Source organism: Algoriphagus aquimarinus (assembly GCF_900112005.1).
Taxonomy (GTDB): domain Bacteria; phylum Bacteroidota; class Bacteroidia; order Cytophagales; family Cyclobacteriaceae; genus Algoriphagus; species Algoriphagus aquimarinus.
Genome location: NZ_FOKK01000001.1, coordinates 57,672 through 115,342 on the forward strand (window position 1 = coordinate 57,672; position 57,671 = coordinate 115,342).

Sequence of the window (57,671 nt, forward strand, 5' to 3'; positions counted from 1 at the left end):
GAGACCAAATCGCAGTTCAAATTTGGCCCGAATAATCAAATCCTTCTAGTAGTATCTCGATTAATTATTTAAAAGGTTTAGTAAGGTGGTCAATCGGCCTTTCAATTGACGACGATCTACAATGAAATCCAAGAATCCATGTTCAAGTACAAACTCAGAACTTTGGAAGCCTTTAGGCAAATCCTTACCGATAGTCTCACGAATTACTCTAGGGCCTGCGAAACCAATCAAAGCTTCAGGCTCTGCTATATTGAAATCACCTAGCATTGCGTAAGAAGCCGTTACTCCACCAGTAGTTGGGTCTGTAAGCATAGAAATGTAAGGAACTCCTGCTTGATCTAACAACGCAAGCTTGGCAGATGTTTTAGCCATTTGCATCAAAGAAAATCCAGCTTCCATCATTCGGGCACCACCGGACTTTGAAATCATCAAGAATGGAATTTTATTTTTCAGAGAATGGTCTATAGCTCTGGCGATTTTTTCACCCACTACAGATCCCATAGATCCGCCGATAAAATTAAAGTCCATACAGGAAACTACAATGTCCAACCCATTCATTTTCCCCACAGCAGATCGTACAGCGTCTTTCAACTCTGTTTTCTTGATCGTAGCTTCAATGCGGGAAACGTAAGGTTTGGTATCCGTAAATTTCAAAGGATCTCCCGAGGTCATATTGGCATCAAGTTCCTTGAATTTGTTGTTGTCAAAAAGAATTTCGAAATATTCCTTCGAACCAATTTTCACATGAAAATCATCATCAGGACATACATAAGCGTTATTCTTGAGCTCTCTAGTATGGATGATATTTCCATTTGGGGTCTTAAACCAAAGGCCATCAGGTGCATCTTTCTTTTCAGCGGTAGACGTTTTGATGCCTTTGTCAGTTCTTTTAAACCAAGCCATATTGAGTTTTTAGGTTGTTTTTGACGAGTCAAAGGTTACAAATTTAGTCGTAAAATCCGTTAAATAAAACCTCCTCGGAAATAGGTAGGGAATTCTATTTCATAAAGGAAAACGATACAATATGGAAAATCGCTTTCTCGGTGATTAATATTTACCTTATTTTGAGATTGTACACTAAAGAGTAGGTTTTTCATTGACAAATCTTCTCATACCCAAATAACTACGCATGAACCTAGCAGTTCTACTTCTCTTTTCAGCCATTATTTTATTTTTAGCCTATAAGATTTACGGCAAATATGTATACAAGAAATTTGGCCTAAACGATAAAAATCCGGCGCCATCACATACCCACAGAGATGGTGTGGACTATGAACCAAGTAAGCCTATTGTAGTCTTGGGGCATCATTTTGCTTCAATTGCAGGTGCAGGCCCAATAGTTGGACCTATCATAGCAGTGACTTTTGGATGGATCCCAGCAGTCATTTGGATCTTGGTAGGAGGAATATTCTTTGGAGCTGTACATGACCTCGGAAGTATGGCTACTTCGCTCAAGACTGATGGAAAATCTATAGGCGTAATCATTCGAAATCAAATTGGAATGAAAGGAAAACAACTATTCATTATCTTCAGTTTCTCCACATTAATTCTTGTCATTGGTGTTTTTGCTGATATTATTGCCAAAACTTTCGTCACTAATCCTGGAGTAGCCTCAGCCTCCATTCTTTTTATTTTGCTAGCTGTAGTTTTCGGTATAGTGAATAAAATGGTTGGAGATAAGAAAACATCATTTGTCATCATCACTATAGTAGGTGTCCTTTTGATGTACTTCTTTGTGTATCTGGGTATGAAAATACCTTTTGTATTGGATTACAAAGTTTGGGTTTTGGCACTACTAGCCTATGCATTTATAGCATCTGTTACTCCGGTGGGGATGTTGCTTCAGCCGCGAGATTACCTCAATAGTTTTTTGCTTTACGGATTGATCATAGCTGCCGTTTTAGGTGTATTCATTGCCAACCCGGAAATTCAGATGAGTAATGAAATTCACGTCTCGGATGAAAATCTCGGATACATTTTCCCAGTTCTATTTGTAACTATTGCCTGTGGAGCCATTAGCGGATTTCACTCCCTAGTTGCTTCAGGGACTACTTCTAAGCAATTAGATAAGGAATCTGACGCCAAATTAGTTGGATTTGGAGGGATGCTAATTGAGTCATTTTTAGCTATCATCTCTGTGGGAGCAGTGGTTATTTTATCCCGATCAGAATACATTGATCGACTGTCTGGAGAAGGTCCAGTTGCACTTTTCTCCACTGGCTTAGGGGGCATGATTGCTACTCTGGGCATTTCTGAAGAGTTTGCTGTAGGTTTTGTCGCACTGACAGTTTCAGCATTTGCACTCACCACTTTAGATACTTGCACCCGTTTAGCTCGATTTACTTTACAGGAATATTTCGAAGATGTGCCACAAGCTGCAGGTCAATACCTGGCAAAAAACAGATACGTTTCTACTGGGATTGTTGTGGTATTCTCTATTCTATTATTGCTTTCGGGAGAGTTTACAACGCTCTGGCCAATTTTTGGCTCTGCAAATCAACTGCTAGCTGCACTTGCTCTTTTAACTATCGCTGTCTGGCTGATTAAGAAAAACATTAATGCGCTCTTCGTGACCATACCTATGTTTTTTATGTTCACCGTCACATTGGCATCGTTGGGGCTATTTGCCTGGAAAAACTTCCAAAACGAAGTTTATGTCCTCTCCATTATCGCAGCATTACTTTTTGTTTTAGCTATTTCCTTAATGGTTTTGGCTACAAAAAGTTTGAAAAAAGAAGTCAAAGAACCTGCTAAGGCTCTTTGACTTTCTGATGATTATAAAGAATTAAATACTTCTTTTTCCTTCTTGGGAATTCTTAATGCTACGGTGAAATTGATGAGGTAGTCGGCAAATGCTGCATCACCATGAACCACATTGTCTGGCGTGGAATTTTCAATATCTGTTACACTTTGAGTTCTATTTCTGAACAATGCCACAGGCACATTTAGCGTTCCTGTTATATTTCCCAGCATGTAGCTGACTCCAGGTTCCACAGAAATAACGTAACCTGGTCTCCTAAATCCTTCGCTTCCGCCAATTACATCGTGAACTGGTATACCTTCAATTCTTCCACCAAGAGAAGCACCCAAACCGTGTATTTTTTCAAATGATTTGAACACGCCTGTTCTCAAAGCGAACTGATCTGGCACGCTCATAATTGCTTCATTCGGCCGGCTTCTGTTGGTTGGCGTTCCATTAGTTTCTTTAGGATTGAACATATAAAACCCATCGTAATACCAAAAGAGCGTACTGCTCATATTCCAAAGTCCTTGAAAATCTACGATCAAACCTGTTCCTCCATCGCCTAACTGAATGGATTGATCTACCGTTTTTTCTAATTCCAGTCCTTCAGCTCCTTGATTGTAAAAAGTACTTGTAGCAGCATAATCACCAGTTGGGAATTTGATCCCAAGACCTATAGCAGTATTACCTCTTTTGGCTTTTTCTCCAGAGAGCAACCAGTAACCTGCTCCGATTCTCATGTCCCCCAATCCTTTAGAGTAAGAAGTGTGCCTCTCCGTGCGGCCGTGTTCATAGAGAGAGCTTCTTTCATTGTATTGTAAAGGCATGGAAACAATACCATACATGCGCTCAGAAAAAGCATAGCTAAGGTTGATATCTAAGCCATGCTGCTTATTGATCACTTCCGTATGATCCGTTAATCGATTGTGTTCTTCTTCTGTGCCTCTAAAATGTCTGAATGACTTAAAATAGCGGTAGCTGCCACTGATGTTCAATTCGCCCTTATTCAGCATATTTCCTTGGCCAACAGCATTTCCAAGACCAGAGAATTGTCTGATAGCCACACAACCTTGAGAAAAGGATTGACAAGGAACTAGATAAAATGCAGAAAGTATAAATAGGAGTTTTGTGATTTTTTTCATGATAGATTAGATAATTTCTTAACAAGTTTATGTTTGTTGAATTGCCTTATTCTAGCCAAAAGCATTTCGTTTAGAAATATGCAGATAGCATCACACGACATCGGAGATCTCCGAGAAGGTCATAAAGCAGAATTAAATAAGAAATTATCCAGCCTGCGGAGGCGGGTTATCGAGTTGAAAAAATGGATCTATATATGGAAAGAAAAGAAATTCAGGTGAATTAGGTTGATTTTGGCTCTCAGTAAAGTCTACGTCATATTTAAGTGGCTGAATGTAGTCTTTGGCGATAAGTCTAATGGTGACCTTACCAGATGGATCCTGGGATGTTTCATCATCTGTCAAGAAGGAAATCCATTTTTTTACCGTATTGTCTAATGCTTCTCTACTGGTATCTGGCACCACCACGATCTGTAATGTATCGTTTTGGTAGCGCTGCCTGATTGCACGGAAATATTGACCATCCTTTTCGAATGAGGTATTGGTAGACTGAAATTGCTCCTGATTGGCCATGTAAGGTGCCGAAAGCGGGATTTCAAGAACCATCTCATGACCTTCAACTGAATTTTCTCCATAAATAATATCTTCCCACTTACTCTCAAGGTGCTGATTATAGGAAAAATAGAATGCATAGTAGCCAAAATGATAAATGGCAAAACAAACAAAAAGGAATATGGAAAGGGCTTTCTTCAATTCTGGATTTATTACAATTCGAAAAGTATTAAAATTCAATTTGTAAAACCAGTGCTCAATTAAATAATATTTTACCAGATCACACTACGACCAAATAATCATTCAATAGATCGGCTTATTTAAAATAATATTCAAATATTTTCAAAAAAACCAGAATAATGAGGGAAGTTACCCCGTAGATTTTTAAGACTTTAATGCGGTTCATCCTGTCCATAAACCACAGCACCACTACTGGACTTATTAACCCTACAACCAGGCTGACAAGGCAGAAATAGAACAGAATCCAAAGCAGTATTAAAATAGCGGGCATCATAGGGTAAAACTAAAAAAGGAACAGCAATGCTGTTCCTTTTCATTAATATATCTAAGCGAGAATTACTTCTTACGCTTGATCTCTTTCATCTCGTAACCTTCAATCGTATCCTCAATTTCAATGTTATTGAAATTCTTGATTGAGATACCACACTCATATCCAGCTTTCACTTCAGCTACATCGTCTTTGAATCTCTTCAATTGATCGATTTCGCCTTCATGAATTACGATACCGTCTCTGATCACACGGATCTTGTTCTTTCTGGTAATGAAACCATCTGTAACATACGAACCTGCGACAGTTCCGATCTTCGTGATTTTGAAGACTTCTCTTACTTGGATATTACCAGTAATGATTTCTTCAAATGTAGGCTCCAACATACCCTCAATAGCATCTTTGATCTGGTTGATCGCATCATAGATGATAGAGTAATGTCTGATTTCAATTTCTTCTTGCTCTGCCAATTTCTTAGCGTTAGAAGATGGTCTAACCTGGAATCCAAGGATAATCGCATCAGAAGCAGAAGCTAGCAAGACATCAGATTCAGAGATCTGACCCACACCTTTGTGGATAATGCTCACTTTCACTTCGTCCTTAGAAAGCTTCAATAGTGAATCAGAAAGTGCTTCAACTGATCCATCCACATCACCTTTGATGATTATATTCAATTCCTTAAATGAACCGATTGCTAAACGACGACCGATCTCATCCAATGTAATATGTTTCTTAGTTCTTAAGCTTTGCTCTCTCTGTATTTGCTCTCTAGAGTTAGCAATGTCTCTTGCTTCACGCTCAGTACCATAAACTTTTATGATATCACCCGCTTGTGGAGCTCCACCAAGACCTAACACCTGTACAGGTGTAGATGGTCCAGCTTCTTTTAGCTTTTTACCTTTATGATCAAACATCGCTTTCACACGACCGTGATGCTGACCTGCAAGAATGATATCTCCTACTCTCAACGTACCAGCCTGAACCATTATAGTAGAGACATATCCACGTCCTTTATCCAAGGAAGCTTCTATAACTGTACCAGCAGCATTTTTATCTGGATTAGCAGTAAGCTCTAATACTTCAGCTTCAAGGAGTACTTTTTCTAGAAGGTCATCGATACCCTCACCTGTTTTTGCAGAGATATCTTGAGATTGATATTTTCCACCCCACTCTTCAATCAAGAGATTCATATTAGCCAGCTCTTCTTTGATCTTGGCAGGGTTGGCGTTTGGTCTGTCTATTTTGTTGATCGCAAAGATCATAGGGACACCTGCCACTTGTGCGTGGTTGATGGCTTCCTTAGTCTGAGGCATGATGTTATCATCAGCTGCAATCACAATAATTGCGATATCCGTGATTTTTGCACCACGTGCACGCATCGCTGTAAACGCTTCGTGACCTGGAGTATCTAGGAATGCAATCTTGTTACCAGTCTTAGTCATTACATCGTAAGCACCGATGTGCTGGGTGATTCCTCCTGCCTCATCTGCAGTCACTTTAGACATACGGATGTAATCAAGCAAGGAAGTTTTACCGTGATCGACGTGACCCATGATGGTAACGATAGGAGCTCTTTCTAGAAGTTCCTCTGGAGAATCTGGCTCCTCAACCTCAATTTCATCTTCGATTGATTTGGTGAATTCTACTTCATATCCAAATTCGTCAGCGATGATAGTAATCGCTTCAGCATCCAATCTCTGGTTGATGGAAACAAACATACCTAGTGACATACAAGCGGAGATAACCTGATTGACAGACAAATCCATCAATGCAGCTAAATCATTTGCAGAAATAAATTCAGTAACCTTTAAGATTTTAACCTCGTCCGTTTCAAAATCTACATCTCTAACTCTTTCAGCTTTCTTATCTCTTCGGCTCTTGCCTTTTCCTCCTCCAGCGCTCTTACCCTGAAGACGGGCTAGAGTTTGCTTGATTTGATCTTGAATCTCTTTCTGAGTAGGCTCAGCTTTCTGAACTCTAACTGGAGGTCCACTTCTTTGATTTCCACCTGGACGATTACCTGCAGGATGAGGACGATTACCAGGTCCACCGCCTGGACGGTTTCCTTGACCAGGTCCTCCTGGCTTGTCAATACGCTTGCGTGGTCGTTTTTTATCTCTTCCTCTTTCATCAGAAGAAGCAACTGGACCTCCCTTTTTCTTAGGGCGATCTGCTGGAAGTTCTATTTTACCTAAAACCGTAAGTCCTTTAAGTGAATCTGCCTTTGCAGCGATTACTTGATCCTTAGGTGCAGGTGGAACTGGAGTACTTGGCTGTACAGGAGAACTCGGCTGTTGTGGCGCAGGCTTCGGCTGTTCTTTTTTCACCTGAGGTGCAGGCTGAACATTAGGCTTTCTATCTTCCTGAGCCGGTCTTGGCTGAGGTTTAGATTGCTGGCCAGACTGAGGCTTCTTCGAATCCCCATGCTTTTGACCATACTTATTTTGACCATGCTGCTGCTTATGCTTAGGGCCAGAAGCAACATTTTTGCTCAAGTCAATTTTACCCAATACTTTAATACCCTCTAATTTAGGAGGTTCAGTAGAAATTTTCTCTGGCTCGGCAGGCGGAGAAGGTGTAGAAGACGGCGCTGGCTTTGGCTCTTCGGCTGCTTTTGGAGCAGGCGCGGGAGTCGGAGGAGTAGCAGCTGCTGGCTTTGGCTCTTCCACTGCTTTTGGAGCAGGAGTAGGAGCTGGCGCTGGCGCTGGTGGTGCTACTGGCTTTGGCTCCTCTTTTGGAGTTTCTGGCTCCATAGAAATAGGCTCATGGCGCTTCCCTATGGAGAGGTGCGATGCCTCCTCTTTATCTAGGGCAGAAGATTTGAATTCCTTATTCAGCATCTCAACTTGATTCATGTTGATTTTTGAATTAGGATTATTCTCCACCTCATAGCCCTTTTTAGCCAATGACTCAACTATGGTTGCCGTACCCACGTTGAGTTTTCTGGCTATTTGGCCTAAACGCATCATTTTTTCTTCTGACATAAGCAAAAATTTCTTTCGAAATCTTAAATAATTAGGGTATTAAACGGGGATTATTTCCCGATTTATTGATCAAATTCTTGTCCGAGTATCCTGAATATCTCATCAACAGTTTCTTCTTCAAGCTCTGTTCTTCGAGTCAGGTCCTCTTTAGTCAAGCTCAATACGCTTTTAGCCGTATCTAAACCTGTCTTCTTTAATTCGTCGATGATCCAGCTGTCGATTTCATCAACAAACTCCATCAAGTCGACATCTTCTTCTTCGCTTTCGTTCAACTCACGGAAAACGTCAATTTCATAACCTACCAATCTACTGGCAAGTTTGATGTTGTATCCACCTTTACCGATAGCCAGAGATACCTGGTCTGGCTTAAGGAATACGGATAATCTTTTTGTTTCCTCATTCGCAGTGATAGAAGAAACCTTGGCTGGACTCAATGCGCGAGTGACATACAAATCCAAATTTTCTGTGAAGTTGATTACATCAATATTTTCATTCTGCAATTCTCTTACCACAGCATGAATTCTTGATCCTTTCATTCCCACACAAGCTCCTACTGGATCAATACGATCATCGTAAGATTCCACAGCAACTTTTGCTCTTTCGCCTGGCTCTCTCACAATCTTAATAATTGTAATCAATCCATCGTATACTTCAGGAACTTCGTTTTCGAACAAACGTTCCAAGAAAACTGGAGAAGTTCTAGAAAGAATAATCTTTGGGTTGCCATTAGACATATCCACTCGGTGAACAATAGCCTTCACGGTATCACCTTTTCTGAAGCGATCTTTAGAGATCTGTTCTGCTTTCGGTAAAATTAGCTCGTTGCCATCACCATCCATAAGAAGTATCTCTCTTCCTAGAATCTGGTAAACCTCTGCACTTACAATTTCACCTACTAACTCTTCATACTTAGTATATAGAATATCTTTCTCAAGATCCTTGATTCTCTGGATCAATGTCTGACGAGCCATTTGTACAGCACGTCTTCCAAAAGCTTCCAGTTCAATTTTCTCGTAAACTTCTTCTCCTATTTCAAAATCTGGTTCGATTTTGCGGGCTTCCGCAAAGCTGATTTTGTCTAAATCCCAAATATCCTCAGAGTTGTCGTCGACAATCTCGCGGATACGGAATATCTCAAGGTCACCTTGATCAGCGTTAATAGTCACATCGAAGTTCTCATCAGTTTCAAACTTCTTACGAATCATCGCTCTGAACACATCTTCCAAGATACGGATCATCGTAGGTCGATCCACATTTTTAGATCTCGCAAATTCAGCGAAGGATTCTATTAAGACTTTGGCATCCATTTGATTTATTTAAAAGATACTTGTACAATTGATTTCTTCATCTCTTCGAAAGGAAGAGAAATTTCCTCCTCTGTGGCTTTTTTGCCTTTTTCCTTTTTCTTTTTCACCAGTAGTTTCACACCGGTTTCTGATACTTCCAGTAGTTTACCTTCAATCTCCTCTCCCGAGGTCAAAGAAATCTTTAGCTCCCTGTTGATATTTTTCTGAAATTGTCTTCTACTGCTCAAAGGAAAATCCAATCCTGGGGAAGAAACCTCAAGAATATAAGCTTCAGGCATCATTTCTTTTGCCTCAAGTTCTTCAGAAACTGCCCTGCTTAACTTTGCGCAAGCTCGGATAGTCACACCTTCATCAGCGTCCAGAAGGATGTTAAGAAGCTTTTTGCCTGATTTCTCAGACATCTTCACTTCTACAATGAAATGATTTTCATCCGGAAGATGCTTCTCTACAATCTCTTCGATAGCTTGTTTCAATTCAGTCATAGTATGCATAATGAAAGAGGGGACCATATGGTGTCCCCTCCAGAAACTTTCGAATACGACGCAAAGGTAAATATTTTTGTAGTAAAAACAATGAGCCCCCTAAATCAAGAAATAGAGTTGATTAGGTTTTTTTTCTTCGAAAAAACTTCAACAAACTAAAGCCACCTGAGAATCATTTAATTTTGTTATTAAAAAATATCCCGTTTCTATCAAATTTGTCCCATTAAGATAATAATTTTGCCCACCTCCGTTTAATATGAGTGCGCAGCATAGTATATTAAACTCCTAACTCCAGTAAATTACAATCAATACCTAAAAATGGGATTATTTGACTTTTTCTCAAGTGATATTGCAATCGACCTCGGTACCGCAAATACCCTGATCATTCATAAAGATAAAATTGTAGTAGACGAACCTTCTATCATCGCAATCGACAAGACCACCAATCGTGTATTGGCAGTCGGACGTGAAGCAATGAACATGCATGAGAAAACGCATGAGAATATAAAAACTATCCGTCCTTTGAAAGATGGAGTAATCGCAGATTTCTACGCCGCGGAGCAAATGATCAGAGGTTTGATCAAAATGATCCCAGGTCAGAAAAAAGGTTTATTCCCGCAGTCTCACCGCATGGTGATCTGTATTCCTTCTGGAATCACCGAGGTAGAAAAAAGAGCGGTGCGTGACTCTGCAGAGCATGCTGGCGCCAAAGAAGTATATATGATTTTCGAACCGATCGCTGCGGCCATCGGTATCGGGATCGACATCGAAAAACCAATGGGATCCATGATCGTGGATATCGGAGGTGGTACAACTGAAATCGCACTTATCGCGCTTTCAGGTATCGTTGCTGATCAATCTATCCGTGTGGCTGGTGATACGTTTACCAAAGACATTTTGGATTACATGCGTCGCCAGCACAACTTGCTGATCGGTGAGAGATCTGCCGAGAAAGTCAAAATTGCTATTGGTTCCGCCTTGACAGAGCTCGATGATCCCCCTGAAGATTACGAAATCAGAGGACGTGATTTGATGACTGGTATTCCTAAAGTGATCAAAGTATCTTACTCTGAGATTGCATTCTCTTTAGATAAATCCGTTTCGAAAATCGAAGAAGCCGTGCTAAAAGCATTGGAAATATCTCCACCGGAACTATCTGCTGATATCTACGACAATGGTATTCACCTTACAGGTGGTGGCGCTTTGCTGAAAGGTCTTGACAAAAGACTTCATCAGAAGACAAAACTTCCGATTCACATTGCTGAAGATCCGCTACGTGCTGTAGTAAGAGGAACAGGTACAGCCTTGAAAAACGTACAAAATTTCCGAACAGTATTGATGACATAAACTCCGAATGCTACGCATCCTTCAATTCCTTTATAGCCTAAGGTCTTTTCTATTATTTGTTTTGCTTGAAGTATTGGCGATAGGATTAATTGTCTCCAATAATTCACCTCAGGGTGCAGCTTTCTTCAATAGTTCCAATGCAGTAACCGGATCCGTTCTTAAGACCCGCTCAGACGTCGTCGATTTCTTTTCACTCGCGGAAGCTAATGAAGCGCTCCTTGTGGAAAATGCCGCACTGTTGGAGCATCTTAAAACTTTGAATTCTATACCTGATAGTATTTCTATCCAGTTGGATTCCGCATTGGAAGCTCAGTTTACTTTCAAAGGCGCTCGAATTATTAGCAATTCCTTACGTTTTTCTCAAAATCATATAACCCTTAACAAAGGGTCTAAAGATGGAGTCAAACCTGGAATGGGAGTATTTAACGAAGAAGGAGTCATTGGAAGAATAAAGTCAGTATCTGAAAATTACTCAGTGGCTTTTTCTTTACTAAACACGGAGCTTAAACTTTCCTCTAAAATCAAGACCAATAATTCATTTGGAACGACGAAATGGGACGGTAAGGACTCCGAAAAATCGAAGCTTCTGTATGTTCCCCGTCACGTAACAGCTAATCCTGGTGACACCATCGTCACAACTGGATTTAGTGCAGTTTTCCCAGAGGGAATTATAATCGGAATTATAGAAAGTGTGAATCAAGGAGAAGACCCTAACTTTCTGGACATTGTAATAAAACTAAGCACAGATTTCAGCAAGGCGCATTATGTCTATTTAGTAGAAAATGCTCGATTAGATGAAATTGATTCTCTACATATGAATTCAGATATAGAAAATGAATTTTAAGAGTCTGATTACTTACGTATTCTTGGTGATTTGCTTGTGCCTGGTGCAGATTTTACTGCTGAAAAACCTCGCGCTTTTTGGTGTGGCTTTCTGCTTCATATACCTACTGGCTATATTGAGTTTCCCTATCACCATGCGTGGCTTTCCCTTGATCTTAATCAGTTTTGGCATTGGACTACTGATAGATGTATTTTACGACACACTTGGTCTTCATGCTTCGGCGGTTACACTTTTGGCTTTCTTACGCCCTTTTTGGCTCAAAGCCATCAGTCCAAATGGTGGTTATGACGATGCTAATATCCCCACCCTTCCTGAAATGGGAATTGGATGGTACATCAGCTATACTTTACCTTTAGTTTTTGTCTTCTCACTCATGTTTTTCATTGCCGATCAATGGGGAACAGGGGGATTATTTGGCGTATTAAACAAAAGCTTTTTCTCCTCGATATTTACAGTCTTTATGGCTATAATTGTACAACTACTGTTCTTCAAACGCAGGAGAGGAATCTAATGAACGACCAAAGGCCCGTAGTAATAATCATCTTTGTTTTCGTGATTGGTTTGGTGCTTTTAACCAAGCTTTTTATGATCCAAGTGATGGACGACAGCTTTATCCGAAAAGCTGAGCGGAATGCCATTCAACGAGTGGTAGATCACCCCTATCGAGGATTAGTCTACGACCGCAATGGTAAATTGCTCGTTTATAACAATCCAATTTTTGATTTGATGATAGTCCCAAAGGAATTTGAAGTAGGGGATACTACTCGTTTCTTAAATCTTTTTGGGATTACAAAAGAGCACTTGATCGAATCATATCAGGCAGCAAGAAAATATTCTTATGTAAAGCCTTCTACTTTTATCAAGCAGATATCTACCAATGATTTTGCTAAAATTCAAGACTTTCTAATCGATTACCCAGGCTTGTTTATTATGACTCGCTCAGTGCGCTCTTATCCAGAGCCAGTGGCTTCCCATGCCTTGGGGTATATTGGTGAGATCAGCGGGAGACAACTTGAACGTGACAGCTCAGGCTATTATGTACAGGGGGACTATGTAGGACTGAGTGGAATGGAACGCTTCTATGAAGATCAGATGAGGGGAACCAAAGGCGTGAAATACAAAATGGTCAATGTAAGGGGAATAGACAAAGGTCCCTTCAAAGACGGTGAATATGATACCGCTTCGGTAGCAGGTAGCAATATTACTTCTTCAATTGACATGGAGTTACAGAAATATGGCGAATTGCTAATGCAAGGAAAAACAGGTTCTGTAGTAGCTATTGAGCCAAAGACTGGGGAAATCCTAAGTATGATTTCTGCGCCATTCTATGATCCTAATTCCTTGACAGGCGCAGAATTCAGTAAAAGCTACAGAGCTTTGAATTCCTTAGAGACTAAGCCTTTGTTTAATCGTCCAATCATGGCGACTTATCCTCCAGGATCAATTTTTAAAATAGTGCAAAGTCTCATCGGTCTGCAAGAAGGTATTTTGACTCCTGAAACCACTTTTGCTTGTAATAAGTCTTTGGTGGCTTGTCACAATCACCCTTCTCCAGTCAATCTTTTTGGAGCAATCCGTAATTCCTGTAACCCATATTATCACCAAGCTTTCAGACAAATCATCAATCAGGAAGTATCAAGTAATACCTATAAGGATACCGAGATAGGATTAAATGCATGGCGGGAACATGTATTGAAATTCGGATTAGGCGGTACTTTGGGTGTAGATATGCCCAATGAAAAGAAAGGGCTAGTGCCTAATAGCGGATACTATGATCACTATTATGGTAACGGTCGTTGGAAATATTCCACCATCTATTCTCTTTCTATTGGCCAAGGAGAACTGCTTGTGACACCACTTCAAATGGCTAATCTAGCAGCCATTTTTGCAAATAAAGGATACTATTACACGCCTCATTTAGTAAAAGCTATTGACGGGGACAAAAGTCAGATTCCGCAGGAATATCTTACCAAACATGAAGTAGGTGTAGATGCACACCACTTTGATATGGTACAGGATGCGATGGTTCAGGCTCTATACGGGACTGCTCAGCGAGCTATCATGAAGGATATTCAGATCGCTGGAAAAACTGGAACTGCCCAAAATCCTCACGGAGAAGATCACTCTGTGTTCATTGCTTTTGCACCAAAGGACAATCCTCAAATAGCCATTGTGGTGTACGTGGAAAATGCAGGTTGGGGTGGAAGAGCTGCGGCGAGTACAGCATCTCTTATGATTGAAAAATACCTTAAAGACAGTATCTCAAGACCTGATCTTGAGAAATATGTCATAACAGGAAACTTCATTTATTAATGCGTGAGAAGGATATTAACATAAGTCGGGTGGATTGGATCACCGTTATGATCTATTTCGTATTAGTAATGATAGGCTGGTTCAATATCTACGCCGCAGTCTACGATGGGCAAGTGGACAAAAGTATTTTCGATACTTCAATCAATTCCGGTATTCAACTAGTCTGGATAGGGACCGCGATAGCGATCATTATCGTAATCATGGCGGCAGATTACCGTCTATTCGAAAATTTAGCAATTCCTATATATCTGGTAATGCTGGTATTACTACTACTGACTCCTTTTATAGGAAAAGAAGTAAATGGACAGATACTTACCATTGGATTCGGTTCTTTCCGTATACAACCCGGAGAGTTTGCCAAATTTGCGACAGCCCTAGCGCTAGCCAAGTTTATGGAAAGACCCACCTTTGATCTCTCCAAAACCAAATATCAATTACAGGCATTTGGAGTGCTCTTACTACCGATAGTACTGATCATTCTTCAGCCAGATACTGGTACTGCCATGGTATATTTTGCCATGCTGATCATGTTCTATCGTGAAGGGCTTCCACAAAAGTTCTATGTGCTTGGCATCGGTATAATTGCAATAGCTTTATTGGCACTAGGTATAGAAAACAATCTCTATTTAGCGGGTGCTATTGTGGTGATTGTTGCCATCCTGATTATGATGGGAAAAAAGACACCTCAGCAAATAATTGCTTTCAGTGTAATAGGAATCGCATTAATAGCATTTACCTATAGCCTTGACTTTGTAGTCTCTAAACTTCCTGAGCACCAGCAAAATAGAATCATGGTGCTTTTCAATCCAGACCTAGACCCGCTTGGTGTTGGATGGAATGTTACACAATCCAAAATTGCTATCGGCTCAGGTGGACTTGCAGGAAAAGGCTATTTACAAGGCACGCAGACGAAGTTTGACTTTGTTCCTGAGCAACACACAGATTTTATATTTTGTACGCTAGGAGAAGAGTTTGGCTGGCTAGGCAGCTTTGTTGTCATTTCATTGTTTGTAGCCATGATTACCCGATTGGTGCTCATGGCGGAGCGTCAAAAAAACAGGTTTAATAGAATATATGGCTATTGTGTGATTTCGATTCTGATGTTTCACTTCATGATCAATATCGCCATGACCATTGGATTATTTCCTGTGGTAGGAATTCCTTTGCCTTTCTTTAGCTATGGAGGATCCTCTCTATGGTCGTTTACAATTCTGCTCTTCGTCTTCATCAAAATGGATAGTGCCAGAGCATTGCAACTTGGAAGAATGGGCTAAGAAGCTAGTAGCTTTTTTAGCCAGATTTGCTTCTGTGGCTCTCTATTCTTTATGGCAAAAGGCGTATGGTATTGATGCGCTTTCAAAAAATTAATCTGCAGATCCTTCCACTGCTGAGGGGTTGAGATCACATTCATGTTCTTCAGTTCCTCAAATAATTTCTCACTTATTTCAGGATAATCCTGTCTACCTAAGTAATCCAAATCTGCATCGCAAATAATGCGTTGCAGATGATTTTTAGGGCTTTGAGGGATTTTAGTAGCCATTACCAAACCTTTCACTTGCTCAATGGCTTTTGGTTTTACACCCAAATCCTTCATAATAATTTCAGCCATACCAGCACCTACTTCTTCATGATTTGAAGATCCTTTTAGAAAACCCATATCGTGTACTATCGCACCCATTCTTAGTAGATATCGATCTTCTTCAGAAAGCTTTTCCCGCCTTATATATTGATTACACACATTCAACACGTCCAGCGTGTGATCTAGAGCATGATAAGTCAGAGACTTGGGCAAATTAGCCTCAAGATTAGATAAAACTCGTTTTCGAAGAGTACGATATCCTTGCATGGGATGAAACAGGGCTGTTGGCTAAAAGGCCGTTTTTATTGCGTAGTACAAAATAAAAACAAACACTAAGCCAATGTTAAATGATAAGTATCGAACGGATAGGTTGACATTCTTGAATTTCTCAGCAGTGATCTTTGCATTAATGAATACCTGCTCTCCCAACTGATCAAAGAGTGGGCGTCTATTGGTACTCACTTTTTCCAATTCTTTTACATAGTCTTTAATCGGGCCATAAGACGAAATAATATTCCCAAAAAAGAATACGCTCTTGTCAAAATTGGTCTCAATCTGAGGCATAAAACATCTGAAACTATAATAAATAGAGATGACGCTGAATACAAACCATAACCCCATAAAGCCATAAGTCAGTAAATCAGAGGCTGCCAGTTCTATCAAATGCTCATAAAATTGGAAAAACACATTCATCAATAAGCCATAGAAGGACAACACTAAGCCAGCTTTGATCTCAGAAGCTTTAATTAAATCACGTAGGTACATGATTAGATACCAATAGTTATCCACGGCATCAATGCCGGGTTCTAAGGGTGGGAGGTCTTTTAGGTCTTGAAGTTTCTTACGCATTGATTAAAAAAGTTGACTCAAAAATATCAACATGTAAAAACAAGATAATCTGTGAATTAAGCAATTCCTATGAATTAAGGAGATTTCATTTTACAAAAAGAAAAAAGAGCTAGAAACCAGCTCTTTGATTCTTCAAAATATCCGAAGTCTATACCTCAAACTTCCTATAAACTAGCAACAGGAACTCTTGCACAGGCTCGGATTCTGACTTCCATCCTAGCTCACCTGCAAAACGAGTGTTTACCAATCCAATCGCTTCATCAAATGAGTCACATTTATCGATGGATTTTAGTGCATGCTTGAGTAGATCTGCATTTCCGTCAAAAAGCTCTTTGGTAAACATAAAGCGCTGATTGATAGCAAGACTTTCGGCAAGTTCTCCCATTACTCCTTTCATGCCTTTATAAGAGAGCGTTTCAAATCTCGCCTTCAAACTACTTGAATTAAAAGCATGCTCTGCTCCATTTGTATAACTAGGTTGTACTGCTTTCACCGGCTCATGCTCAACTGTTCTCACTGGCTCAGGAGCCGAATTTCTACTAGTTGATTCTTCCATTTCTACCTGATCAAAGAATGAGCTTTTAGATTCCTGCTCCCTACTTGATTCCGGTATTGAAGTTGGTACAGGCTCTGGAGTATCCTGAACTATATAAGCGTCTAAATCAAATGGTTTTATATCTCCGAGTGTAGCCAAAAGCAAATTCACCGATTCTAAGGATTCATTTATCGCCTGATAATTAGCTGCGATTGCCCGTAGATAAGCACTTTCATCATGTCCAAAACCTGCCTTGTCTACTAAAAACGTGATCGCTTGGTCATGCCATTTGTAGTATTTCTTATTTTCCTTCAGGAATTCATTAATCTGACCTGATGGGGCTTTGGTTATCTCATTTTGGTAAAATGTAACCGGATCCGTGGCAAGTTGGATTGCTTGCTCCACCGCAGTCCTTAACAAAGGCTGTAGCTGCTCTCTTTCTATCTTGATTCTCTTAGAAAGCACATTCATGAACTCCGTGAGAGCTTCGTGCACAGAAATATCCCGATAATCAAAATAAGGATTGCTCTTTAGCTTTGCGAGCTCTTGCTGCCACAATTCGAAAAGCCTTTTGATAATGAAGAAATTCACCTGAGTGCTATTGGTAAGCTGAACAATGTCCTGCCCCGTCATGTATTGTTTGGAGGAGAAAAACTGCCCACAAACAATCGCGGAATAGTCTTCGGCGTATTTTTCTAAATAATTGCTGTTAATTTGAGTTGTCATTGAAGAGTGGTGTTTACAAAAGTCAACGAACAAATGCCTCAAATCGTCATAGAAAATCTATTTAATCTGAGGATTAATTCTATTAGCATTCATCGTAAAGTTATCGAAATTATTCATGAAAATGGTATCGATTGGATGCATGCTTGTGGGAAAAAAGGTAGGTGTACTACCTGTAAAATCATCCTGAAATCCGGTGAAGACAATCTTTCACCTCCTACTAAGTCCGAACTTGATTTTCTAGAACAAGGCCGATTAAAAGCGGGAGAAAGATTGGCTTGTCAGGCGGAACTTCCAGCAGGAGAGATTGTTGTCCGAGTGGGCAAATTCAATAAGTTCCCACATATAGAATATAGCGAATAGCATCAAGCATGTTTATAGAACCTTCAATTGGTAGACAAAAGTCCTCAGGAAACAGAGGTCAGATCGAAGTGATTTGTGGCTCAATGTTTTCCGGAAAAACAGAAGAATTGATTCGTAGACTTAATCGCGCCAAAATTGCCAAGCAAAAAGTGGAAATTTTCAAGCCGTCGATAGATAAGCGATATGACGAAAATGCTGTTGTTTCTCACAATGATAACTCGATCCGATCAACACCGGTAAATTTTGCAAATGACATCTTATTATTAAGTGGGGATTGCGACGTAGTGGGGATTGATGAGGTTCAATTTTTCGATGAGCAAATCGTTCCAGTAGCTCAAAAGCTAGCCAATCAAGGAAAACGCGTGATTTTGGCAGGTTTAGACATGGATTTCGAAGGAAATCCATTCGATCCTATGCCAAAGCTCATGGCAATTGCTGAGTATGTCACTAAAGTAAATGCTATATGCATGAAATGTGGAGACTTGGCGGCATTCTCATTTAGATTGTCTGATGCAAAAGAAAAAGTGGTTTTGGGTGAAAAAGAAAGTTATGAGGCTCGGTGCAGAAAGTGTTTCAATGAGGATAAGAAATAGAAAGATGTGGGATGTTAGGTGACCGATGTTTTGGGAGACAAAGAGCAAAGACTACCATTAAATAAGGAAGGCCGAATGATGAAGTCAACTCCACTAGCACTTAATTCCTAACTGAAACACCGAAGCCAGACAACTACATCAAAAATATGCTTAAAAAGACCCAAGGGATAGTTCTAGGTGCCATTCGATACAAGGAAACGAGTATAATCGTGAAGATCTTTACTAGGGAACTTGGCCTTAAATCCTATTTGGTAAACGGAGTACGTACTCAGGGAAATAAATCCAAAATTGCTTTATATCAACCATTAACATTGCTGGAACTGGTTGTTTACGATAAGGATACAGCTGGCTTGCAGCGTATCTCCGAAGCACAATTACACAGAGCTCACCAGCTTATTCCTTTTGATTTTACTAGAACAGGGATTGCACTTTTTATCACAGAAGTAATCAGTAAGTCTATCTATGAAAATTACCAGAACGAATCCCTATTTGATTTTCTCAAAGAATGTATCATTCATCTAGATAGCAAAGAGGTACACCTCGGCCAATTCCCATTAGTATTCTTAATCGAAAAAGCCAGCTATTTAGGCTTTGCTCCTCAGGAAGCCCTTGGTTTTTTGTCAGAAAGCCGTTCACAACCCTTTTCTGTTTTGGAACTCACTCAAGCCGAAAATTACCTGGCAGCCCTCATGAGTTCCTCTTTTTCCAATGAAGCCAAAATAGGAAAAATATTGCGCCAAAAGCTTTTGGATCACCTGCTTGACTTTTATAGTCAGCACCTGGACAATCCTGGAAACTGGAAATCTTTGGTGATTCTTAGGCAATTAAATGGTTAAAGCCAGCTAATTGATTGAAATTACCTTCTATCCAGAATAAATATTTGGTTAATACAAACACATGGGTTAATATTGTGACATCACCGTGAATGAGCAAGTCAGCCCACTTTGACTTGAGTATTTCCTGCAGATCTTTTTTGCTCAGAAAATCATCCACGATCTCAAATACCGCATTTACTACATTTTATTTATTTCATACCCTCTTTATGTACAACATAGAAGAACTCAGAGTCAGGTTATTGTCTGAACTGAAGGAAATCGCTGAGGAGCTAGGTGTTAAAAGCCATAAATCTCTAAAGAAAGACGAACTCGTCTATGCAATCCTTGACCAGCAAGCTATCACCCCAGAGCAAGCCTTGCCAAAAAAGAAGCCTTCAGCAGCCACAGAGCCAGCTAAAGCACCGGAAAATTCAGCAGAAGCACCAAAGCCTGCTCCAGTAAAAGCTCCTGAAGAGCCAGAATACAAGCCAAAATTCAAGAGACAAAACGTAACAGCGGTACCGGAAGCAACCGAAGCACCTGCTACTACTCCTGCTCCAGAATCAAAAAATACTGCAGAGGCTCCTAAGCCAAAAGAGAATAAACCGGACTGGAAAGCTAAAAAAGAAGCCCAACCAGAGAAAGTAGAAAGAAAGCCTTTACCAAAGTCTGAGCCTGTAGGCGAAGAGCCAAAGACCTTCAGACCAAGACGTAAAGTCTTTGAAGAAGCAGAAACTACTACAGAAGCTAAAAAGGAAGAAAAGCCAGCAAGTGCACCTGCGCAGACTCAAGCTAAACCTGAGCAAGAAGCAGAACTTCCAAGAAGAAGAAACTTCAAGTCACCCGATGAGGTGATGGCTCCAGCAGCTGAGACAGTTCCTCATTCCAATCGAAGACGACCAGGCGTAAATCCTCGTGAATTCGATGGAGTTATCGACAATGAAGGGGTTTTGGAAATGATGCAAGAAGGCTACGGCTTCCTTCGTTCATTGGACTACAATTACCTTGCTTCTCCAGATGATATCTATGTATCACCAAGTCAAGTAAAACTTTTCGGACTAAAAACCGGCGATCATATCAAAGGATCTATTCGTCCTCCTAAAGAAGGTGAAAAGTATTTTGCACTTTTGAAAATTGCTACCGTCAACGGTAAAACTACAGATGAAATCAGGGACCGTGTTCCTTTCGAATATCTAACTCCTCTTTTCCCAGAAGAAAGATTAAATCTATCTACCACAGGAGATAAATTCTCCACACGAGTAGTAGATCTATTTGCTCCTATAGGTAAAGGCCAAAGAGGCATGATCGTAGCTCAGCCAAAAACTGGTAAGACAGTATTGCTACAGCAGATCGCGAATGCGATTACAAAAAATCACCCTGAAGTTCACTTGATGATCTTACTGATCGATGAGCGACCTGAGGAAGTGACGGATATGGCTCGCTCGGTAAATGCAGAAGTGATTTCTTCTACATTCGATGAGACTGCCGACAGACACGTGAAAGTTTCTAATATCGTTTTGGAAAAAGCAAAGCGCATGGTGGAAGTTGGTCATGATGTGGTAATCCTATTGGACTCTATCACTAGACTTGCCAGAGCACACAATACAGTGGTACCAAGCTCAGGAAAGATCCTTTCTGGTGGTGTGGATGCTAATGCACTTCATAAGCCAAAGCGTTTCTTCGGTGCGGCTCGTAATGTAGAGAATGGTGGTTCATTGACTATCATCGCTACAGCCTTAGTAGAAACTGGTTCTAAAATGGATGAAGTGATCTTTGAAGAATTCAAAGGAACTGGTAACATGGAACTTGCGCTAGATCGTAAACTTGCCAACAGAAGAATCTATCCTTCTATCGATGTGCTTAACTCAGGTACTCGTCGTGAAGACCTATTGATGGATAAGGAAGAAATGCAACGTGTGTGGATCCTTCGTAAGCTTATGAGTGACATGAACTCTCAGGAGTCTATGGAATTCTTGCTACAGCGTATGAAAGGAACTCGCGACAATGCTGAGTTCTTGATCAGCATGAATAGTTAAAAAATAAAGTGTCTTTTCCTTAAGTGAAAACTATAGGAAAAGACACTTCAGTAAAACAACAAAGCCTTCTGAAGTTCAGAAGGCTTTGTTGTTTTTATAGATCAAATGCTTTTTTGATTCTATCTACGTAGTCTAGTTTTTCCCAGGTGAATAACTCTACCTCAAGTTTAATTTCGTCTCGGTATGGAGAATAGAAAGTCTTAGTGACCACTTCATTTGTTCTCCCCATGTGGCCGTAAGCAGCAGTTTCCTCATAGATAGGATTGCGAAGCTTCAAACGCTGCTCGATAGCATAAGGACGCATATCGAATAGCTCTTCAATTTTCTTCGCTATGTCACCGTCGTGCATATCCACTTTAGCCGTGCCATATGTATTGATATAAATCCCCATTGGCTTAGCAACTCCAATTGCATAAGAAACCTGCACCAAAACCTCATCAGCAAGACCAGCAGCAACCATGTTTTTTGCAATGTGTCGCGTAGCATAAGCTGCAGAACGGTCAACCTTGGAAGGATCTTTTCCTGAGAAAGCTCCTCCACCGTGGGCACCTTTTCCACCGTAAGTATCTACGATTATTTTTCTTCCTGTCAAACCAGTGTCACCATGTGGTCCACCGATCACAAACTTGCCCGTTGGATTGATATGATATTTGATTTCAGAAGTGAAAAGCTTCTGTATTTCTGGCTTCAACTTCGCAACTACTCTTGGGATCAAGATCGAAATGATATCCGACTTGATTTTTGCAAGCATTTTACCTTCCTCGTCAAAATCATCGTGCTGCGTAGAAACTACAATTGCTTCAATACGCTGAGGCACATTATCGTCACTGTACTCGATAGTGACTTGAGCCTTAGAATCAGGACGGATATACGTAATGTCTTTATTTTCTCTTCTCAAAGCCGCCAATTCACGAAGGATCATATGAGAAAGATCCAAAGCCAAAGGCATGAAATTTTCAGTTTCGTTGGTTGCATAACCAAACATCATCCCCTGATCACCTGCGCCTTGCTCCTCTGGATTTTGACGAACTACGCCTTGATTAATTTCAGAAGACTGCTCATGGATAGCAGAAAGTACTCCGCAAGAATTACCCTCAAACATATACTCACTCTTAGTATAACCGATTCGATTGATCACATCACGGGCAATTTTCTGCACATCAAGGTAGATGTCAGAATTCACCTCTCCCGCCAAAAACACCTGCCCAGTAGTCACAAGAGTCTCACAGGCTACTTTGGAATTTGGATCAAACGCTAAAAAATTATCAATTAACGCGTCAGAAATTTGGTCTGCGATTTTATCTGGATGCCCCTCAGAAACGGATTCTGAGGTAAATAGATATGCCATAAATATAAGTTGGTAATGAGTATTTTAAAGGAAGTCCAAAAATACGGGAACTAGGTGAAATAAAAAACTGAAGTGTTATGATAAGCTTTTGTTAGATTGAGTATCGGCGAGTAAAATCAGTTTTAAACCAAAATAACCTGTAAAATGGCGTAATTTGAATTTTCCACCTAAAAATTAAACCCTAATCAGATGACTTCAAAAATTAAGCTCTTCGAGTATGAATCCAGCAGTATCATAATTATGCTATCTATTTTTTTCAACGAAGAGAACCACTTGATATTTGAAGGAACTGAATTTGGCAAAAAAAAGGGTGGCACTGACCATGTATATTCTTACATAATTAACCCTATTCAAATAAGCTTACTAGCAAAGGTTCTAAAAGTGAAAGAACCTCAATCAGAAAAGCTGCTCGTATCTATCAGAGATCGATTTGAGGGAAAGGACGCGTATCGTCAGTTTGCTGCATTCATGGATGAAAATAAGATTGAATTCACCAAACTTTCTTGAGGATAAGAGCTTCAGGATGTCATCACATACTGAGAACCTGAATCGTACAATTTTTTACATAATCTGAACTTAACGCGTCTTCGCAAAAAAAAATTAAGATTTGTTATATGCTAAATTTTTGATCTCTCCCTTCTTCACTAATCCTTCTGTGATCTCATTCATAGCCTTCACTTTATATTCAAAGTCCCCTTTCAGCGTATCTCTGTAGGCATTGAGATTGTCTAACAAATCATCAATTTCTTCGGGAAGAACTTCTTCCAAAAGCTGACGAAGACGCTTTGCTGCCGTTGGCGATTTGCCATTGGTACTGATTGCGATCTTCAAGTTTCCTTTCGTCACAATCCCTCCAAGGTAGAAATCACAGAGATCTGGCGTATCAGCTACGTTTACTAAGAGGAACCGCTCTTTTGCTTCATCACGAACCTGCCGATTGACTAGTTTGTCATCCGTCGCAGCGATTACAATATGCTTTCCTCCAAGGTATTTTTCATGATACACATCCTCAATCACAGTCACAGTATCTGTCGTGGAAGCTAGATCCAAAAAGTCTTGAGAGAATTCCCTCGAAACTGCAGTCACCTGCGCATTTGGACTTGACTTCAACAAAAACTGAAGCTTCTCCGTACCTACATTTCCTCCACCGATCAGGAGTACGTTGAGTTCGTGAACTTTGAGAAATATAGGGTATAAGTGGTTCATTTTTTTAGAATCAAGATGTTAGAATCAAGACAATAGACTCGGGGAATTCTGTACTTCGATATTCCGAATTCATCATTCGGTCTTGGATATTACGTTGGAAAGTAACCAAAGCTTTTCTGTCGTGGAGCATTTCAAAGTCTTAAAACTGAAAAAATTCTTGTGCTTTTTTTCTTCGGTCTTCCGTCTATCGTCTTCCAGCTACTGTAACCACTTCTCGATATACCTCTGCCAACTTCATGCTTTCTCGCACTACCTCACCAATGATGATGATTGCAGGAGCTTCCACTTTTGCTTCGGTAGCTTTTTGCTCTATATCTGAAATATAACCTGCTACGATCTTTTCTTCGCGCGTGGTACCACTTTGAATAATCGCTATTGGTAAATCAGCTTTTCCAAACTTACTATAAACCCTCGAAATCTCTGCTAATTTCCTAGTACCCATAAGCACAACGACAGTCGCCGTGGACTGTGCTGCCAAAGCTAGATCTCTGGAAAGTTCTCCAGCAGAAGTAGTACCTGTCACTACCCAAAAACTTTCAGAAATCCCTCTCTTCGTTACTGGAATTCCAGCCGAAGCAGGAACTGCAATCGCCGAAGTAATCCCGGGAATCATTTCAGTGCTGATGCCAAATGCTTCTATGTATTCGATCTCTTCCGATCCCCGTCCGAAGACAAATGGATCTCCGCCTTTCAAACGAACCACATGACCATGCTTTTTGGCTAGACTGACGCAAAGTTGATTCGTGTCTTCTTGTGGCTGCGAATGCTTTCCTACCCGCTTGCCAACAAAGATCTTAAGTGCAGTTTCTGGTGCATGCTCAAGCAAAACAGGATCGATCAGCGCATCATACAAGACCACATCGGCCTTGTTCAGCGCCAAAACGGCCTTGAGTGTGATCAATTCAGGATCACCTGGACCAGCTCCGACCAGTGTTACTTTTGGTTGATTTATACGTTTCATGCAGTCACCTCTTCCTCACGGTAGCTTTTCAGCAAACCATAAATATCCAAAGCCTGCTTAGCATATGCGTTTGCGAATTCTTCAGTAGGCTCGTTCTGATTGATCTGGTAGATTTTCTCTGCGAATGTTCCACCCAAATCGATTTTTCCACTTGCTACAAAAGCTTCGTCAAACTGAGAAATGATATTCGCGTAAGAATTTGCACTCAAGCTTTCGCTTAGCAAAATTGCTTTCGCAGCATTGATCAATCCTGCATAGTGATGATAGATGCTATCTGACCAGCGTCCTTCTTCCAGACATTTCTGAGCGATGTCGATTTTCTCTTTTGCTTCCAAAAGCAAGGTAGCTACCAAGTCAAGCACCACACCGGCACATTCTCCTACTCCCACTGCAATTTTATATTCTTCTGTATTTCCCCAATCCACATAATCGGCTGGAGTCACCGTAGAAGCATCGCCTAATTCTTTCAATAAATCATAGAAATAGATCTGCCCTTTTTCATCGTAATAGCTTAAGAAATCAAGGCCATTTGCATTTGCTTCGAAATCATCCAGCAAAACTCTCAAAGCCTGAGGACCTCGTTTACTTGGGATTTTTGTAACTTTATCTGCAAAGCGTCCATTTCCATCGCCCATATTTCCTCCACCAAGAAGTACTTGAAGTGCTGGAACTACTATTTTCCCAGCTTTCATAGACATTCCTTGGAAACCAATATGAGCCATGTTATGCTGACCACAGGCATTCATACATCCAGAAATTTTGATTACCAACTCTTGGTTTTTCAGGTATTGTGGATACTCAGCAAGAATTACTTTTTCCAATTCTGCAGCAATTCCAGTAGAACTTGCAATTCCAAGATTACAGGTATCTGTACCCGGACAAGCTGTGATATCACCCAAAGAATTATAGCCACCAGATGCCAAACCCAAGTCCTTCAGCTCTTTGTAGAAATAAGGAACTAAGTCCTCACGAACATCACGAATCAGGAAGTTTTGGCGAAGTGTAAAACGTACTTCTCCACTTGCGTATTTCTCTACTAAATCCGCTAGTTTTCTAGCTTGATCTGTGTAGAAATCTCCAAGTGAAACTCTTACGCCCACAGATACAAATCCCTTTTGTTTTTGAGGTAAAACATTCGTGAGTTTGAAATGCTCAAAATCCAACCCAAGCTCTTCTTCTACTGTCGCAGTAGGAGCATCAGGTAGCTTTTGCGAAGCTTCATACGCTTCAAAATCGATAGGATAAGACTTGAAGGGAAGTGCTTTTTTCTCCTTTTCGACCAATTCCAAGAAGGTTTCAAGGCCTATGTCTTTGATCAAAAACTTCATTCTGGCCTTCATACGCTTAGCACGCTCGCCATGACGGTCAAAGATTCTGATCACAGCTTCCCCAAATGGAATGATCTGATCAGCAGTAATGAAATCAGTGTACAATTCCGCATGCCTTGGCTGAGATCCCAGACCTCCACCAAGCATCACTTTGAATCCACGAACTTCCTGACCATCAATAATTTTAACTTTTGGGATAAAACCCAAATCATGCAAGTAGCTTAAGCCTGTGTCTTCATCAGAAGAGGAAAAGGAAATTTTGAATTTCCTACCCATTTCCTGAGAGATAGGATTTCTCAAAAAGTATTTGAAAACAGCATCCGCATAAGGAGTCACGTCAAATGGCTCATTTGGATCGATTCCGGCAGTTTCTGAAGCAGTGACATTCCTTACTGTATTTCCACAAGCTTCACGGATAGTCACATCATCACGTTCCAATTCCGCCCAAAGCTCAGGAGTTCTATCCAAACTCACGTAGTGAATCTGAATATCCTGACGAGTTGTTATGTGCAATCTTCCCGTAGAATATTCATCCGAAACCTTGCAAACCCTGCGAAGTTGATCTGAAGAAACACGGCCATATGGCAGTTTGATCCGGATCATCTGCACACCTGGCTGACGCTGGCCATAAATACCGCGGGCCAGACGAAGGCTGCGGAATTTTTCCTCGTCTATATTACCACCGTTGAAAAGCGCAATTTTCTTTTCTAAATCGATGATGTCTTGTTCTACTATAGGATTTTCTAGTTCGGTTCTAAAGCTTTGCATGGCTGTAATAGGTTTAATGGCTGTGGCTGGAAGTGAGAAGACTGTTGCCCTGAGCTAAGTCGAAGGGTTTAATCATTCAATAAATCCAACCGAAACGGTATCGTATTCTCCTTCTTCAATTAGGATAAAACTCCCGTTCGCTTTATTTTCTTTGTAAGTATCAAAGTGGATCGGCTTGCTCAAGCGGAAATGCACTCGTCCGATGTCATTCAATTTCAATTGATCTGCCGTTTCAGTTCCGGTAAAATCAGTATGAATTCTAGATTCAATCTGATCGACCTTTGCTAGCACACGATTCACACCGTGTTGCAAAATATATTTTCCACCAACTTTCAGTGGCTTACTATTTACCTGACAAATCGTTGCTGTAAGTTGCTTTTCACTGCGTGGCACAGAAGAGCTTTTTACCAACATATCTCCGCGACTTAGATCCACTTCTGTATCCAAAGTAATGGCGATGGAACTTCCTGGAGCAGCTTCTTGGATTTCTTGATCGAAATAGTGAATGCTTTTGATCGTGGAAGTATTCATAGAAGGCAATAGCGTTACCTCATCACCTACTTTTAAATTCCCTCCGTAAAGCATTCCAGAGAAACCTCTGAAGTCATGCCAAGCTTCTGTCTTAGGACGAATCACATATTGCACCGGGAATCTAGCCACAGAACTTGGCTCCAAGTCGGCTGGTTCAAGTACTTCCAGATGATCTAAAAGTGTGTTGCCAACATACCAAGGCATCTCTTCAGATTTCCTAGCGATGTTTTCGCCTTTCAAAGCAGATACAGGAATGAAAGTGATCTGATCTTCTGTGAAATCTGATTTTGCCACCAAGGCGTCAAAATCAGCTTTGATTTTCAAATACACTTCCTCGTCATAGTTGACCAAATCCATCTTATTGACAGCTACAACCACATGACTGATGCGCAATAAATTGGAAATAAAGAAGTGACGGTAAGTTTGCTCAATCACACCTTTTCTGGCATCGATCAAGATGATCGCTACCTGAGAGGTAGAAGCACCTGTCACCATGTTTCGAGTGTACTCCACGTGACCAGGAGTATCAGCTACGATGAAATTTGTCTTATCTGTATTGAAATAAATATGCGCTACGTCAATCGTGATTCCTTGCTCACGCTCAGCTACCAATCCGTCAGTGGCCAAGGAGAAATCCAGGTAATCGTAACCACGTTGCTTGGAGCTACGCTCGATTGCTTCGATTTTATCAGTTGTCAGCGATTTGGTATCGTATAGTAATCGACCGATCAGCGTGCTCTTGCCATCATCGACAGAACCTGCAGTAGCGATTTTTATAAGTTTTCTATTTTCAGACATGTTGTTTCTAGTTTTCAGTTGTTCTGCTTCTCCAGAAGCTGGACTTGGCTTGACTCTGATAATGAGAGTTTAAAGTTTGATCAATGCTGCTTCTGGAGAAGCAGCATAACGACATAGTTGCCGAGTCTACTTGATACTTTGTACTTGTGACCTTGTACTTTTTCTAAAAGTATCCGACTTTCTTTCTTTTCTCCATCGCAGCTTCGGATCGTTTGTCATCGATTCTGGCACCACGTTCGGAGATAGAAGAATCTCTGATTTCTCCGACTACATCTTCCAGTGATACTGCTTCCGAAAACACAGCTGCGGTACAGGTCATATCACCTACAGTTCTGAATCGTACCATTTTTACCAATACTTCTTCGTGGGCTTCTCTAAACACATGCTCATTGGCAGTCCATATCATCCCGTCACGTAAGAATACCTCGCGCTCATGCGCAAAGTAGATTGAAGGGATTTCGATATCTTCCGTTTTGATATATTCCCAAACGTCTAATTCGGTCCAGTTAGAAATAGGGAAACAACGCACATTTTGGCCATTATGGATTTTACCATTTAGCATATCAAAAAGCTCTGGTCGCTGATTTTTCTCATCCCACTGACCGAAGTCATCTCTTACTGAGAATACTCTTTCTTTCGCTCTAGCTTTTTCCTCATCTCTTCTTGCTCCACCTATACATGCATCAAATTTGAATTCTTCGATTGCATCCAACAGCGTAGTAGTCTGAAGAGAATTTCTGCTGGAATACCTTCCTCGCTCTTCACGAACTTTACCTTGATCAATTGAATCCTGCACATTGCGCACGATCAATTCCAGTCCAAGCTCTTCTACAAGCTTGTCTCTGAATGCGATGGTCTCAGGGAAATTATGCCCTGTGTCCACATGCAATAATGGGAAAGGAATTTTCGCTGGGTAAAAAGCCTTTTGCGCCAATCTAACTAGCGTAATCGAGTCTTTTCCTCCAGAAAAAAGCAAAACCGGACGCTCAAACTGCGCTGCCACTTCACGAATGATATGGATCGATTCTGCTTCTTTTGGATTAGGTATTAATAGGTTGTTCATTTCTTTACTATTTATGTCTTCGAATGGACTTCATTATTCGTAATTCGGTATTCGTCATTCTTAATTAATCTTCTAATGTCGAATGTAAAATGCTGAATAATGAATGTTGAAGTTCTAATGTCTTGTATCTAAAATCTTATGTCTTAATTCTTATTTTTTAATGTAGAATGCTAAATGATGAATATCGAAGTACTAGTCTTCGGTCTCCTGTCTTCAGTCTCACCTAGCATGCAGCCCACACTCCTTCTTCGAATCTTCCCACCACCAACGGCCTGCTCGGGCATCTTCTCCTTCCATAATCGCGCGAGTACAAGGTGCACAGCCTATGCTGATGAAACCTTTATCATGAAGCGGATTATATGGAATATTCTTTTCGTCTATGAATGCGAGCATCTGATCAAAAGTCCAATCCAACAAAGGATTATACTTAATGATCTGATTGGCTTCATCCCATTCGATGCGCTTCATATCGCTTCGATTAGCAGATTGCTCAGCACGAAGCCCAGTAATCCAAATTTCATTTCCTGCTAAAGCTCTTCTAAGAGGTTCCACTTTGCGTACAAAGCAGCAAGACTTTCTATTCTCTACTGAGTCATAAAATCCGTTGATTCCAATATCAGAAACCAGTTTCTCTACAGAATCAGTAGTAGGATAATATACTTTGATGATTTGCTTGTATTTAGCTTCAGTTCTAGATAGCAAGTCTAAAGTCTCTGAAAAAAGTCTCCCTGTGTCCAGAGAAAAGATCTTCACAGGAATGTTCCCACTTGCGATCAACTGTGTAATCACCTGATCTTCCTGACCTAAAGACGTAGAAAAAGTGACTTTCCCTGGAAATAAATCCGCGATCAAAGCCAACCCTTCCTGTGCGCTCAGTTGCTCCAACTGAGCTTCTAACTCATGCAAATTCTTTCTTTGTGTCATTGGATTCTACTTTTGAGACGCTTTCCCATGCACGCTCATGGAAATAATACAGGATGATTTTAGAGAAGACTTCGACAGAACCAATGGACAGTGCCATCACTAACTGACCCGTCACGAAATACGAAATGATGATCGTATCGATCGTACCGACGATTCTCCAAGAGATCGACTTAAGCATGCTCTTCGCATTGCTATCTTTTCCCGGCTTGCTGGCAAAAAGCTTTTTGAGTGGTTGGTCTAAAATCATACTGGTTTCATACGAGTTTGAAACCCAAAAGTATACAAACCCTATTTAATTTATAGGGTTTGTTATAAAAAAATTTTACTCTTCTTTTAAAATATCTTCTAAACTCTTGTTTTCCAGTATCTTAAGAGTCTCGTCTCTGACTTGGATCATCACCCGATTTATACCACAAACCGCCTCATTTTTACATTCATCGCATGGTTCATAGTAATTCAAACTCACACAAGGAAGCATAGCAATCGGCCCATCAAGCAATCGAATCACCTTAGAAAGAGGGATGTCTTTAGGTTCTTTGATCAGATAATACCCTCCACCTTTTCCTTTTTTACTTCCAAGCATTCCTGCTTTTTTCAGTTCAAGTAAGATGTTCTCCAAGAATTTATGAGAAATCCCATGCTCTTCGGCGATCTCTTGGATCAGAACAGTTTTCTGATCTTTATGCTTACCTAGGTAGGTCAAGGCATGCAGGGCGTATTTTGTCTTTTTAGAAAGCATTTACAAAAATAAGCTTTTTCGGGTAATACCCTAGTACGGGGGTAGGCTTTAATATATAGGTTCTACCACGAATTAAAGGATGCCTTACAATGAAAATCTGGCCAGTAGTTGAAATCCCTTTATAGGGCGAAGTTATTAAGCCTTAAAATGCTCACAATTGTTTGTCCAATTGTATTTGACCCTAAAAACAATGTTTTCCATTAACTTAAGAGTACCACTATTTATAACGAATCAACAGCAGGACAAGACCCAATCCCCATCTTAACCTTAGCTTTAGGGTCATAATCCCTGAAGAAATAAACGCAATTATCATTTTCAATGAAATTAAGAGTAGCAAGGTTAGATCCAACTTCCGAAGAAAATCTTACTTGCAAGGTTCGAACTTTCCCCGTATCAAAATATGAAACATACAAAATCTTCATTTCTATACCTCTCTCTTTAGCTATAGTTACATATTCACTTATCTGATCTTTGGTAGTATTCTTATCAATTTTAATTTCAAACTTGTTTGGAAATATATAAAGAATGGAAATATAGAATAACAACAGGATTTTAATCATTTCAATTTATATCTTATTAAAACTGGATTTGAATTTTTATCTACAAACTCTTTTGACCGAAATATAACACTATTTTTATCCATTGAATTAATATTAGCAAACCACGATAGCGACTCTTCAGAATACCAACCTAATAAAAACCCACCAGAAACAACTCTTGGCCAAGGCAAAACATCACTACTATTTTTAAGTTTTATTGGATCGACTATCGCTACATTATTATTTGCTACATTAATTGCTGCACATTTAATTTTGTCTTTATCATAATAATTAAATAAAACATAATCATTAAAAGAAATTAAATTTGATAAACCCCAAGAAAAATCAGACTGTAAAATAGGTAATAATGAATTTAAAGCAACATCAGGATAATCACTAAATCTAAATGTAGGATTTTTAAATGAAACTTTTAAATAATTAGCTTTTCCTATAGGACTGACATTATAAATAGTATCTCCTGTTAAACTCGCGAATAATAATTTATCAGAAGTTGTAAAAGTATGATCCATGGCTAGCCTAACATTTTGAGAATATTCAGGAATAGAAAAAGCATCAAACTTACTTACTAGCTCAAAATTAACATTATACACAATAAAATCAAAAAGAAGCGAATCTGCTTGATTATTAATTCCTCGTTTATTAGAATGAAAATAAATGTTATTCTCAAAATAAGCCACCTCAGCTGCTTTAAAAGGTAATTCATACATTTTCTCTACAGAAAGATCATTTTTTAACACAAAACAATTATTAAACTTATCAAGAACAAGGAGTTTATCGCCTGTAAATTCAGAAACACTCTCAATATTATAATTCCTATATTCAAACTCAATAGATTCAATTGACCCTCTAAATTTACCCGTCCCGTCAAATTTCTTTATTGATTTCATATTTGAAATGTCAGAATCAATAACAAAAAAATCACTCCCTATAGTTACAACATCCCTAATTGAAAGCACTAAACTTTCAAAACCATTATACTCTAATGGAATGATTTCTATGTCACTGGAATTTTCAAGTAACCAATTGTCAACAGAATTAACCTCAGACAGGTTTAATGAGAGTTCTTCTTTAGCTTCGTGATTACACCCTAGCACTATTAAAATAAATGGTAGGTATAGTATTTTAATTCTTTTCATTTTTATTAAATAACCCACAGCCAGCAAATATGCTGACTGTGGAAATTGATTACTCTAAACCAGGGGCACTTATGCAACTGGCAGATCCCTCTCCTGACCATATATCTATATTACAACATGAGTAATAACCTGTTCCACAAGTTGTTTCATAAGTAATCGTTGTTGTACCACCAGCTGGACCCGCTTGTACTGCAAACGTTTTTGAAACAGAACATGATGTAGATCCAACTCCACCTGATTGACAATCTTCTAAGGCCCAAGAAATCTCAGGACTAAATAGTGTCAAACTTAACGCAAAAATTGCAATTCTTTTTTTCATTCTATTTATTTAATAAAGTTCAAACAGAACATACCGAACCTTTCGGCACATCATCAAATTAAAAATTACCGGTAAAAATAAATTGTGCTTAAACATACCCCCCCTTATTAATAAATCCAAATATTAGTTTGAATATTTTTTAGAAGATTAGTTGAAGTACTGATGATCAGATAATTTATTTTTAGTTCATAGAATAATTACATTCACAACCATCTATATTTCAATTATTTATCTATCTTCAAATTATTAGTTTCAAACAACTAAAAAATTGATTTGAAATGCTTAAAATAAAAAAATCCCCGAATTTCTCGGGGATTTTTTGGTAATCAAACTCTCCAAGGGTTCAGAACCCTTGGAGAGTTACCTGTAGTTATTAAAGCAATTCCACACTTCTCTTTACAAAGGCAGTCAAGTCTTTGCCTGTTAGCAAGCCTTGGGAAAGAAGAGCCAAATCAAATGACTGTTTAGCTATTTTGATCTTTTCTTCTTCGGTTTCTGCTTTCAGGACTTTGTCCACTGCAGGGTGATTTCCGTTGATGGCTACTTTGTAAGCATCTGGAAGTGAACCATAGAAGCCCATTCCTCCGCCGCCAGTTGCAGCCATTTCCTTCATTCTGCGCATGAATTCCTCCATAGTGATCGTCACAGGAAGTTCTTCTGGACTCAAGCCTTCCACTTCTACTGTGTACGTCTTGTTGTTGATCGCTTTGTCAAAGATTTCCTTCACTTCCTTGCTCTGATCTTCAGTGAGCAAGTTTGCGTAAGTCTCGTCCTTCTGGATCAACTTCTCAGCCACATCAGCATCCACACGCTTCAGCTGAGTTTTCTCCAGTTTGGATTCCAAGTTTTGGATAAAGTGACTATCAATCGGTGAATCCATCACCAAGACATCGTAGTCTTTCTTATTGGCAGATTGAATAAAACTATCCTGCTTATCCAAATCAGTTGCATATAAGATGACCGCTTGATCATTCTTATCTGTTTGGTTCGGCTTTATTTTAGACTGGTATTCTTCGATAGTGAAGAACTCGCCATTGGTATTCTTAAGCAAAGCGAAGTCTTTACCTTTTTCGTAGAATTTGTCCTCGGAGATCATTCCGTATTTCACGAAAAGTCCAACATCACCCCATTTCTGCTCGTATGCTTTTCTGTCTTTTTTGTAAAGCTCAGCAAGCTTATCCGCTACTTTCTTGGTGATGTAAGAATTGATTTTCTTCACGTTAGAATCCGCCTGTAGGAAGCTTCTAGATACGTTGAGAGGAATGTCCGGAGAGTCAATTACTCCATGAAGCAACATCAAGAACTCAGGAACGATGTCTTTCACTTCGTCCGTGATAAATACCTGACGACTGTAAAGCTTGATCTTATTTCGCTGAAGCTCAAATTCGTTTTTCACCTTCGGGAAATACAAAACTCCTGTCAAGTTGAACGGATAATCCACGTTCAGGTGAATCCAGAAGAGTGGATCCTCAGACATTGGATACAGCTCCTTATAGAATTTCAAGTAATCTTCATCTGTCAACTCACCTGGAGACTTAGTCCAGATCGGAGCAGTCGTGTTGATGAAATTGTCAACTTCTACAGACTTCCATTTTTTCTCATCTTTCTCATCAACTCCATCTTCTACAGATTCAGTTTTTGTACCAAACTTGATCGGAACTGGAAGGAATTTAGCGTATTTGTCAAGGATTCCCTGAAGCTTCCATTTATCAAGGAATTCTTCAGAATCGCTATTGACATGAAGGATAATAGTCGTTCCACGCTCCTGTCTAGTTCCTTCAGTGATCTCAAAAGAAGTAGAACCATCACAAGTCCATTTAGCAGCTTCCGCTCCTTCTTGGTATGAAAGTGTATTGATTTCTACGGTGTCAGCGACCATGAAAGCCGAGTAGAAACCAAGGCCGAACTTACCGATGATCTCATTGGCATCTTTGGCGTCTTTGAATTTCTCTACAAATTCCTCCGCTCCTGAGAAAGCCACTTGATTAATGTACTTTTTGATTTCCTCAGCAGTCATCCCTAGACCGTGATCAGAGATGGTGATGGTTTTCTTTTCAGCATCAAAACTTACTTCCACCGTAGTGTCACCAAGTTCGCCTGTGTACTGACCTAATGTCGCTAAACGCTTGATTTTTTGAGTCGCATCGACTGCGTTAGAAACAAGTTCTCTTAGAAAAATCTCGTTATCAGAATAGAGAAACTTCTTGATAATCGGGAAAATGTTCTCGGTATGGATCGAGATCGTGCCTTTTTCCTGCATGGCTATAAATTAGTTTAGTTAAACACTTGTTTGTCGGACACAGAATTGCAACTGTTGTTCCAAAGAAGTTTTGGTGTCAATTTGGCAGGGTGTGATTTACGATTTCAGATTTACGATTTCAGATTTTCTTCCAAAATGGCTATCTGCTCAAAATGGACTTACCAGATACCCACGCTTTACATCTCTTCGATTTCTAGACTCTCGTCTCTCAAGTGCTCAGTGTGACCCAATGGAATTTTTCAATTTTTCAATCTTATAATTTTTCAATCCCCCTATCTTTGACCCATGTGGAAAGAAATCTCAGTTTTGATCAGTAAGGAAGTCACGCTGGAGTGGCGACAGAAATTCGCGCTGAATGGGATTTTGCTTTATGTAGTTTCGGCAGTCTTCATCACCTATTTAAGTGTAGGAGCAAAGCAAGGAAACATTTCCGCCCCCACTTGGAATGCCTTGTATTGGATTATTATCCTTTTCTCGGTTGTAAATGCAGTAGCCAAAAGCTTTGTGCAAGAGCATCAAGGTCGTCAGCTCTATTATTACATGATTGCTTCTCCTGAGGCAATTATCCTTTCCAAAATCATTTACAATACCGGCCTTACGCTGATCTTAGCACTTTTGGGCTATGGAGTTTTTTCAGTGATTCTGGGAAATCCCATTCAAGATCAAGGTTTGTTTATCCTGAATTTAGTCTTGGGAGCGATGGGTTTTTCGGCCAGTTTGACTATGGTAAGCGGTATCGCATCCAAAGCAGGTAATAATGCGACGCTGATGGCGATTCTGAGCTTTCCGGTTATTATCCCGATTTTGCTCATGGCAATCCGTATTTCCAAAAATGCAATGGATGGACTGGATTGGAGCGTTAGTGCAGATAAACTGTTGACACTTTTAGCGATCAATGCCATAGTCGCCGTGACTGGATATATTTTGTTTCCTTATTTGTGGAGGTCTTGAGATTGGAAAACTGTAAGATTGGAAAATTGACTCCATAGAAAGTTTAGAGTTTAGTAAAAAAGCTTGAAGTTATTACAATCCCGTAAGTCGTATTTCCTATATCGTACTTCCCTTTAAAAGACTTCACAAAAAGCGCCGTTTTCATGAACTTATGCCTTATTTTTGCATTTGAATTAGCAAAAATACCCTATGCGCCAATCCTGGTGGAAAATTCTTGCAATCGCCCTGCTGCTGTACACGCTAATCGCAGGCTTGCTGATGGAAGCGCCACGACTTCCTATCCTCAACGAAACTATCCGTGCCCTTCATTTTCACGTGACCATGTGGTTCGGTATGATACTCATGCTGGTAGTGGCTGTGTACTACAGCATCAAATACCTTCGAACCAATGACATTAGAAATGATGATTTGGCGATAGAATTCACCAACTCAGCAATTCTATTTGGTGTACTTGGAATAGTAACCGGCATGCTATGGGCGAAGTTTACTTGGGGAGATTACTGGAGTGGTGATCCAAAGCAGAACGCTGCAGCCATCGGGATTTTGATGTATTTCGCATATTTAATTCTAAGAAATTCACTGACAGATTCTCAGCAGAGAGCCCGTATCGGAGCCATCTATAACATTTTCGCATTCGCAGCTTTTATTCCTCTTATCTTCGTATTACCAAGATTAACAGACAGTTTGCACCCAGGAAATGGTGGAAACCCAGGTTTCAATGCCTATGACTTGGACTCCAAGCTTCGCGCAGTGTTCTACCCAGCGATTATTGGTTGGACACTTTTGGGCTGCTGGATCGCAACTGTACGCGTCAGAATGCGTAGGGTGGAGAGGACAATTGAAGACAGAATGATTAATTCATAAACATGAAAAAATTACTTACAATAGCTCTTTTGGTTTTCAGTCTTTCTGCTTTGGCACAAGAGAAAATCCCCGTCACTGATGCTGACTACACCAATAGCTCAGTGGAAATGGCAGATGTCATGCGTTCCAATGGCAAAATTTATGTTTTGGTAGGTGTCATCGTAATCATATTCGCTGGCATCACATTTTACCTAATCGGGACAGAACGTAAGATCAGCAAAATTGAAAAGAATCTTCATTCCTAAAATTCAAAACTTATGAAATCGAGCATGAATCAGTACAACACTTTGGGCTGATTATCTACAATGCGAGATTCCATGTGACCGCTTTAAACATTTATAACACATGAAAAAAGGACATCTCTTAGGACTAGGAATCATTGCGATCGCCATTGTCATTATTATGACTTCGATCGGTGACGCAAGTAGCTATGAAAGCTTCTCAACGGCAAAAGAAATGAAGCAGAGCGGAGAGGATAACGCTATCCACGTGGTAGGTCATCTAAAGAAAGATGCGAGTGGAGAAGTGACAGGCTTAAATGTAAGGGAAGACAAAGTATCCTTCACTTTCATGCTTGTAGACAATGAAGGAGTAGAGCAAGAAGTATTTTACAATGAGCCAGTACCTGCAGATTTCACACGCTCGGAATCTGTGGTGGTTATAGGTTCTTATAAGAATGATGAAATATTTATTGCCGATAAAATACTAATGAAATGCCCGTCTAAATACCAGGAAACGGAAGTGCAGTCAGCAGGTATGTGAGTTAGAGCAGTTACAATAAAAAATCCATGATCAATACCTTTATCGGTAATCTTGGCCACATGATGACAATCGTGGCCTTTGTCAGTGCACTGACTACCGCATACGCTTATATTCAGTATTTCCGCGCAAACGAACTAGAGAAAGCCAGTTGGAAAAGATTCAGTAGAATCAGCTTCACAATTCACGGCATGTCTGCAGTTATGATTGCTGTGTCGCTTTTTGAAATTATCTACAATCACCGGTTCGAATACTATTACGCGTATTCCCACAGTTCCGAAGCACTACCAGTTCATTATATGGTTTCCAGCTTTTGGGAAGGTCAAGAAGGAGCTTTTATCCTTTGGATCTTTTGGAATGTGGTACTGGGTACAATATTGATTTTCACGAATAAGTTCTGGGAAGCCCCTGTAATGATTGTATTTGCACTCGTTCAGGCTTTCTTGGTTTCCATGATTTTGGGCGTCGTGATTGGTGATTTGAAAATCGGTAGTTCTCCGTTTATTCTGTTGAGAGATGCCACTCAGGCACCTATTTTCCAGATGAACCCTGATTTCGTACCAGAAGATGGAACAGGTTTAAATCCGCTTCTACAGAACATCTGGATGGTAATTCACCCTCCTACCTTATTCTTAGGTTATGCTTCTACCTTGGTTCCATTCGCCTTCTTGATGGGGGGGTTAGTAACCAAAAAATACACTGAATGGATTCGTCCTGCTTTACCTTGGGCTATTTTTTCAGCCATGATACTGGGGATGGGAATCATTATGGGAGCTTACTGGGCTTATGTGACGCTGAATTTTGGCGGATATTGGAACTGGGATCCTGTAGAAAATGCTGTGTATGTACCTTGGCTTATATTAGTAGCTGCCATTCACTGTATGATTACCTTTAAGAAGAGTGCTACAGCACTGAAGACTTCAATAGTCTTAGTCATCATGACTTTCATCTTGGTACTTTACGCTACATTCTTAGTAAGATCTGGTGTTTTGGGAGATGCATCAGTTCACTCATTCACAGATCTTGGTCTCTCTGGTCAGTTGCTGATCTACATGTTATTCTTCCTTGTGGTTGCAGTAGTTCTCTGTGTGATCAACTGGAAACACATACCCACTTCAGAGAAAGAAGCTTCAGTTTATTCCCGCGAATTCTGGGTGTTTATAGGCGCTACTACTCTTTCACTAATGGCCTTTCAAGTGATTCTTCCTACTTCCATTCCTGCTTGGAATGCTGTAGTAGAAAGTTTCGGAGGCATATCAAATATGGCTCCTCCAGCCGATCAGGTAGAGTTTTACACAAAATTCCAACTTTGGTTTGGAGTCGCATTGGCGATGCTCACTGCCGTAGGACAGTTTTTCTGGTGGCAAAAAATGGATAAAAAGGCATTGAAGGATGCTCTTTTGACTCCATACATTATTTCCTTGTTGTTGTCTGCAGCTATTATTGTTCTTGCCAAAGTGTATGATTGGCAGTACATCATTGTAGTTCTAGCAGCCACATTTACAATCACTGCTAACTCGGTGATTTTAGCCAAAATCCTGAAAAAATCAACCTTCAAACTAGCTGGTGGTTCTTTGGCACATATCGGCTTGGGTATGATTTTAATCGGAATCATGTTCAGCTCAGGTTATTCAGACACTATTTCTATCAATATGTCGGGCTTGACATACAGCAATAGCTGGGAGGACGAATTGAACAAAGAGCACGTACTGCTTTGGATCAACAAGCCTACACAAATGAAAGACTATACCGTAATTTACCGGGGACGTCAGAAGAAAGTTAAAGGCATTTCTGAGAATGTGCCGGCCAAAATTTTACAATCTACAGGTAAGGTCAATGAAGCCATCGCATTGGAAGATTATAAGGATTACTTCAAGAAAGGTGATAAAGTAGATATTGTACTGGAAGAGAATGATTATTTCCAGATCGAATATTATCAAAATGAAGTACTGAAATTCTCATTAAGCCCAATGTCTCAGTTTAATGAGGGCATGGGAGGCTTGATCTCATCGCCAGCTTCTAGAATCTTTATTGACAAGGATCTTTATACCTATGTAGCAGCGATGAATGATCCAGAGGATCCAGACTGGAAAGAGGATGAGACTTATGAGGTTGCCCCAGGTGAACAGTTCCATGTGGCAGATTATGTGACTTATTTTGACGGAGCAGATGTGCTGCAGGAGTTAGACGGCTATGTACTACAAGAAGGTGATGTAGCGGTAAGGGCGAACCTTAGAATCCTTGATTACGACGTGGAGAAACTGCTTCAGCCAACTTTTATTATCCGTAATAATCAAGTAGGTAAGCTACCTGTCATTGACAATGAGTTGGGCATTAAGATTAGCTTGGAAAACATACTGCCTGAAGAAAACAAGTTTGTCTTCAAAGTAAACCAATACCAAAAAGACTACGTGGTGATGAAGGCAATTGTAAAGCCTTATATCAACATACTTTGGATCGGGACAATTATTATGCTCGCGGGCTTCACTGTAGCGATAATAAGAAGATTTGATGAATTCAAAAAGATGAGAGACAAAGGACTGGAAGTCTAACGTCTGAAAGCATATAACACAAATAAGCCCGGCGATTAATCGTCGGGCTTATTTGTTAGTGGTTATTTGTATGAGATTAATCCGCTTTGAATTTATCTACGATGTAGAGAAAAATATTAAAAGACAAAGTAGATGGTGCTGGTTCAGCTTTTTTTCCTTCTCCACTTAATAAGTTATCCTTTTTTAAAGGAGAAATTTTACTCGTTGTTACAGTTACACCAGAAGAACTAGGACTGCCCAATAAGTGATTATCATTCAGAATATCAGTATGATTTTCCATTAATGGCTTATCAATAGGCTTTACATTATCCATCTCTGATTTCTCTTTTTCACTTTGAGCCATAGTATCTCCTGCATAAGCACACATTCCCAACACAGAAATGCCGAAAAAGATGATTTTTTTAAAAGAAACTTTGGAACTTGCTATCATAGTTAGAAGAGGTTACCTTATATCTTACTTTGGGTTCTTGTAAAAGGTTCCTAAAATTAGGAAAAAAAACCACTATGCAAACGATTGAGTACAAAGAATTTGACAAAATAGAATTGCGTGTAGGCACTATTCTGAGAGCCGAACCGTTTGAAAAAGCGCGAAAACCTGCCTATAAAATTTGGGTTGACTTAGGAGATGAGATTGGAGTAAGGAAATCTTCTGCTCAAATCACGGTTCATTATCAGCCTGAGGATTTAATTGGGCGTCAAGTTGTATGTGTTTGTAATTTTATGCCCCGGCAAATAGCTGATTTTATGTCTGAGATATTGATCACAGGATTCAGCGATGAGGAAGGAAATATTATTCTGACCTCCGTGGAAAGAACAGTGCCAAACGGAGCTTTACTACACTAGCTTTCTCTAGAATATGGAAAATCCAGAGGGTTAGGATATTCGAATTCAAAGCCTGTATGGAGGATTTTATCTCCAGAAACTACGCGATCATCGTCATCTGAAGCAATTTGGTAGCTTTTAGGCGGCTCAAATCCCAACTCCTGCACATTTTGTTCATAGACATCTTTGCGTAGCACATGCATAGGCGCTACTCCATTATAGACTTCATTCCAAAGTTCTTTCTCGATGATCCAAGCTAGCATTCTTGCAGCATCATTTCTATAAATGAAGTTTACCCTAGTATGACCAGTGATATTTTCTTTGCCAGCTACATATTTACCAGGAATCCGCTCATCACCAAGTAGCCCTCCAAATCTAACAATGGTAAGATCAAAATCCCTATCCTCAGAGAACATCAATTCACTTTTGAAAATGGTCTCATTTCCAGTAAGACCTTTGTCAAGGTATTCACCTTCCGTATAGGCAGCTTTTCTATTTGCGTCAGGATATACCCCGGTGCTAGACACGAATAATACCTTCTTGATCGAAGATTGGTCCACCATACTGCGCAAAAACTTGATCTGCTCTAAATAAAATTCACCAGTCGAGGTCCGTGAGCGTGGAGGGATATTGATCACCATTATTTCGCTAGCGAGCAATTTCTGAAAGCCTTTTCCTTGAGGAAAAGGGACCAGTGCAAATTGAATTGCATTAATTCCTTCATTTTGAAGGCTAGCTGCTTTGTCTGCTGAAGTGGTGCTACCGCACACGCTATGCTCCTGTGAGAGGATTTTTGCCAAAGGCAAACCAATCCATCCTAAACCGATAATTGATATTTTGCTCATAGAAAAGGTCAGAAAAAAACCTCCCAAAAATATGGGAGGTTGGTGATAGTTATTCCTTCTTAGGGATAGTCCCTAGAATATAATCCCATAATGGTGTACTAACACCAAACGCAACATCGGGATCTTTGTAGTGATGGATAGCATGATGAACCCAGAGTACTTTCATGAAATTCTTTGGCGGCTGAACGGCATGTACCAAATAGTGAATCCCCAAATACAAGGCATATCCTAGTAAAAAACCGGGTAAGAAGTAGTAAGCTAAATCCCCCATAGTTAATTTGAATATTAGGTAAAGGATTGCAGCATACGCAGCACTCACAAATGGAGGCATAGCCAATCTATCTTTATCCTTAGGATAATCATGGTGAATTCCATGAACCGTGTACTGCAATTTGTCCTTAATAGGCGTATTTGGCTCCATATGGAAAAAATGCTTGTGCATCATATATTCGACTAAGGTGAAACCAATGTATCCTACTACAAATAGGAGAAGCGCTGTTCCTATACCCACAGATGTTTTTTGAATTCCGAAATAAATTGAAATTACTCCAAGAATGATAAACATACTGATTGGTACTAATATATTGGTTCTTGAAATTTTCTCAAGAATTGGGTTCGAGAAAATTTGGGCTGTGCCAAAGTTATCCGGCTTATCCAATCTTCCTATCTTTTTCATATGCTACTGATTCTAATTTTACTAAGCTTTCTAAAATTTAATTTAGAATTTCATACAAAGGTAATTCAAAACGACCTTTCGACACTGAGAAATTCATGACAATAATCACATTTTAATCAAATCTGTGCCATTGTGGACTCAATAGTCTTTTGATAATAAGAGACATAATGTGGTAGAATATTGGAAATATCGAACTCCTTAGCTCTTGCAAGGGCATTTTCCTTGAAGGTTGGAAGATTAGCATCATCAAGTATAAATAGTGCCTTATCCTTCATCGCTTGTATATCTCCAATATTACAAACGAAACCAGTCACTCCATCAACGTTCAATTCGGGGATTCCTCCTGCATTAGAAGATAGAACTGGGACTTCACATGCCATTGCTTCCAATGCCGCAAGGCCAAAACTTTCTTTTTCTGAAGGCATCAAAAATAGATCTGCAACTGAAAGCACTTCCTCTACTGCATCCAACTTGCCTAGGAAACGTACATCATCACAAGTTCCTAATTCACGACAAAGTCTCTCCATTCTATCTCGCTCTGGACCATCTCCCACCAAAAGTAATTTTGCGGGGATTTCTTTTCGGACTTCATAAAATACTTGAATTACATCCTCCACCCGTTTTACTTTCCTGAAATTGGATGTATGCACCATCAACTTTTCGTCATTCGGGCAAATAGCCAATTTGAAATGTTCTTTCTTTTGCCTTTTGAAACGATCCAAGTCGATGAAGTTAGGAATCACTTCGATTTCGCGCTGGATATCGAAGAAACCATACGTCTCTTTCCTTAAATCTTCCGAAACAGCCGTCACTCCATCTGATTGATTAATACTAAATGTGACAACAGGCTCATAACTAGGATCTTTGCCCACCAATGTAATATCGGTACCGTGAAGTGTGGTCACTACTGGTATTTGGATTCCTTGTGTTTTCAGAATTTGCTTAGCCATATACGCTGCAGAAGCATGCGGAATGGCATAATGAACATGAAGCAGATCAAGCTTTTCGTATTTTACAACACTCACCATCTTACTAGCCAAAGCCAGTTCATAAGGAGCATGCTCAAAGAGAGGATAGCTTTTAATGTCAACCTCATGGTAATAAAGATTCTCGCTAAAAAAATCTAAACGGCTTGGCTGCTTATATGTGATGAAGTGAACCTCATGACCAATTTTTGCAAGACCTTTACCTAGTTCTGTCGCTACTACTCCACTACCTCCGAAGGTCGGGTAGCAAACAATGCCTATTTTCATGTGCAGATAATTTTCAATATAAGGCCACATGGAATCTCGCAGTTATTAAAATCTTCCGAGAAGGATTGGGGAATGCTCGATTTCATAATATTTTTGGCTGGTTTATAAACCTGTTTTTTAACACGCATTAACTCCTGTTTTGTTCAATTTCGAAGTTAATTATCCAATTATTAAAGAATATTGAGTGAAAAGCACTGAAAACCAATCCTTTTTACATTTTTTTTATTACTGTTCAAACGCAAAAAACCCTTGGAAGAAATCTTTTTCCAAGGGTTTTCACAAGATAAGTCACTAAATAAGTTATCCCTTTTTGCTTTCGTTTACCGCATGATGCGCCGCTCTAGCTGCAAAAGCCATGTAAGTCAATGTAGGATTCTGAGTAGAAGTAGAAGTCATCGAAGCTCCGTCAGTGACGTACACATTTGGGACAGCATGAAGCTGATGGTTTCCATTGAGCATGGAAGTTTTTGGATCTTTACCCATTCTTACTCCACCCATTTCGTGAATATCCAAGCCAGGCACTCGATGATCATCCCTAACAGAAATATCCGTGAAACCTGCCTTCGAAAACATTTCTGAGATTTGCTCCTGATAATCGATGATCATTTTCTCATCGTTGTCATCATAATCCACATTGAATTTTAAGGTTGGAAGACCGTAAGGATCTAGTTTGTCTTTGTCTAAGGCGATGTAATTGGATTCTTTTGGAATCGTCTCTCCCATCATATGCGAACCTACTCTCCATGGACCATCAGGCGCTGGACGATTAAGCATGCTATTTTTTAAATCCATTCCTACTCTTGCGTCAGCCACATAGCCACCACCTCGATATGCGCTAAAACCTCCAGCATAACCACGAAGAAAATCAGTTTCCTGCTTTTTCACATTTCTGAAACGTGGAATGTAACCACTAGTAGGGCGGCCACCAGAGGTAGTGTATTCCATAAACCCATCATAAGAAGCACTTACACCTGCTCTATAATTATGGAATGCGAAATATTTACCTAAAACTCCACTGTCATTTCCAAGCCCATTAGGAAATCTAGCGGAAGTAGAATTCATCAAAATAGCGTTGGAATTGATCGCAGCGGCATTGATGAAGATAACATCAGCATAAAATTCTTCCACTTCCTTAGTATGAGCATCTATCATTCTTACTCCAGTCGCTTTGCCTTTTTCATCATCATATATCACGGAGTGAACAACCGAATCTGGTCTCAAAGTCACATTTCCACTTTTCAAAGCCCATGGAATGGTAGAAGAGTTACTACTAAAATATCCTCCAAAAGGGCAACCTCGCTGACAAAGATTTCTGTTTTGGCAGGATGCACGGCCTTGGGCAGTAAATTCCGGTCTTGGTTCATGTATATGTGCACAACGAGAGGAGATCATATGTCGGTCTCCACCATAAGTTTCTTTCAGCTTTTGAGCGAAGTGCTTCTCTACGATATTCAAATCATAGGCTGGCAAAAACTCTCCGTCAGGAAGTGTATCAAGGCCATCCTTATTTCCTGAAACTCCAGCAAATTTTTCCACATGGCTGTACCAAGGCGCCATATCCTTGTAGCGTATTGGCCAATCTACCGCAAAACCATCTCTAGCCGGTCCTTCGAAATCATAATCTGACCATCGCTGCACTTGCCTTGCCCATAGTAAAGATTTCCCTCCAACTTGATAGCCTTTGATCCAATCAAATGGCTTTTCTTGGATATAAGGTTGCTCCGCATCTTTCGCAAAAAAGTGCTCAGAATCCTCTCCAAAAGCATAACATTTAGCTACGATTGGGTTTTCATCCAATACTGCCTGTGGAAGTTTTCCTCTATGCTTGAATTCATAAGGAAGCATATTGGTCGTAGGATAATCCTTGATATGCTTTACGTCTCTTCCCCTTTCTAGTAAAAGTGTTTTCACTCCTAGGTCACCAAACTCCTTGGCTGCCCATCCGCCGCTGGCTCCTGAACCAACGACAATGGCTTGATATGTTCGTTCTTGTTTGTTTCGAATATTCAGGTTAGCCATTGATGCGAGGTTTTTGAATTTCTGAGATTAAAGCTGAACCATTGTAAGGGCCAGGAATAAGTGAGTAAGGAATTACTTCTGTCTGAATGTACTCAGAAGCCATGTAGCCTTGCATCGTAAGTCGTTTGGTTGTATTCAAGAAATATGAAACAGCTTTGTCCTTCTCTCCTTCTGGAGTCTCTGTTGGCTTGAGATCTATACCTGTTTGAATCAGGTCTTCTTTCTCCTTTGTACTAAGCTGATCAAATTTTTTCCCCGCAGTGTTTTTGGCAAAGTCAGAGAAAGCAGATAGTCCTGTGCTGAATAGCACTTGATTTTCACTAGTCATGCAATCATTAACCATCACTAAAATGAAATCAGGCACTTCTAATTCAAGTGCTCCTTTTAATTCTCCTGCTGGTATAATTGTATCTGAGATTGCTCCCAAGAGTTGCTTTTGCGAAGCTGTAACCTTGAGGTTCTCATATGCGGCTAAGATATCATCTGAACTGAAATCGCAGGACGGAATGAGAGCCAGTCCACCAGAAATCAATGCAAGATGCCTTAGGGCGATTCTTCTATTCATGGTTTTATAGGTTTTGGGTTATAAATCGGGGCTTTAATGTAGGCAAATCAATGTTTAATTACCATTTAATTTTGATCGGTTGTCTAGAACATCTTTTAGCCAATCTTCATGGAGCATCATCAATTCAGCTGCTACTTCTGGATGTTCCATTCTCAGATTTTTAGACTCGGTGCTATCTTGAGACAGGTTAACTAGATATAGCTTATCGTCTTCAGTAAAGGTCAATTTCTTTGCTGGATCTTGTGGATTGCCAAGCAGTTTCCAAGGACCTTTTCGCACTGCCCAAGAGTTAGTCGTCGCTTCAGGATTTCCAGTAGCCCAGTGCATCACATCGTGACCCGAAGCCGCATTATTATAGATCACATCTCTCAAACTGATGCCATCCATCTCCGTAGGGTTTGGTATATCCACTCCTGTCAGATCGGCAAGTGTAGGAAACCAATCCACACTGCCAGCCCATTGATTACGCACTTCACCTTTTGGAAGGTCACCTCCAGGCCACGAGATTATAGCCGGTACGCGAATTCCACCTTCCAGCATACTGAATTTGGCACCATTGAATGGACCTGCATTTCCTCCACCAAAATATGCTCGCTCCTCTGTGCTATGTCCATGATCAGATTGGAAAACGATAATCGTATTTTCCAATTGACCTGTTTGCTCCAAATGATCCAATACATTTCCTACCAGTTCATCCAAGGTGGAAATGAACGCCGCGAATTCTCTGCGAGGACTAGGCATGTCCTTATAATGCTCCAACCAACCTGGTCTGCCTTGATAAGGATAATGAGGCATATTGATAGCCCAATAGATGAAAAAAGGATCAGCAGACGGCTGGGAAAATTGCTTTACTTCGTCCACCATCAAGTCTCCAAAGAATTCGCCTGGTCTATAGATTTCTTTATCATTTTGATACAAATCATGAAGGTTTGGCCCACTCCAGAAGAAATAATGAGAGTAATTATCGATACAGCCTCTTTGGTGACCAAAGAAATAATCGAAACCCTGACCATTCGGAAGTTTTTCTGGCGAATGTCCCAAATGCCACTTTCCAATCGTAGCCGTTCTATATCCTGCAGGTTTAAATAGCTCCGCCATAGTAATTTGCTCCGTAGGCATTCCAGATTTCCCCTCTGGATCATGGTCAGGGATATCTACATTCCCATAAAGGCCAGCATTATAATTATATCTACCTGTCAAAAGTCCCGCTCTCGAAGGAGAACAAACTGGAGCTACGGCATAGAACTGTGTGAATCGAACGCCAGAAGTGGCTAATCTATCCAAGTTTGGAGTTTCCAAATCAGTTGACCCATAGCTATTCAAATCCAAGGTGCCTTGATCATCCGAAAGAATGATCAGGACATTTGGTTTAGATGGTGTAGCCGTGGTAAACTGCTCCTCCTTTTGACAAGAGGAAAGAAGAATAACTGACCCGATTAAGGCTAATACTTTGTGGTTCATACTGTCTTTGAGGATTCGAATTACCTCGATTCGAATGATTTTTGAAAGAGTTAAATTAACGAGTCAAAACACCTATTTCTGCGAAAGTTGCTGGATTACCATCAGCAGTTTTCGATGCTTTCAAGCGAATAAACTTAGCTTTTACCTCATCAAAACGAATAGTTTGCTCTACTGGACTATTGACAATATTTGAAAATTCCCCAGCCGAGACTTTCGACCAAGATTTACCATTCTGGCTCACTTCAAATACATAATTGGTAATGAATCCACTTGGATATCTTCCTTGCATTGGGAGATATGTAAATCCTTTCAGAGAAACAGACTCGCCTAGATCAACAGTCACGGTATTATCCTCACTGGTAAAGTAAGATCCTGCATTTTCATCAATTGCTTTCATGGACTGCTTCAAAGTCCCAATCCATTTTGCTTTAGATAAGTCGACGTCTATTCTAAGAGCCTCACTTACCTTTCCTGACGCTGGATCTACAGAAATGGCCTGTAACGTTCTTGCATTATCTATAAGAAAAGGCTTCAAGTATTTCTGACTTTCAGAACTAGCTTCTGATCCATCTAGAGTATAAAAAACTTCCAAACCTTCATCCGGAGAATTCAAGGTCACTTCTCCAGTCGTAGCTCTAGAATAGCTAGGTGGAAGCATAAGCTTAGGCGCATTGTAAATTCCGACCTTGGAGATCACCGGAATATCCTTTCCGTCAGTAAATTTAACTCGTATTTTGGATGCTGCAACATCAGCAAATCTCAAGATTCTTTTATGTCCAACGGTTGTCCCTTCCGCGATTTTCTCCCAGTTTCCATTCACTTCTTTTTCCAGAACAAAAGACTTCACACGTTGACCTAATGGCGTATATTCTTGAATCAGAAGTCTATTGAAAGTAGTCTCAGTGCCAAAATCAATCGTGATTTCACCAGTTTTCCCACCATCAGGAGTAGTCCAATAGGTTTCGTAGTCTTCGTCTAGCACGTTTTCTACCTCATAACCTCTGCCACGATCAGCATTGGCCCTTGCCACTGCTTGAGCCGCCAGATTCACAGCAAAATCTTCCTTCACCTTTTCACCAAACTTCATAATCGCCTCCACATCGTTTTCATGGATCAAACCTCGGGTGTCCACAGGAAAGTTGATTAGCAAGGAGGCGTTTCTACCAATGCTTTTGTAATAGATTTCTAGGAGTTGAGGAAGTGTACGCACTTTGTGATCTTCATATTTATGGTAATACCACCCTGGACGAATAGACACATCCGCTTCAGCCGGAACCCAATGGGTCCCATTCTCTTGGCCAGTGGCATATTTTTCAGGATACTCAGGCATCCCAGCGTAAACAGAATCACGCATAAGGTTAGACCAGGTAGATTCGTAAGCAAATCCATGCTCATTTCCAACCCAACGAACATCAGGCCCACCGTCGCTGAATAACATCGCTCCAGGCTGCAATTCACGCACGAGCTTGTACATGTTTGGCCAATCGTAATAAGTCAGTTTATCTACTTTTCGAGCTTCATTTGCTCCACCATAATAGCCATCCCCGCCATTTGCTCCGTCAAACCAAACTTCGAAAATATCACCATAATTGGATAGCAATTCTGTCAGCTGATTCCTCATATAAGTGATGTATTCGGGCTTGCCGTAGTCTGGATGATTTCTATCCCATGGGGAATAATAAATCCCAAACTTCAATCCATATTCCTTACATGCTTCAGCAAGCTCTTTTATCAAATCTCCTTTCCCATCCTTCCAAGGGCTGTTTTTGACCGAATGTTCGGTGTAAGCGGAAGGCCAAAGTACAAACCCATCGTGGTGTTTTGCGGTGATGATTAGGCCTTTCATTCCAGCTTCCGAGGCTACTTTAGCCCATTGTCTTGGCTGAAGATCAGAAGGATTGAACATCTCAGGTTTCTCATCGCCAAAGCCCCATTCTCTATCAGAGAATGTATTCATATTGAAATGTACAAAGCCGTAATATTCAAGTTCCTGCCATGCAATTTGTTTGGCGTCAGGAATAGGTAATACAGGAGATGGTGGTGCTACTTTTTCTTGACAGAAGGTAAGAATCAACAAAAGTGCTGGCCAAAGTATTTTTTTCATAAGAAGTAAATTATGCTAGAAAATTAGGGCTTTTGCCTTAGGATTGAAAGAAGTATCTAATCTAAAGACTTTAGAAATGAGTTTTGGTGGAATGTCAATGTTATCTTCGGGCGAAAGACTTTAATTTGCGAATATGAATAGAATTTTTACACTAATACTAGTACTGATTTCCACTTTGGTTGAAGCTCAGATCCAGATCAAAGTTGTAGATGCAGGCTCACGCCAACCTATCGAAATGGTGCGAGCCAATTCCAATGGCACTTACTTAGCTACGAGTAATACAGCAGGGGAAATAAAAATTTCTTCGGCTGAGAAAATGCTTATCGTTTTCAATGTGGAAGGTTATGAGCAAGTAACTAGGGAGATTAATCCCGGTAAGCTTTCAATTATTACGCTTACCAAAGAAATCATAAATCTTTCAGAAATAACAGTTTCGGCATTTGAATCAGAGCGCCCACTTTTGGAGCAATCAGCTGCAATCGCTGTAGTATCAGAACAAGATTTCAACCGCTTCAATGAAACATCCATAGTCAATTCATTCAATACAAAACCAGGCATCCGTATAGAGGAGCGAGCACCTGCCAGTTATAGAATTTCTATCCGTGGGAGTTCACTCCGGGCTCCATTTGGAGTGAGAAATGTAAAAGTGTATTGGAATGAAGTTCCATTCACATCGCCTGATGGGACGACGGCATTGAACCTACTAGATCTTTCCAATATCAAGAATGCCGAGGTCATCAAAGGCCCATCGGGAAGTATCTATGGCGCTGGAAATGGTGGTGTAGTAAATCTTTACAGTCCTGCTAGCCCAAATGGAGGAAGAGTGTCTGCAGATTTTATGGCAGGAGATTTTGGCATGACTCGCTATAGATTGGGAGTATCTCAGCAAGTAGGAAATGGTGGATTTGAGGCTTCTTATGTCAGCCAAAAAGCAGATGGCTATAGAGAACATTCTGCTATGGATAGGCAAGTGTTTCAATTAGGGGGATTTTTCTCCATTTCGGATAAGCAGGAACTCAGAACTCAGCTATTGATTTCTGATCTAAATTACCAGATTCCAGGAGCGCTCAATGCTGATCAGTTAGCCGAAGTCCCAACTAAAGCTAGATCCGGATCAGTAAACCAAAACAGCTCAATTTCCCAGCAATCTGTCTTCGCTTCGATCGGGCATTTGTATAGATTCACCTCAACAATAAAAAACTCTACTACGCTTTATCTGAACACAAATGACTTCGAAAATCCTTTCATTTTGGATTACAAAAAAGAATTGGGCTTTGGTTTTGGGGGAAGAACAAAATTCACTTTTGATGGTAAACTAGCGGGTAGGGACATTAGAATAATCGCTGGAGGAGAATATCAAATTAGTTTAACTGATGCGCAGAATTTTGGAAACGTCAATGGCGTAGCTGATACGGTGAGATTTGCTGATAAACTTCGAGCAACTCAGGGATTTGCATTTCAGCAGGCAGAATGGGATTTGATGGAAAACTTTATGCTGACTTTCGCGCTTAGCGAGAATTTCAGCAGTCTAGAGATCGATCGCCAAATCGATGCTTCTGGAGGAACCACGGGTTTGCAGACAAGAAAATTCGATCCAATTGTAGTTCCGCGTTTTGCACTGAATTATCAGTTCAATGATTATTCAGGAATTTATGGAAGTATAAGCAGTGGCTTTTCTCCACCGACCATCGATGAAGTACGTACGAATGAGGGAAGTTTAAATCTTGATCTGGAGGCCGAAAAAGGCTTGAATTATGAACTGGGCTATAGAAGAGGTAAAGGAAAGTTGAATCTAGACTTGACCGCTTTTTACTTCAAACTCGATCAAACCATCACGACGTACACGAATCCTCAGGGTGTAGTACTTTTCAGAAATGCAGGCTCCACTGATCAAAAAGGAATAGAGGCGGCAATTGATTATGCGTTGATAAGAAACGAAATTGCTTTTGTTCGTGATTTGAAAATCGGAACAGCATTCACTGGGAATTATTTCACATTTAATGATTATCAGAAAGGAGATAATGATTTCTCTGGAAATGACTTGACCGGTGTTTCGCCAAACACCTTGGTTACCCGCTTGGATCTTCGAACGTCACCTGGGTTTTACTTGAATCTCACCCACCAATATGTAGATGAAATTCCTCTCAACGATGCTAACAGCGTTTATCAGGATGCCTATAATTTGGTGAATATGAGATTTGGCTGGGCGAAAAGCTTTGCTGGAAAATGGGAATTAGAAGCCTTTGCTGGTGCGGACAATTTGCTTGATGAAAGCTACTCACTTGGAAATGATCTCAATCCATTTGGTGGAAGATACTATCAACCTGCTCCGATTAGGAACTGGTATGGAGGAGTAAAAGTGGCATTTGTTTATTAAGCTTTAGACGCTATAGCCAAGAATCAGATCGGAGCAACTGCCCATTGGATTCTTGGCACTTTTTGAAAACGAATTTTCAATATGAGGGAACGGGGAGCTTTTTATAAAGCACTATCCTACTTTTTAATTTAATGTTCGCACCTGATGATTTGGTGTTCACAATCGTACATATATTTAGCCTTGTTTTCTATTAACCTTCTATAATTCAATAAGTTGTAATTTTGGGTCGCTTTTTGGCATATAGAGAATATAGAATTTAAACTAAAATATTACTGCCATGTTATCTTCACTATTTTCCCAGAAAAATATTTGTGCTGCATTGGGCTTCTTTATGGCAATTACGATTGTTTGGAAAGCAACAGTAGAAACAAAACTAGCTAATCATACTGCCCTTATTGAATATACTGAACCAACTTACAATACAGGCGAGAACACATTTCAAAAAGCTGATCAAGCTTATGAGCAACGACAATTAAAGCCCAGAATAACGGTCTTTTAACAAGCTAACAGGAAGCAATTCCTTAAGACAACCTTCGTAAGGGTTAATTTGGTTGATTGTTTGGTTAAACTAAAGAGGCGGGTTATTACCCGCCTTTTTGTATTTAACTTTCTGTGATGGTACTTAGTTTCGCTAGGAAACTGTTGTAGTACTGTCTGCCTACTTGTACCATAGCTCCGGATTGGAGCGTAATTTCTTTAGTATTGAAGCTTTCCACTTGTCCTAGATGTACAATGAAAGACTTTTGCACACGAAGGAATAATTGAGAAGGGAGAATTTCCTCGATCTCTTTCATTGATTTCCGGATATTATAGTCTCTATTTTTTGTAAAAATAGTCACCATGTTTCCGTTAGCTTCTATATAATATATATCGTCGTAGGCTACACGTTCAAAAGCATTGTCAGCTTTGATGAACACAGCATCAGTTACTAGATACGGACTGTCGTTTGAGGTGGTAACTGCTGCAGCTTCAGTTGTCGGCTTTGTACGCTTATTATAAAGTACAATCTCTACAATAGCATGAATATCATTTGTATTGAATGGCTTTACAATAAATCCAGCTGGATTTATCCTCTTAGCTCGCTCAATTATAGTGGGATCTGAATATGATGTCACATAAACAAGCGGTGCATCCACCATTTGCTTTACGATCTCACCAAGTTCAATTCCATCTTTGTCCCCTTTGAGTTTGATATCCATGAATATCAAATCGGGACGATATTTTTTGATTATTTTAATACACTGATTAGCAGAATTAGCGATATCAGTATTGACATAGCCAAGGAGTTCTAAAATCTCCTGAATATTTTCTGCGATACTTACATCGTCTTCGACGATTAGAATCCGCTCTTCTTTCATAATTAGCTAGCAGATGTTGCGTTTTAGGGGTGTAAACTAATAATTGAGACTACTTTTAGCAATTATTCTCTAGTTACAGATTTTCTCAGTGAAATCAAATGCTTTTATTTGGTCATGAAATAATTAAAGACTCATCATTTCCTTAAATCTCGCTGCCTGTCTTCTGCTAACTTCTATTCTATCTCCACCTTTGAGTGTCACTACAAGTCCTCCATTGAACCATGGTTCGATTCCTTCCACCCATCCTAAATTGATGATGTGTTTTCTACTAGCACGGAAGAAAGATTTCTCGTCCAGACGCTCATCCAGTGCATTGAGAGATTTATGAATCATCGGTTTAAAGTTGTCAAAATAAACTTTGATGTAATTACCGTCAGACTCAAATAATCGGACATTCGATAACCTCACAAACCAACAACGATCACCATCTTTGACAAATACTTGGTCGTCAAGAGTTAGTTTCTTATGGTTAAAAGTAGACGGATTCTCCTCGTTTTTGGTAAAACCATCGATCTTTCCCTGAAGTTTGGTGATTGCTTCTTCCAAACGCTTTGGCTCGATTGGCTTCAAAAGATAATCCAGTGCATTAACCTGAAAGGCTTTCAAAGCATATTCATCATAAGCAGTGGTAAATATCACATGAGGCACATTATCCAGTTCTTCCAAAAGTTCAAAACCGGTTTTCTCAGGCATTTGGATGTCCAGAAAAATCACATCAGGATTCAGTTGTTCAATTTTTTCTTTTGCATCATCCACGTTGACCGCTTCACCTACTACTTCTACACTTTCAAGTTGATTTAATAGGGTGATTAGTTCTTTCCGTGCTAATCTTTCATCATCAATTACAATGGCTCGCATTTTTGTTGAGTTGGTTATTCGAATGTAACTTTTTGTTTTGGAATCTTTATTTCAGTAATAACGAATTGATTTCCTGAGTTAAAGATACGGAAGCTTGCCTTATCACCATAAATAAGCTTAAGTCTTTGTACTGTATTACTTAGTCCATGACCTTGTTCATCCTTTGATTTCAGAGATGGAGGGTGTGTAAGCTGTCCACTATTCTTTACTTGAATGTACAAATCGTCATGGAGGCCCTCCCTACATTTGATCTCTATCACACCGCCTTTCACCAGATTTGATACACCGTGTTTAATTCCATTTTCTACGATCGTTTGAAGCATCATGGGAGGAATCTTATAGCTATATGACTCATCTTCAATATGGTAAACAACTTCGAGTCTTTCCTCAAAACGAATCGATTCAAGTTCTAAGTAGTCTTTAACTGTATTAAGTTCATCCCCAAATTCTATGGTTTGTTTTTTATCCATCATCAGCGAAAAGCGTAGCATATTCGAGATTCTAGTGATAGCAGTTTTTGCTTTGATCGGATCCTCATCCACTAGCGCTCTGACGCTGTTAAGAGCATTGAAAATGAAATGAGGGTTCAGTTGGCTTTTCAGGTGATTGAGCCTAATCTCATTTATCTTAGCTTCATATTTCAGCGTGGAATTGTAATTGTCCAGAAAGTGGACCAAAAAATACACTAGAAACCAAAGGGAGAAGAGCAAAATTGCTTGAAAGAGATTAGCTAAAATCACCAATATCTTAAAGTCAAGTGCGGGACTTAAGGTGCCAAAAGCAATGTTGATAAAAATCTGGGCGACAATATTGACAAATGACAAAGCTATAATTGCCAAAAAAGATTGGAACAAAAGCTGAGGAATGCTCATCTTAAACCAATTGTATGTTTTGACTATGTAGCGAAGAAAATGAGTGGAAATTAGATTGGTCGCCGCTAGCACAATGAAAGCCCAAATTTGTACAGCAGTAACTCCCCTGGAAAGAGAAGCTAGGAAAATACTCACCAAGGCAAATCCACCCCATCCAAGTACTTGCAATAACCAATACAACTTAATTCTGTTCATAATCGCTCAAAGTTAAATAACCAGATTGTATCCCCATTTTTAATTTGATAAAAGGAGGATAGCCTTGATTTTTACCCTTGTTAGCTATTTAATTCCATTTTAAGGAATTTACCTGTGTAGCTTTTTGCTGTGGCAGCGACCTTCTCAGGTGTCCCCTGCACCACGATTGTTCCACCTTTATTTCCTCCTTCAGGGCCCAAATCAACTATATGATCTGCCATCTTGATCACATCCATATTATGTTCAATGATCAAAACAGTGTTACCTTTTGACACTAATCCATTGACCACTAGCATCAATAATTCTATGTCTTGGAAATGGAGTCCAGTAGTCGGCTCATCAAGTATATAGAAGGTCTTTCCAGTATCTTTTTTAGAAAGTTCTGTTGCTAATTTGACACGCTGAGCTTCTCCACCAGAAAGAGTCGTAGCATGCTGGCCAAGAGTAATGTAACCTAACCCTACATCATTTAGCGTCTTTATTTTCCTCAGGATTTTTGGTAGCTTATCGAAGAATTCTACCGCCTGCTCCACAGTCATATCGAGCACATCGGAAATCGATTTTCCTTTGTATCGAATCTCTAAGGTTTCTCTATTGTAGCGCTTGCCTTTGCATGTTTCACAAGGCACATGTACATCTGGCAAGAAATCCATTTCTATCAGTTTCATTCCTGCACCTTCACAATCCTCGCATCTTCCTCCTTTTACATTGAAAGAAAAACGACCAGGTTTATAGCCTCTGATTTTGGCTTCTGGGAGTTCTGTGAAAAGTGTTCTGATATCCGAAAATACCCCTGTATACGTAGCTGGATTAGAACGTGGAGTTCTACCAATCGGCGATTGATCTACCTCAATTACTTTATCCAAATGTTCCAAACCGCTTACACTCTCGTAAGGCATAGGGTTCTTCTTGGAATGGTAAATTTGCTGATTCAGAATAGGGTAAAGTGTCTCGTGGATCAAGGTACTTTTTCCAGATCCAGAAACTCCTGTAATACAAATCAGCGTGCCTAGAGGTAGCTTAAGATCAATATTCTTAAGATTGTTCCCTGTTGCTCCTTTGATTAGTAGTTCTAATCCTTTCCCATCTCTTCGCTCTTTTGGAACTGGCAATCCTAGCTTTCCGGATAGATATCTGGCCGTGACACCCTCTGTTTTTAATATTTCTTTTGGAGTACCATCAGCCACAATATGTCCACCATGACGCCCAGCTCCAGGACCCATGTCTAGTAAATAATCTGAAGCTAACATCATGTCTTTGTCATGCTCCACGACCAACACAGAATTGCCCAGATCCCGCAAACTTTGAAGTGCATGAATTAGCTTTTCATTGTCACGCTGGTGAAGTCCAATGCTTGGCTCGTCCAAAATATAAAGCACCCCGACCAGCTGAGTACCTATCTGTGTAGCCAGTCTAATCCGCTGAGCTTCCCCACCAGAAAGAGTTCGTAACGGCCTATTGAGTGATAAATAATCCAAGCCTATATCTAGTAGAAATCCGATTCTCTTTCGAATTTCTTTCAGCACTTCTGATGCAATAATATTTTG

Annotated in this window: 53 protein-coding genes (1 of these 53 only partly in view); 19 read left to right on the forward strand and 34 right to left on the reverse strand. The window is 40.0% G+C overall.

The features are described 5' to 3' along the window. Positions 1-60: 60 nt before the first annotated feature. Entirely contained in the window at positions 61-903 is an 843-nt protein-coding gene (gene accD / locus BM291_RS00290; protein ID WP_092894176.1) for an acetyl-CoA carboxylase, carboxyltransferase subunit beta, read from the reverse strand. 226 nt (positions 904-1,129) lie between these two features. Between accD and BM291_RS00295 the strand changes: the two genes are divergently transcribed. Further along, complete coding sequence (locus BM291_RS00295; RefSeq protein WP_092894177.1) at positions 1,130-2,764, forward strand: carbon starvation CstA family protein; 1,635 nt, start codon at positions 1,130-1,132, stop codon at positions 2,762-2,764. 11 nt (positions 2,765-2,775) lie between these two features. On the opposite strand, the gene BM291_RS00300 is transcribed toward BM291_RS00295, so the two are convergent. From BM291_RS00300 to BM291_RS00325, 5 genes are all read right to left on the reverse strand, one after another. After that, positions 2,776-3,885, reverse strand: coding sequence for a transporter (locus tag BM291_RS00300; protein ID WP_092894178.1), 1,110 nt, complete (start codon positions 3,883-3,885; stop codon positions 2,776-2,778). Positions 3,886-4,029: 144 nt separating this feature from the next. Next, positions 4,030-4,575 (reverse strand): hypothetical protein, encoded by a 546-nt coding sequence (locus BM291_RS00305; protein ID WP_139229017.1) that lies wholly within the window; start codon positions 4,573-4,575, stop codon positions 4,030-4,032. A gap of 375 nt (positions 4,576-4,950) precedes the next feature. Then, positions 4,951-7,866 (reverse strand): translation initiation factor IF-2, encoded by a 2,916-nt coding sequence (gene infB, locus BM291_RS00315; RefSeq protein WP_092894181.1) that lies wholly within the window; start codon positions 7,864-7,866, stop codon positions 4,951-4,953. Between the two features lie 62 nt (positions 7,867-7,928). Beyond that, positions 7,929-9,173, reverse strand: coding sequence for a transcription termination factor NusA (gene nusA, locus BM291_RS00320; RefSeq protein WP_092894182.1), 1,245 nt, complete (start codon positions 9,171-9,173; stop codon positions 7,929-7,931). 5 nt (positions 9,174-9,178) lie between these two features. Continuing rightward, on the reverse strand, positions 9,179-9,655 hold the full coding sequence (locus BM291_RS00325) for a ribosome maturation factor RimP (RefSeq protein ID WP_092894555.1): 477 nt from the start codon (positions 9,653-9,655) through the stop codon (positions 9,179-9,181). 318 nt (positions 9,656-9,973) lie between these two features. Between BM291_RS00325 and BM291_RS00330 the strand changes: the two genes are divergently transcribed. From BM291_RS00330 to rodA, 5 genes are read left to right on the forward strand one after another with little or no spacing between them, the layout of a single operon-like run. Continuing rightward, positions 9,974-11,002, forward strand: a complete 1,029-nt coding sequence (locus BM291_RS00330; protein ID WP_057939075.1) for a rod shape-determining protein — start codon at positions 9,974-9,976, stop codon at positions 11,000-11,002. A gap of 7 nt (positions 11,003-11,009) precedes the next feature. Further along, positions 11,010-11,846 carry a rod shape-determining protein MreC gene (mreC, locus tag BM291_RS00335; RefSeq protein WP_092894183.1) on the forward strand — a complete coding sequence of 279 codons (837 nt, stop codon included), beginning with the start codon at positions 11,010-11,012 and terminating at the stop codon, positions 11,844-11,846. Next, complete coding sequence (locus BM291_RS00340; protein ID WP_092894184.1) at positions 11,836-12,357, forward strand: rod shape-determining protein MreD; 522 nt, start codon at positions 11,836-11,838, stop codon at positions 12,355-12,357. Before mreC ends, BM291_RS00340 begins: the two co-directional genes overlap by 11 nt. Then, entirely contained in the window at positions 12,357-14,159 is a 1,803-nt protein-coding gene (gene mrdA / locus BM291_RS00345; protein WP_092894185.1) for a penicillin-binding protein 2, read from the forward strand. The genes BM291_RS00340 and mrdA overlap by 1 nt, the downstream gene beginning before the upstream one ends. Continuing rightward, positions 14,159-15,433, forward strand: coding sequence for a rod shape-determining protein RodA (gene rodA, locus BM291_RS00350; protein ID WP_092894186.1), 1,275 nt, complete (start codon positions 14,159-14,161; stop codon positions 15,431-15,433). The genes mrdA and rodA overlap by 1 nt, the downstream gene beginning before the upstream one ends. On the opposite strand, the gene BM291_RS00355 is transcribed toward rodA, so the two are convergent. The 3 genes from BM291_RS00355 to BM291_RS00365 form a co-directional block, all read right to left on the reverse strand. Then, a complete protein-coding gene (locus BM291_RS00355; protein ID WP_092894187.1) occupies positions 15,430-16,005 on the reverse strand; it encodes an HD domain-containing protein in 576 nt (191 codons plus the stop codon). The two genes, rodA and BM291_RS00355, sit on opposite strands and share 4 nt — an antisense overlap. A gap of 21 nt (positions 16,006-16,026) precedes the next feature. Beyond that, a complete protein-coding gene (locus tag BM291_RS00360) occupies positions 16,027-16,587 on the reverse strand; it encodes a Pycsar system effector family protein (RefSeq protein WP_092894188.1) in 561 nt (186 codons plus the stop codon). Between the two features lie 148 nt (positions 16,588-16,735). Then, positions 16,736-17,848, reverse strand: a complete 1,113-nt coding sequence (locus tag BM291_RS00365) for a hypothetical protein (RefSeq protein WP_092894189.1) — start codon at positions 17,846-17,848, stop codon at positions 16,736-16,738. Between the two features lie 33 nt (positions 17,849-17,881). Between BM291_RS00365 and BM291_RS00370 the strand changes: the two genes are divergently transcribed. From BM291_RS00370 to rho, 4 genes are all read left to right on the forward strand, one after another. Beyond that, complete coding sequence (locus tag BM291_RS00370; RefSeq protein ID WP_092894556.1) at positions 17,882-18,208, forward strand: 2Fe-2S iron-sulfur cluster-binding protein; 327 nt, start codon at positions 17,882-17,884, stop codon at positions 18,206-18,208. Between the two features lie 8 nt (positions 18,209-18,216). Beyond that, complete coding sequence (locus BM291_RS00375; protein WP_092894190.1) at positions 18,217-18,801, forward strand: thymidine kinase; 585 nt, start codon at positions 18,217-18,219, stop codon at positions 18,799-18,801. A gap of 146 nt (positions 18,802-18,947) precedes the next feature. Continuing rightward, complete coding sequence (gene recO, locus BM291_RS00380) at positions 18,948-19,637, forward strand: DNA repair protein RecO (protein WP_092894191.1); 690 nt, start codon at positions 18,948-18,950, stop codon at positions 19,635-19,637. Positions 19,638-19,843: 206 nt separating this feature from the next. Next, positions 19,844-21,652, forward strand: coding sequence for a transcription termination factor Rho (gene rho / locus BM291_RS00385; RefSeq protein WP_092894192.1), 1,809 nt, complete (start codon positions 19,844-19,846; stop codon positions 21,650-21,652). A gap of 94 nt (positions 21,653-21,746) precedes the next feature. On the opposite strand, the gene metK is transcribed toward rho, so the two are convergent. Continuing rightward, a complete protein-coding gene (metK, locus tag BM291_RS00390) occupies positions 21,747-23,000 on the reverse strand; it encodes a methionine adenosyltransferase (RefSeq protein ID WP_092894193.1) in 1,254 nt (417 codons plus the stop codon). 189 nt (positions 23,001-23,189) lie between these two features. Here metK and BM291_RS00395 point away from each other — a divergent pair, with 189 nt between their 5' ends. Continuing rightward, the gene (locus BM291_RS00395) at positions 23,190-23,507 is read left to right on the forward strand and encodes a hypothetical protein (protein WP_092894194.1); all 318 of its coding nucleotides are present in this window, start codon (positions 23,190-23,192) and stop codon (positions 23,505-23,507) included. Positions 23,508-23,600: 93 nt separating this feature from the next. Here BM291_RS00395 and BM291_RS00400 read toward each other — a convergent pair whose 3' ends face one another. The 12 genes from BM291_RS00400 to htpG form a co-directional block, all read right to left on the reverse strand. Further along, on the reverse strand, positions 23,601-24,206 hold the full coding sequence (locus BM291_RS00400; RefSeq protein WP_092894195.1) for a precorrin-2 dehydrogenase/sirohydrochlorin ferrochelatase family protein: 606 nt from the start codon (positions 24,204-24,206) through the stop codon (positions 23,601-23,603). Positions 24,207-24,390: 184 nt separating this feature from the next. Continuing rightward, entirely contained in the window at positions 24,391-25,167 is a 777-nt protein-coding gene (gene cobA, locus BM291_RS00405) for a uroporphyrinogen-III C-methyltransferase (RefSeq protein WP_092894196.1), read from the reverse strand. Then, positions 25,164-27,263: a HEPN domain-containing protein gene (locus BM291_RS00410; RefSeq protein WP_092894197.1), complete on the reverse strand. Its 2,100-nt coding sequence runs from the start codon at positions 27,261-27,263 to the stop codon at positions 25,164-25,166. The genes cobA and BM291_RS00410 overlap by 4 nt, the downstream gene beginning before the upstream one ends. Positions 27,264-27,335: 72 nt before the next feature. Next, entirely contained in the window at positions 27,336-28,592 is a 1,257-nt protein-coding gene (locus tag BM291_RS00415; protein ID WP_092894198.1) for a sulfate adenylyltransferase subunit 1, read from the reverse strand. 163 nt (positions 28,593-28,755) lie between these two features. Beyond that, positions 28,756-29,655, reverse strand: coding sequence for a sulfate adenylyltransferase subunit CysD (gene cysD / locus BM291_RS00420; protein WP_092894199.1), 900 nt, complete (start codon positions 29,653-29,655; stop codon positions 28,756-28,758). Between the two features lie 219 nt (positions 29,656-29,874). Next, positions 29,875-30,579: a phosphoadenylyl-sulfate reductase gene (locus tag BM291_RS00425; protein ID WP_092894200.1), complete on the reverse strand. Its 705-nt coding sequence runs from the start codon at positions 30,577-30,579 to the stop codon at positions 29,875-29,877. Then, a complete protein-coding gene (locus BM291_RS00430) occupies positions 30,554-30,826 on the reverse strand; it encodes a DUF2061 domain-containing protein (protein WP_092894201.1) in 273 nt (90 codons plus the stop codon). The genes BM291_RS00425 and BM291_RS00430 overlap by 26 nt, the downstream gene beginning before the upstream one ends. Before the next feature lie 75 nt (positions 30,827-30,901). Further along, a complete protein-coding gene (locus BM291_RS00435) occupies positions 30,902-31,318 on the reverse strand; it encodes an RrF2 family transcriptional regulator (RefSeq protein WP_092894202.1) in 417 nt (138 codons plus the stop codon). A gap of 221 nt (positions 31,319-31,539) precedes the next feature. Beyond that, positions 31,540-31,878, reverse strand: coding sequence for a hypothetical protein (locus tag BM291_RS00440; protein WP_092894203.1), 339 nt, complete (start codon positions 31,876-31,878; stop codon positions 31,540-31,542). Beyond that, positions 31,875-33,014: a hypothetical protein gene (locus BM291_RS00445; RefSeq protein ID WP_092894204.1), complete on the reverse strand. Its 1,140-nt coding sequence runs from the start codon at positions 33,012-33,014 to the stop codon at positions 31,875-31,877. Before BM291_RS00445 ends, BM291_RS00440 begins: the two co-directional genes overlap by 4 nt. A 49-nt stretch (positions 33,015-33,063) precedes the next feature. Next, the gene (locus tag BM291_RS21840; RefSeq protein WP_139229018.1) at positions 33,064-33,333 is read right to left on the reverse strand and encodes a hypothetical protein; all 270 of its coding nucleotides are present in this window, start codon (positions 33,331-33,333) and stop codon (positions 33,064-33,066) included. A gap of 373 nt (positions 33,334-33,706) precedes the next feature. Then, a complete protein-coding gene (gene htpG / locus BM291_RS00450) occupies positions 33,707-35,593 on the reverse strand; it encodes a molecular chaperone HtpG (protein ID WP_092894205.1) in 1,887 nt (628 codons plus the stop codon). A gap of 285 nt (positions 35,594-35,878) precedes the next feature. Here htpG and BM291_RS00455 point away from each other — a divergent pair, with 285 nt between their 5' ends. From BM291_RS00455 to ccsA (BM291_RS00475), 5 genes are all read left to right on the forward strand, one after another. Continuing rightward, positions 35,879-36,544 carry a heme exporter protein CcmB gene (locus BM291_RS00455; RefSeq protein ID WP_092894206.1) on the forward strand — a complete coding sequence of 222 codons (666 nt, stop codon included), beginning with the start codon at positions 35,879-35,881 and terminating at the stop codon, positions 36,542-36,544. A gap of 189 nt (positions 36,545-36,733) precedes the next feature. Continuing rightward, positions 36,734-37,408 (forward strand): cytochrome c biogenesis protein CcsA, encoded by a 675-nt coding sequence (ccsA, locus tag BM291_RS00460; RefSeq protein WP_092894207.1) that lies wholly within the window; start codon positions 36,734-36,736, stop codon positions 37,406-37,408. Positions 37,409-37,410: 2 nt separating this feature from the next. Then, the gene (locus BM291_RS00465; RefSeq protein ID WP_175499625.1) at positions 37,411-37,653 is read left to right on the forward strand and encodes a CcmD family protein; all 243 of its coding nucleotides are present in this window, start codon (positions 37,411-37,413) and stop codon (positions 37,651-37,653) included. 100 nt (positions 37,654-37,753) lie between these two features. Beyond that, positions 37,754-38,170 carry a cytochrome c maturation protein CcmE domain-containing protein gene (locus BM291_RS00470; protein ID WP_092894208.1) on the forward strand — a complete coding sequence of 139 codons (417 nt, stop codon included), beginning with the start codon at positions 37,754-37,756 and terminating at the stop codon, positions 38,168-38,170. Between the two features lie 26 nt (positions 38,171-38,196). After that, the gene (gene ccsA, locus BM291_RS00475; protein ID WP_092894209.1) at positions 38,197-40,719 is read left to right on the forward strand and encodes a cytochrome c biogenesis protein CcsA; all 2,523 of its coding nucleotides are present in this window, start codon (positions 38,197-38,199) and stop codon (positions 40,717-40,719) included. A gap of 76 nt (positions 40,720-40,795) precedes the next feature. Here the strand turns inward: ccsA (BM291_RS00475) and BM291_RS00480 are convergent, their stop codons facing one another. After that, the gene (locus BM291_RS00480) at positions 40,796-41,149 is read right to left on the reverse strand and encodes a hypothetical protein (protein ID WP_092894210.1); all 354 of its coding nucleotides are present in this window, start codon (positions 41,147-41,149) and stop codon (positions 40,796-40,798) included. Positions 41,150-41,223: 74 nt separating this feature from the next. Here BM291_RS00480 and BM291_RS00485 point away from each other — a divergent pair, with 74 nt between their 5' ends. Continuing rightward, a complete protein-coding gene (locus tag BM291_RS00485; protein WP_092894211.1) occupies positions 41,224-41,562 on the forward strand; it encodes a tRNA-binding protein in 339 nt (112 codons plus the stop codon). Here BM291_RS00485 and BM291_RS00490 read toward each other — a convergent pair. From BM291_RS00490 to BM291_RS00520, 7 genes are all read right to left on the reverse strand, one after another. After that, positions 41,559-42,386 (reverse strand): Rossmann-fold NAD(P)-binding domain-containing protein, encoded by an 828-nt coding sequence (locus BM291_RS00490; RefSeq protein WP_092894212.1) that lies wholly within the window; start codon positions 42,384-42,386, stop codon positions 41,559-41,561. The two genes, BM291_RS00485 and BM291_RS00490, sit on opposite strands and share 4 nt — an antisense overlap. A gap of 49 nt (positions 42,387-42,435) precedes the next feature. Further along, the gene (locus BM291_RS00495) at positions 42,436-43,062 is read right to left on the reverse strand and encodes a sterol desaturase family protein (protein ID WP_092894213.1); all 627 of its coding nucleotides are present in this window, start codon (positions 43,060-43,062) and stop codon (positions 42,436-42,438) included. A 116-nt stretch (positions 43,063-43,178) separates the two neighbouring features. Continuing rightward, a complete protein-coding gene (gene bshA / locus BM291_RS00500; protein ID WP_092894558.1) occupies positions 43,179-44,315 on the reverse strand; it encodes an N-acetyl-alpha-D-glucosaminyl L-malate synthase BshA in 1,137 nt (378 codons plus the stop codon). Between the two features lie 300 nt (positions 44,316-44,615). Next, positions 44,616-46,334, reverse strand: coding sequence for a GMC oxidoreductase (locus BM291_RS00505; RefSeq protein WP_092894214.1), 1,719 nt, complete (start codon positions 46,332-46,334; stop codon positions 44,616-44,618). Then, positions 46,327-46,899, reverse strand: a complete 573-nt coding sequence (locus BM291_RS00510) for a gluconate 2-dehydrogenase subunit 3 family protein (protein WP_092894215.1) — start codon at positions 46,897-46,899, stop codon at positions 46,327-46,329. Before BM291_RS00510 ends, BM291_RS00505 begins: the two co-directional genes overlap by 8 nt. A 54-nt stretch (positions 46,900-46,953) precedes the next feature. Beyond that, on the reverse strand, positions 46,954-48,360 hold the full coding sequence (locus tag BM291_RS00515) for a sulfatase family protein (RefSeq protein WP_092894216.1): 1,407 nt from the start codon (positions 48,358-48,360) through the stop codon (positions 46,954-46,956). 55 nt (positions 48,361-48,415) lie between these two features. Further along, positions 48,416-50,464 carry an alpha-L-fucosidase gene (locus BM291_RS00520; RefSeq protein ID WP_092894217.1) on the reverse strand — a complete coding sequence of 683 codons (2,049 nt, stop codon included), beginning with the start codon at positions 50,462-50,464 and terminating at the stop codon, positions 48,416-48,418. A gap of 133 nt (positions 50,465-50,597) precedes the next feature. On the opposite strand from BM291_RS00520, the gene BM291_RS00525 reads away from it, so the two are divergent. Further along, a complete protein-coding gene (locus BM291_RS00525) occupies positions 50,598-52,841 on the forward strand; it encodes a TonB-dependent receptor family protein (protein ID WP_092894218.1) in 2,244 nt (747 codons plus the stop codon). Positions 52,842-53,118: 277 nt separating this feature from the next. Then, positions 53,119-53,340 (forward strand): hypothetical protein, encoded by a 222-nt coding sequence (locus tag BM291_RS00530; RefSeq protein WP_092894219.1) that lies wholly within the window; start codon positions 53,119-53,121, stop codon positions 53,338-53,340. Between the two features lie 103 nt (positions 53,341-53,443). Here the strand turns inward: BM291_RS00530 and BM291_RS00535 are convergent, their stop codons facing one another. The 4 genes from BM291_RS00535 to uvrA all read right to left on the reverse strand — a co-directional run. Further along, the gene (locus BM291_RS00535; RefSeq protein ID WP_092894220.1) at positions 53,444-54,199 is read right to left on the reverse strand and encodes a LytR/AlgR family response regulator transcription factor; all 756 of its coding nucleotides are present in this window, start codon (positions 54,197-54,199) and stop codon (positions 53,444-53,446) included. 123 nt (positions 54,200-54,322) lie between these two features. Continuing rightward, entirely contained in the window at positions 54,323-55,057 is a 735-nt protein-coding gene (locus tag BM291_RS00540) for a LytR/AlgR family response regulator transcription factor (protein ID WP_092894221.1), read from the reverse strand. 14 nt (positions 55,058-55,071) lie between these two features. Then, a complete protein-coding gene (locus BM291_RS00545) occupies positions 55,072-56,124 on the reverse strand; it encodes a sensor histidine kinase (protein ID WP_092894222.1) in 1,053 nt (350 codons plus the stop codon). An 80-nt stretch (positions 56,125-56,204) separates the two neighbouring features. After that, positions 56,205-57,671 carry the 3' portion of an excinuclease ABC subunit UvrA gene (gene uvrA / locus BM291_RS00550; RefSeq protein ID WP_092894223.1) on the reverse strand. 1,365 nt of this gene lie beyond the right edge of the window, so the window shows 1,467 of its 2,832 coding nt (coding positions 1,366-2,832); the start codon falls outside the window, past its right edge — the gene reads right to left on this strand; its stop codon occupies positions 56,205-56,207.

Excerpts from the sequence above, each read along its gene's own strand:
- BM291_RS00395 (WP_092894194.1), top strand. The coding sequence starts at position 23,190 with ATGACTTCAAAAATTAAGCTCTTCGAGTATGAATCCAGCAGTATCATA.
- BM291_RS00365 (WP_092894189.1), bottom strand. The coding sequence starts at position 17,848 with ATGACAACTCAAATTAACAGCAATTATTTAGAAAAATACGCCGAAGAC.
- BM291_RS00495 (WP_092894213.1), bottom strand. The coding sequence starts at position 43,062 with ATGAAAAAGATAGGAAGATTGGATAAGCCGGATAACTTTGGCACAGCC.
- BM291_RS00300 (WP_092894178.1), bottom strand. The coding sequence starts at position 3,885 with ATGAAAAAAATCACAAAACTCCTATTTATACTTTCTGCATTTTATCTA.
- BM291_RS00545 (WP_092894222.1), bottom strand. The coding sequence starts at position 56,124 with ATGAACAGAATTAAGTTGTATTGGTTATTGCAAGTACTTGGATGGGGT.
- BM291_RS00525 (WP_092894218.1), top strand. The coding sequence starts at position 50,598 with ATGAATAGAATTTTTACACTAATACTAGTACTGATTTCCACTTTGGTT.
- BM291_RS00540 (WP_092894221.1), bottom strand. The coding sequence starts at position 55,057 with ATGCGAGCCATTGTAATTGATGATGAAAGATTAGCACGGAAAGAACTA.
- BM291_RS00360 (WP_092894188.1), bottom strand. The coding sequence starts at position 16,587 with ATGCGTAAGAAACTTCAAGACCTAAAAGACCTCCCACCCTTAGAACCC.
- ccsA (WP_092894209.1), top strand. The coding sequence starts at position 38,197 with ATGATCAATACCTTTATCGGTAATCTTGGCCACATGATGACAATCGTG.
- cysD (WP_092894199.1), bottom strand. The coding sequence starts at position 29,655 with ATGAACAACCTATTAATACCTAATCCAAAAGAAGCAGAATCGATCCAT.
- mreC (WP_092894183.1), top strand. The coding sequence starts at position 11,010 with ATGCTACGCATCCTTCAATTCCTTTATAGCCTAAGGTCTTTTCTATTA.
- BM291_RS00510 (WP_092894215.1), bottom strand. The coding sequence starts at position 46,899 with ATGAATAGAAGAATCGCCCTAAGGCATCTTGCATTGATTTCTGGTGGA.
- BM291_RS00435 (WP_092894202.1), bottom strand. The coding sequence starts at position 31,318 with ATGCTTTCTAAAAAGACAAAATACGCCCTGCATGCCTTGACCTACCTA.
- BM291_RS00465 (WP_175499625.1), top strand. The coding sequence starts at position 37,411 with ATGAAAAAATTACTTACAATAGCTCTTTTGGTTTTCAGTCTTTCTGCT.
- ccsA (WP_092894207.1), top strand. The coding sequence starts at position 36,734 with ATGCGCCAATCCTGGTGGAAAATTCTTGCAATCGCCCTGCTGCTGTAC.
- cobA (WP_092894196.1), bottom strand. The coding sequence starts at position 25,167 with ATGAAACGTATAAATCAACCAAAAGTAACACTGGTCGGAGCTGGTCCA.
- BM291_RS00485 (WP_092894211.1), top strand. The coding sequence starts at position 41,224 with ATGCAAACGATTGAGTACAAAGAATTTGACAAAATAGAATTGCGTGTA.
- bshA (WP_092894558.1), bottom strand. The coding sequence starts at position 44,315 with ATGAAAATAGGCATTGTTTGCTACCCGACCTTCGGAGGTAGTGGAGTA.
- BM291_RS00325 (WP_092894555.1), bottom strand. The coding sequence starts at position 9,655 with ATGACTGAATTGAAACAAGCTATCGAAGAGATTGTAGAGAAGCATCTT.
- BM291_RS00330 (WP_057939075.1), top strand. The coding sequence starts at position 9,974 with ATGGGATTATTTGACTTTTTCTCAAGTGATATTGCAATCGACCTCGGT.
- BM291_RS00445 (WP_092894204.1), bottom strand. The coding sequence starts at position 33,014 with ATGAAAAGAATTAAAATACTATACCTACCATTTATTTTAATAGTGCTA.
- BM291_RS00470 (WP_092894208.1), top strand. The coding sequence starts at position 37,754 with ATGAAAAAAGGACATCTCTTAGGACTAGGAATCATTGCGATCGCCATT.
- nusA (WP_092894182.1), bottom strand. The coding sequence starts at position 9,173 with ATGGATGCCAAAGTCTTAATAGAATCCTTCGCTGAATTTGCGAGATCT.
- BM291_RS00535 (WP_092894220.1), bottom strand. The coding sequence starts at position 54,199 with ATGAAAGAAGAGCGGATTCTAATCGTCGAAGACGATGTAAGTATCGCA.
- rodA (WP_092894186.1), top strand. The coding sequence starts at position 14,159 with ATGCGTGAGAAGGATATTAACATAAGTCGGGTGGATTGGATCACCGTT.
- BM291_RS00440 (WP_092894203.1), bottom strand. The coding sequence starts at position 31,878 with ATGATTAAAATCCTGTTGTTATTCTATATTTCCATTCTTTATATATTT.
- BM291_RS00505 (WP_092894214.1), bottom strand. The coding sequence starts at position 46,334 with ATGGCTAACCTGAATATTCGAAACAAACAAGAACGAACATATCAAGCC.
- BM291_RS00415 (WP_092894198.1), bottom strand. The coding sequence starts at position 28,592 with ATGTCTGAAAATAGAAAACTTATAAAAATCGCTACTGCAGGTTCTGTC.
- BM291_RS00295 (WP_092894177.1), top strand. The coding sequence starts at position 1,130 with ATGAACCTAGCAGTTCTACTTCTCTTTTCAGCCATTATTTTATTTTTA.
- BM291_RS00480 (WP_092894210.1), bottom strand. The coding sequence starts at position 41,149 with ATGATAGCAAGTTCCAAAGTTTCTTTTAAAAAAATCATCTTTTTCGGC.
- BM291_RS00515 (WP_092894216.1), bottom strand. The coding sequence starts at position 48,360 with ATGAACCACAAAGTATTAGCCTTAATCGGGTCAGTTATTCTTCTTTCC.
- htpG (WP_092894205.1), bottom strand. The coding sequence starts at position 35,593 with ATGCAGGAAAAAGGCACGATCTCGATCCATACCGAGAACATTTTCCCG.
- BM291_RS00340 (WP_092894184.1), top strand. The coding sequence starts at position 11,836 with ATGAATTTTAAGAGTCTGATTACTTACGTATTCTTGGTGATTTGCTTG.
- BM291_RS00530 (WP_092894219.1), top strand. The coding sequence starts at position 53,119 with ATGTTATCTTCACTATTTTCCCAGAAAAATATTTGTGCTGCATTGGGC.
- BM291_RS00375 (WP_092894190.1), top strand. The coding sequence starts at position 18,217 with ATGTTTATAGAACCTTCAATTGGTAGACAAAAGTCCTCAGGAAACAGA.
- BM291_RS00355 (WP_092894187.1), bottom strand. The coding sequence starts at position 16,005 with ATGCAAGGATATCGTACTCTTCGAAAACGAGTTTTATCTAATCTTGAG.
- BM291_RS00430 (WP_092894201.1), bottom strand. The coding sequence starts at position 30,826 with ATGATTTTAGACCAACCACTCAAAAAGCTTTTTGCCAGCAAGCCGGGA.
- BM291_RS00520 (WP_092894217.1), bottom strand. The coding sequence starts at position 50,464 with ATGAAAAAAATACTTTGGCCAGCACTTTTGTTGATTCTTACCTTCTGT.
- recO (WP_092894191.1), top strand. The coding sequence starts at position 18,948 with ATGCTTAAAAAGACCCAAGGGATAGTTCTAGGTGCCATTCGATACAAG.
- accD (WP_092894176.1), bottom strand. The coding sequence starts at position 903 with ATGGCTTGGTTTAAAAGAACTGACAAAGGCATCAAAACGTCTACCGCT.
- BM291_RS00455 (WP_092894206.1), top strand. The coding sequence starts at position 35,879 with ATGTGGAAAGAAATCTCAGTTTTGATCAGTAAGGAAGTCACGCTGGAG.
- BM291_RS21840 (WP_139229018.1), bottom strand. The coding sequence starts at position 33,333 with ATGAAAAAAAGAATTGCAATTTTTGCGTTAAGTTTGACACTATTTAGT.
- BM291_RS00425 (WP_092894200.1), bottom strand. The coding sequence starts at position 30,579 with ATGACACAAAGAAAGAATTTGCATGAGTTAGAAGCTCAGTTGGAGCAA.
- BM291_RS00400 (WP_092894195.1), bottom strand. The coding sequence starts at position 24,206 with ATGAACCACTTATACCCTATATTTCTCAAAGTTCACGAACTCAACGTA.
- mrdA (WP_092894185.1), top strand. The coding sequence starts at position 12,357 with ATGAACGACCAAAGGCCCGTAGTAATAATCATCTTTGTTTTCGTGATT.
- infB (WP_092894181.1), bottom strand. The coding sequence starts at position 7,866 with ATGTCAGAAGAAAAAATGATGCGTTTAGGCCAAATAGCCAGAAAACTC.
- BM291_RS00370 (WP_092894556.1), top strand. The coding sequence starts at position 17,882 with ATGCCTCAAATCGTCATAGAAAATCTATTTAATCTGAGGATTAATTCT.
- BM291_RS00410 (WP_092894197.1), bottom strand. The coding sequence starts at position 27,263 with ATGCAAAGCTTTAGAACCGAACTAGAAAATCCTATAGTAGAACAAGAC.
- metK (WP_092894193.1), bottom strand. The coding sequence starts at position 23,000 with ATGGCATATCTATTTACCTCAGAATCCGTTTCTGAGGGGCATCCAGAT.
- BM291_RS00490 (WP_092894212.1), bottom strand. The coding sequence starts at position 42,386 with ATGAGCAAAATATCAATTATCGGTTTAGGATGGATTGGTTTGCCTTTG.
- rho (WP_092894192.1), top strand. The coding sequence starts at position 19,844 with ATGTACAACATAGAAGAACTCAGAGTCAGGTTATTGTCTGAACTGAAG.